We start from the raw sequence: 55,470 nt of genomic DNA on the forward strand, positions 1-55,470 counted from the left end.
CTGACGCTCCCATCTGCCAATAGCGCGGCGCTCACGGATATCGAACAGGGCCGCAGTCTGACGATGTGACAAGCCATCTCGCCACATCCTCTCAAGTACTGCCAGCTTGAAAGCCGCACTGCGGTGTGTGTATTTCTTGCGCAGCCCCGTCACGCCATGCTGCCGGTAGTTGTCCAACCATTGCCGTACGGTGGACGCATCCAGGCAGTGCTGACGTGCCACTTCCCTTAAGCTGGTCTCCTCACGTAAACACTGCTGCACCACCCGCAGCTTGAACCACTCGTCGTACCGATTGCTCATAGAAACACCCCGAAGGTTGGATTGGGTGTCCAACTTTCGGGGTGCAGTTCACCATGGGGGCGGTTTTTCTTACAGCTTCAAGCTTCCGGCTCTCAACTCACATGTGCGGCTTGAGCACCTGCACCAGCGCCTTGTAGAGACGCGGTCCGGCAGCCATCAGCGGGCCACCTGTGGTCACGTTGGGGCCGCCGTCGGGGCCGCCCATCAAGGCACCGGCCTCCCTGAGCAGCAAGGCGCCGACCAGGCTGTCCTGCTCCTCGAGACCCAACACGAAGACCGCATCGGCGCGCCCGGCAGCCATTTCGGCGATATCCAGCAATGGGCAGCCACTCGCCGTCAGGGTATCGATCTGCGGGCCAAGCTGTTGAGCGATGTTCATATAGGTCGGCAGATAGCGCGAGCGGAAGTCGCCTTCCGGCAACCCCATGGCGGCACGAATGCCGGTGACGCTGGTCGCCTTGGTCACGCGAATACGCTTGCCGTTATGCTGGGCGCCACGCCCGCGACTGGCCAGGTATTCGTCGTCGTTGAACGGGCAGATCACCACGGCATGTTCGGGGCGGCCCTTGACCAGACAGACCAGCGACAGCGCGAAGCCGTTACCGGCCACGCCCAGGTTGGAATAGCCATGGAAGGGTTCGATCTTCCATAATGTGTCGCGGCCTTCGCCTTCACCGTCACGGTGCGGCGTGTAACGTCCGACGACGCCATGCTGCGGATAGCCGCGAGCCAGTTGGCGAACGATCAATGTTTCGGCATTGCGGGCGGCATCTTCCAACAAGCCATCGAGATTGCGGTCTTCGTGTGCGACTTCGATGCGCTCGCGAATACGCACGAATTGCTCGGAAGCGCTACGCGCGGCGCGCAACGCGAATTGGACCATCGGATGCATGATCGGACCTTGAGGAGTCGGTAACTGTTAAAGAACGAGGATATGCCTTCGGGTAGAAGATATCCGGCGCGAATCCTAGCAGATTCCACTCACAACCGCCATTGAAGCTCGCGCGGAGCCAGCATGCTAGAATCCGCGCCCTACTACTTTCGCAACCCGGCAGGCCCAGGCCCTATGCTCGAGCGCATTCGCATCGTCCTCATCGGCACCAGTCACCCCGGCAACATCGGCGGCGTTGCCCGCGCGATGAAGAATATGGGCCTGCGCGATCTGGCGCTGGTGACGCCACGCTGCGAGGCACGTTCCAGCGAGGCCATTTCGCGAGCCTCGGGCGCGGACGAGCTGGTCGCCGCGGCACGCATTCACGAAACGCTCGACGCGGCGGTAAGCGATGCCACCCTGGTGGTCGGCGCCAGCGCCCGCTCGCGCACGCTGCCGTGGCCGATGATTACCCCGCGTCAGCTCGGCGAGACGCTGGCCGCCGAGTTGGCGCCCGACGACGCCCGCCTGGCGCTGGTGTTTGGTCGCGAAGACACCGGGCTAACCAACGCCGAACTGCAACGCTGCCATCGCCATGTGCATATTCCCACCGCCGCCGATTTCAGCTCGTTGAACCTGGCCGCGGCGGTCCAGGTGCTCGCCTACGAATGTCGCCAAGCCTGGCTGGCTACCCAGGAAAGCACGCAGGAGCCCCCCGGCGACGACAGTCCCTTCGGCACCGCCTGGGACAACCCGCTGGCCAGCCACGCCGATCTCGAGCGTTTCTTCGAGCACCTCGAGCGCAGCCTGATCGCCATCGATTTTCACGACCCGGATAACCCGCGCCAACTGATGGCGCGCCTGCGCCGCTTGTATCTGCGCGCGCGGCCCGACCAGATGGAGATCAATATCCTGCGCGGCATTCTCAGCGCCGTGGAAAAGCGCGCACGAAGCGGCCGAGGCTGATCCCCGCGCCACATCTTGCAGGGTCGTGACACTGCCCCAATAATGGGGTGTCTACGAATCGTCGTCGCCTTCGTCTTTCGACCGGGCCCGCCATAAGGATCGCTGTATGTTCAGTCGCCTGCGTGAAGACATTGACAGTGTGTTCGACCGCGATCCCGCGGCGCGCAACTTCCTCGAAGTGCTGACCAACTACCCAGGCCTGCACGCCTTGCTGGCGCATCGCCTGAGCCATTGGCTGTGGCGGCACAACCTGAAATGGCTGGCGCGTAGCGTCTCTAACCTGTTCCGCTGGCTGACCGGCATCGAGATTCACCCCGGCGCACGCATCGGCCGGCGCTTCTTCATCGACCATGGCATGGGCGTGGTGATCGGCGAGACCGCCGAAGTCGGCGACGACGTCACGCTCTATCAGGGCGTCACGCTGGGCGGTACCAGTTGGAACAAGGGCAAGCGCCACCCCACGCTAGAAGACGGCGTGATCGTCGGCGCCGGCGCCAAGATCCTCGGCCCGTTCGTGGTCGGGACCGGCGCCAAGATCGGTTCCAACGCGGTGATCACCAAGGAGGTGCCGGCCGGCGCCACGGTGGTCGGCATTCCCGGCAAGATCGTCAAGCGCGCCGATCCCCACGTCGAGGAACCGCCAATCTTCGACCCCGAGCGCCGCGAGGCCATGCGCCAGAAATTCGGCTTCGACGCCTACGGGGTCAGCCAGGACATGCCCGACCCGGTGGCGCGCTCGATGCAGGCGATGCTCGATCACATGCATGCCGTCGACCAGCGTATCGAGTCGATGTGCAATACCCTGTGCAAGCTCGACGCCGGCTACCGCAACGGCCAATTGCCCGAGTTGCGCGACGAGGATTTCGCCGAGATGCTCGCCGATGCCGAAAGCTGCTGCTCGAGCAGCGATACGCCGCCCGCGCCGCCGGAGCCAGAACCAGAGCCAAAGCCACCGAAGTCATCGGCGAAGCACGACGAAGCCGATGAACCGATAACGCCACGCAAGCGTTCGAACGAGCGGCGCTGAGTCGGCTGTCGGAATTGTTGACCGTTCTACTAGGTTTTCCCATAATGGCCGTCTAGCTTCGCTAGGGCTGACGCCGCCTTGGCGCTTTCTTCCGGCCATCCGACCGACGCTTATGCGCTTGATACCCTTATGCGCCTGACCACCAAAGGACGTTACGCCGTTACCGCGATGCTCGACCTGGCCCTGCATGCCGACCAACGGCCGGTCAGCCTGGCCGATATCTCGCGGCGCCAGGCAATCTCGCTGTCCTATCTCGAGCAGCTTTTCGCACGGCTGCGTCGCGCCCAACTGGTCAAAAGCGTGCGCGGCCCGGGCGGCGGTTACTTGCTGGCGGTACCAGCACCGCAGGTTTCGGTGGCCAGGGTCATCGATGCCGTCGATGAGTCGGTGGATGCCACGCGCTGCCAGGGCTTGTCGGATTGTCAGAAGGGCGATATCTGCCTCACCCACCATCTGTGGTGTGAGCTATCCCACGAGATCCACGGCTTTCTCAATGGCATCACCCTGAACGACCTGGTCAAGCGCAATGACGTGCGCAGCATCGCCGCCCGCCAGCGCCTGCGTACCGACGATGACACCATTGCCATCGACACGCCCTAGCGGGCACACACCCGATGACTTGCAGGATGTTGCCAACAGCGCCATGAACGCACCCATTTATCTCGACTATGCCGCGACCACCCCGGTCGACCCTCGTGTCGCCGAGGCCATGAGCCGCCACCTGACCCTGGATGGGATCTTCGCCAACCCGGCGTCGCGCAGCCATATGCCCGGCTGGCAGGCCGAACAGGCGGTCGAGGGCGCACGCCGCCAGGTCGCCGACATCATCGGCGCCGACCCGCGCGAGATCGTCTGGACATCCGGCGCCACCGAAGCCGACAACCTGGCGCTGATCGGCTTCATGCGCGCCAATCGCGCGCGTGGCCGCCATCTGGTGACTTCGACCATCGAGCACAAGGCGGTGGTGGATACCGCCAGCGCCCTGGAGGCCGAAGGCTTCGAGGTGACCTGGCTGACGCCCGGCAGCGATGGGCGCATCAGCCCTTCGCGGCTGGCCGAGGCGATGCGCGAGGATACCGTGCTGGTGTCGCTGATGGCGGTCAACAACGAACTGGGCGCGATCAATGACCTGGCCGCGCTGTCCGCGGTGGTGCATGCGCGCGGCGCGGCGTTTCATGTCGATGCCGCTCAGGGCGTGGGGCGCATTCCCCTGAATGTCGACGACCTGGGTATCGACCTGATGTCGCTGTCGGGGCATAAGGTCTACGGCCCCAAGGGCGTGGGCGCGCTGTACGTCAGACGCAGCCCCGACATTCGCATCGAGGCGCTGATTCACGGCGGCGGCCATGAACGCGGCATGCGCTCGGGCACCCTGCCGACCCATCAGATCGTCGGCATGGGCGAGGCCTGCGCCCTGGCCGCGACCGAAGCCGCGGCCGACCAGGCACGTGCCAGCGCGCTTGCCGGGCGTTTTCTCGACGGCCTCGATGACATCGAAGGCATTCACCGCAATACCGACGTCGCGGTGGCGGTACCCAATATCATCAATCTCGCCTTCGACGGCGTCGATGGCGAATCGCTACTCATGGCGCTACGCAATATCGCGGTTTCCACCGGTTCGGCATGCAACTCGGCGAGCGTCGAGCCATCCTATGTACTAAGAGGCATCGGCGTGCCGCGATCGCGCGCGCTGACGGCGCTACGCTTCAGCCTCGGGCGCTTCACGTCCGAGGCCGACATCGACACCGCCGTCGCCGAGATACGTCACGCCGTCACGGCACTTCGCCGCTAGTCGGCAAGTCCGCATTCATTCAGGAGGTTAATCATGGCGCATGTTTCGATCACTCCCGCCGCCGCCCAGCAGATTCGTCAGGTGCTCGACGAACGTGGGCATGGCCTCGGCCTGCGCGTCACCGTCAAGCCCAGCGGCTGCTCGGGCTACAGCTACGTCCTTGACTTCGCCGATCAGGCGGCCAACGACGATGTGCCCTTCGAGGAGCACGGCGCCAAGGTCTTCGTCGCCCCTCAGGCGCTGGACATGCTCGACGGCAGCGAGGTGGATTATGTCTCGGAGGGCCTCAACCGCTTCTTCCGCTTCAACAACCCCAACGTCAAGGATCAATGCGGTTGCGGCGAAAGCTTCAGCGTGTGATCGACACCTCGGCACGCCCCACGATGGGTGCGTTACACGTGTCAAGGCGCTATAATGGCGCGATTTTCGGCGTTGGCCGCGCACTCGCCCTCAGGCTCGCGACCGGTCGCATCGCCGAGTGAATTTTCTGCGCGCCGCCTCTGCGGCGCGCAGCCGTATTAACCACTATGACCCGTTACGGAGAACGCCGCATGGCTAGCCAGCGCACCCTGTCCATCGTCAAGCCCGATGCCGTCGCCAAGAACGCGATCGGCGAGATCATCAGCCGCTTCGAAAAGGCCGGCCTCAAGGTCGTCGCCGCCAAGATGCTGCACCTCTCCAAGGAGCAGGCTGAAGGCTTCTACGCCGAGCACAAGGACCGCGGCTTCTTCGGCGATCTGGTCGGCTTCATGACCTCCGGTCCGGTGCTGGTCCAGGTGCTCGAAGGTGACGACGCCATCGTCAAGAACCGCGACCTGATGGGCGCCACCAACCCCCAAGAAGCCGCGCCGGGCACCATTCGCGCCGATTTCGCCCAGTCCATCGACGCTAACGCCGTACATGGCTCCGACTCGCCGGAATCCGCCGAGCGTGAAATCGCTTACTTTTTCGGCAGTGATGAGATCTGCCCGCGCTGATCCGACTCCGCGGGGGCCAATGCCCCCGCTTTCGCTCCCCCCACGACGTTCGATACCCTCATGACTTCAACCACTCGCGCTCCCAACGGTGGCACCCTCACCAATCTGCTCGGACTGTCCCGTGAGCAGATGGAGGCCTTCTTTCTCTCCATCGGCGAGAAGAAGTTTCGCGCAAGCCAGGTGATGAAGTGGATTCATCATGACGGCTGCGACGACTTCGAGGCCATGACCAATCTGTCCAAGGCGCTGCGCGCACGTCTCGCCGAAGTTGCCGAGGTGCGTGGTCCCGGCGTGGTCTACGAGGGCACCTCGAGCGATGGCACGCGCAAGTGGGTGCTGGAAGTCGAGGATGGCAGCTACGTCGAAACCGTATTGATCCCGGCCGAAAACGGCCATCGCCGCACGCTGTGCGTTTCCTCGCAGGTCGGCTGTTCGCTGGATTGCAGTTTCTGCTCCACCGGCAAGCAGGGCTTTCAGCGCAACCTCACCGCCGCCGAGATCATCGGCCAGGTGTGGGTGGCCAGCCGCAGTGGCGGGCCGCGCCGCGACACCGCCAACCGCCCGGTGACCAACGTGGTGATGATGGGCATGGGCGAGCCGCTGCTCAATTACGACAACGTCGTGCCGGCGATGAAGCTGATGCTCGACGACAACGGCTATGGGCTGTCCAAGCGTCGCGTCACCCTTTCGACGTCGGGCGTGGTACCGATGATCGACAAGCTCGGCGACGAACTCGACGTGAGCCTCGCCGTCTCGTTGCATGCCGCCAATGACGAACTGCGCAACGAGCTGGTGCCGCTCAATCGCAAATACAACATTCGCACCCTGCTCGATGCCTGCCAGCGTTACCTCGCCAAGTGCGACGCCGCGCGCATGATCACCATCGAGTACACGCTGATCAAAGACGTCAACGATCAACGCCAGCATGCCGAGCAGCTCGCCGAATTGCTGCGCGAACTGCCGTGCAAGATCAACCTGATTCCGTTCAACCCGTTTCTACACTCCGGTTATGAAAAACCGTCGCGCAACCAGACGATGCGTTTCCAGCAGTGGCTGTATGAGCTGGGCTACACGGCGCCGATCCGCTCCACGCGGGGCGACGACATCGATGCCGCCTGTGGCCAACTGGTCGGCCGAGTCAAGGACCGTACCCGCCGTCATGAGCGTTATATCCAATCGATTCAATTGGATGCCGACTGAATGCCAGGCCCGATCTTGACTTCAATCGGTCACGGCGCTTTGATGAGTACGCTTTGCATCGTCAGCGACGATGCGCCGAGTCGCGGGGCGCACAACCGCCCGGACGCCGTCGTCAACGACAGGGACACCGGAATGCCAATCGAGAGGAGTGCATGATTCGCCAGTGCCGTTCGTCATCGCCGCTTCTCGTGTGCGTCGTCATGCTCGGCGCACTGTGGCTGTCCGGCTGTGTATCGACCACACTGGAAGGTCCAGTTACCACAACGGACTCCGAGCAGGCGGTGGCCCTCAACGTCAGGATGGGCATCGAATACATGGAGCAGGGCAATCTGGTCCGCGCCCATGACAAACTCGACAAGGCGCTGGCGATCGACCCCGGCAACCCCGATGCGCTACAGACTCGCGCGCTGATCTATCAGCTTCAGGGTGAAAACGAACTGGCCGACAAGCTGTTCGAGCGTGCCTTGAGCGCCGCACCGGATTTTACCCGCGCACGTAACAATTACGCGGCGTTCCTGTACAGTCAGGGACGCATCGCCGAAGCCTGCGACCAACTCGAACGGGCTTCGCGAAACATCGACTATGACGACCGGGCCCAGCTATTCACCAACCTGGGCCTGTGCCAGCGGGAGCTGGGCAATCTCGAGGCGGCGCGCAAGAGCCTGCAGCGCGCGCAGGACATCAATCCGCGCAGCGCGCGTAGTTATTACACGTTGGCCGAAATCAACTACGCGCAGGGCAATAACGAGCGCGCCTGGGAGCAGTTGCAATCGTATATTCGACTGGCAGGCGCCAATTCCGCCAGCCTGCGCCTGGCCGAGAAAATCGCCAACGCACGTGGAGACGCCGCCAGCGCCGCCTTTTATTCGCGGCAACTGAACGGTTCCAAAGGCGCCCCCTGACCACCGAATTCAAGAGGAATGCTCAGTCATGAGCGAAGCACAGGAACGACAGGAAGCCCACCTTGACACCGCTGGCCTGCCATCCCCCGGCCAGATGCTCAAGCGTGAGCGCGAACGCCTGGGCATGAACCTCGACGAAGTGGCTGTGCAGCTCAACCTGCGCCCAGCGGTGGTCACCGGGCTCGAAGCCGACAATTACGATCAGGTGCCCGTCGCCGCCTATCGGCGTGGCTACCTGCGGGCCTATGCGCGCTTGGTGGGCATCGATGAGGCCAAGGTCGTCGACGCCTACAATGCCCAGCACGGGCGTAACGATATCGAGCGTAAAATATCCCCGGTGCATGCCACCAAGCCACCATCGCGCGTCGGCGCCTGGATATTCAAGCTGGTAACGCTGCTGGTCATCCTCGGCTTGATCGGCCTGACGCTACTGTGGTGGCAAAGCCGCCAGGGCAACGACCTGCTCGGCCTTGGCGAGCTCGGCGGCCAGGACGCCGTGCAGTCGCTCGATGAACAAGCGAATGGCGAGAGTGCCGCTGGCGACACGGCCATCGATGGCGACGCAACCAACGAGACATTGCCGCCCCTGCCCGAGCAAGGCAACGATCTCGGACTGGTCGACGAGAACGCCGGCGATGCCAGCGATCAGCCGACCAGCGATGCGGTTGCCGAAGACGCTGAAACAGGCGCCGTCGAACCCGGCAACGCAAGCGACGCTACGCCCCCTGCCGACGCTGCCCCGGCCACTTCTCCAAGCGAGACGGCCGATGCAGCCGCGCCAACGAGCGCCGATGACATGGCCGGCGCCGCGGCCACCGCGACCGAAGCACAGGACGCGCCAGCGGTCATCGACGAGCGCAGCATCACGTTGGTCTTCAGTGAAGAGTCATGGACCGAGATATTCGACGCCACCGACGAACGCATTCTGGTCGGCCTGCAGCCCGCCGGCTCTCAGGTCACGATCGAGGGCGAACCGCCCTTCCGCCTGACCATCGGCAATGCCACCGGCGTCGAAATGACCTATCTTAACCAGCCGGTCGATCTTGCCGCCTACACGGGTGGCAACAATGTCGCCCGCTTCAATCTGGGAGAATGAACTAGCCGCCATGCACGCTCAGTCTCCGATCCAGCGGCGCAAATCGCGCCAGATCCACGTCGGCTCGGTGGCGGTGGGCGGCGACGCCCCCATCGCCGTGCAGAGCATGACCAATACCGACACGCTGGACGTCGCCGCCACGGTCGCGCAGATTCAGCGCCTGGAACAGGCCGGCGCCGATATCGTGCGTGTCTCGGTGCCCGACATGGATGCCGCCGAGGCCTTCGGCCGCATCAAGCGCCAGGTGCGGGTGCCGTTGGTCGCCGACATTCATTTCGACTACAAGATCGCCCTGCGCGTCGCCGAACTCGGCGTCGATTGCCTGCGTATCAACCCCGGCAATATCGGTCGCGAGGACCGCGTGCGCGCGGTGGTCAGCGCGGCGCGCGACAATGGCATTCCGATCCGCATCGGCGTCAACGCTGGCTCGCTGGAAAAGGACCTGCAGAAGAAATACGGCGAGCCGACCTCCGCAGCGCTGGTCGAGTCCGCCATGCGCCATATCGATCACCTCGAACGCCTCGACTTCGCCGACTTCAAGGTCAGCGTCAAGGCCTCGGACGTGTTCATGGCCGTGGCCGCCTACCGCCAGTTGGCCCAGCAGATCGAACAGCCGCTGCATCTGGGCATCACCGAGGCCGGCGGCCTGCGTTCGGGCACCGTCAAATCGTCGATCGGGCTGGGCATGCTGCTGATGGACGGCATCGGCGACACCATTCGCGTGTCGCTGGCCGCCGACCCGGTCGAGGAGGTCAAGGTCGGCTACGACATGCTCAAGAGCCTGCGCTTGCGCTCGCGGGGCATCAACTTCATCGCCTGCCCGAGCTGTTCGCGCCAGAACTTCGACGTGATCGGCACCATGAATGCGCTCGAGGAGCGTCTCGAGGACATCATGACGCCGCTCGATGTTTCGGTGATCGGCTGTGTGGTCAACGGCCCCGGCGAAGCCAAGGAGAGCGATATCGGCCTGACCGGCGGTAGCCCGGCCAACCTCGTCTACCTCGACGGCAAGCCGGCCTCCAAGCTGCGTAACGACCACCTGGTCGACGATCTCGAGCGCCTGATTCGCGACAAGGTGCGCGAGAAACAGGCCGCCGAGCAGGACATGATCGCTCGCCAAAGCTGAGATTTCGTTTTCGCCGGGCGCCGCGCCGCCCGGCATCCAGGAGCAACCCCTTGAGCAAGAAGATCCAGGCCATTCGTGGCATGAACGACCTGTTGCCCGAACAATCGCCGCTGTGGCAATACTTCGAGGGCCAGGTCGCGGCATTGATGTTGCGCTATGGCTATCGTGAGATCCGCACCCCCATCGTCGAGCAGACCGCGTTATTCGCCCGCTCCATCGGCGAAGTCACCGACATCGTCGAAAAGGAGATGTACGCCTTCGAGGATCGCAATGGCGACAACCTGGCGCTGCGTCCCGAAGGCACCGCCAGTTGCGTGCGCGCGGCGATGGAGCACGGGCTGCTGCACAACCAGACCCAGCGGCTGTGGTATCAGGGCCCGATGTTTCGCCACGAGCGCCCTCAGAAGGGTCGCTATCGCCAGTTCCACCAGGTCGGGGTCGAAGCCTACGGCATGCAGGGCCCGGACATCGACGCCGAACTCATCCTGCTGTCGGCGCGACTCTGGAAGCAACTGGGGCTCTTCGAGCACGTTACGCTGGAGCTCAATTCGCTGGGCTCGCTCGAGGCTCGTGCCGCCTATCGTAGTACCTTGGTAGCCTACTTCGAGTCTCACTTCGACGTGCTCGACGAGGATTCACGCCGGCGCCTGTCGAGTAACCCGCTGCGCATTCTCGACTCGAAGAATCCCGACATGGCCACGATGCTGGCCGGCGCGCCGCAATTGCTCGATCATCTCGACGCGCCATCGCGCGAACATTTCGCGCAGCTCACCGCGCTGCTCGATGCCGCCGGTATCGACTACCGCATCAATCCGCGACTGGTGCGCGGCCTCGATTACTATTCGCGCAGCGTGTTCGAGTGGACCACCACGGCACTCGGTAGCCAGGGCACGGTATGCGCCGGTGGCCGCTACGACGCGCTGGTCGAGCAACTCGGCGGCAAGCCGACCCCAGCGGTAGGTTTCGCGATGGGCGTCGAGCGCTTGATCCTGCTGCTCGAGACTCTCGACCTGGTGCCGGCACAGAGCCAGCACGGCGTGGACGCCTATCTGCTGGCCATCGGCGAGCGCGCCGAGCACCAGGCACTGTTGCTCGGCGAGCAGTTGCGTGATGTGCTACCCGATTTGGCGCTGCACGTGCATTGTGGCGGCGGCAGCTTCAAGAGCCAGATCAAGAAGGCCGACAAGAGCGGCGCGCGCCTGGCGTTGATCCTCGGCGAGGAAGAAGTGGCCCAGGGCACGCTGGGGCTCAAGTATCTGCGCGAGGAGCGCGAGCAGGAAACCCTGCCGCGCGACGCCGCCATCGAGCGGCTGCGGGAACTCCTGCGCTGAATGAATGATGCAAACTCATTGAGACCTTGTCCGGGAATCGGCGAGTGCAGCCAATTATCGGAAAGACCGTAAAGGAGACCGCCCGTGGCGGAGCTAAGAACCGAAGAAGAACAGCTTGAAGCACTCAAGCGCTGGTGGAAGGAAAACGGCACCTCGCTGATCGTCGGCGTGGTCATAGCCGTCGTCGCGGTCGTCGGCTGGAAAGCCTGGCAGAGCTACCAGGCCAATCAGGCCGAGGCCGCCTCGATGCGCTATCAACAACTGCTGACACTGGCCAGCCGGCCGACCCTCGAGGGTGACGCCCTGGCCGAGGCGCAGCGACTGATCGGCGAGATCAGCGACACGCATGGCGATACCCTGTATGCCGATCTGGCCACGCTGATCGAGGCGCGCGTGGCGATCGCCGACGGCGACCTCGCTGCCGCCAGCGGCGCACTCGAAGCGCTGATCGAGAATACCCAGCGCGACTACCTCAAGGGGTTGGCCCGCTTGCGTCTGGCTCGACTGCAACTCGCCGAAGGCGACGCCGAAGCGGCCCTGGCATCGCTCGAGGCCGGCGTCCCCGATGCGCTCGGCGCCCAGCGCGCCGATACCCGTGGCGATATCCTGCTCGCCCTGGGCCGCGAGGATGACGCCCGCGAGGCCTATCAAACGGCGCTGAACCTGTCACAGGAAACCGGCCAGCCAGTCTATGGCGTACAGCTCAAGCTCGACAATCTCGGTGCGGAGGATGCCACTCTATGAAACTTTCCCAGCTGATCGTACCGGCACTGCTGACGACGCTAATGGTCGGCTGCGCCGGCAAGGTCGAACCGGAATATCCGCCCCAGCCGCTGACCTCGTTCGATGCCAACACCGAACTCGAGCACGTCTGGAGCCAGGGTATCGGCGACGGCCTGGGCATCGCCCGCTATCCGATCACCCCGGCTTTGGATGACGGCCGACTATTCGCCGCCGATCAATCCGGCCTGCTGCGCGCCATCGACGCCTCCAGCGGCGAGACACTCTGGGAGATCCAGCTCGACACGCCGGTCTCCAGCGGCCTGACCGCCGTCGCCGGCCAGCTCTATCTGGGCACGCGTAACGGCGAAGTGCTGGCTATCGACCAGCAAAGCGGCGACGTGTTGTGGCGGGCGCCGGTCTCCAGCGAAGTGCTCGCCCCGCCTCAGCCCAATACCGAACTGCTGGTAGTGCAGAGTGTCGACGGCGCGGTAACCGCACTGGATCGCGCGACCGGCGAGGAACGCTGGGTCTACACCAGCAGCGAGCCGGCATTGACCCTGCGTGGCACCGGCACGCCGCGGGTAATCGACCCGGTCACCTTCGCCGGTTTCGCCAATGGCCGCCTGGTCACGCTGGACAACCGTAGCGGACAGCCGCTATGGGACATGCGCGTCGCCGTGCCACGCGGCCGCACCGAAGTCGATCGACTGGTCGACCTCGACGGCCAGCCGCTGCTGACCCAGGACGGACGCCTGTACATCACCAGCTACAACGGCCGCTTGCTGGCGCTGGAAGCCACCAGTGGCGAAATACTCTGGGAGCGTGAGAGTTCCAGCTACCTGAGTCCGCTGCTGGTCGGTGATACCCTGTTCACCGTCACCGAAGGTAGCCACGTACTGGCGCTGGATGCCCTGTCAGGCCGCGTGATATGGGAGTCCGTGGCCCTCGAGGGCCGCTCGCTGACCGCGCCGGTATTCGTCGACGGACGTATCGCGCTGGGTGATTATGAAGGCTATGTGCACCTGCTCGACGCCGAGAGTGGCGAAATCGTCGGACGCCAGGAGGTTGGCAACACCGTCAGCCTGCCACTGCTGGCCGGCGAACAGCGTGTCTATGTCATGACCAACGATGGCGAGCTCGACGCCTACCGCCTGGAATCCACCGACCAAACTCCATGAATCCCGTAATCGCTCTGGTTGGCCGACCCAATGTCGGCAAGTCGACCCTCTTCAACCGCCTGACGCGCTCGCGCGATGCCCTGGTGGCCGACTTCCCCGGTCTGACGCGGGATCGCAAGTACGGCAACGGCCAGCTCGGCGACAAGACCTATACGGTCATCGACACCGGCGGCATCAGCGGTGACGAGGACGGCATCGACGCCGCCATGGCCGAGCAGTCGCTGGTGGCCATCGACGAAGCCGATATCGTGCTGTTCATGGTCGATGCCCGCGCCGGACTCAACGTCGCCGACGAGGCCATCGCCAACCATCTGCGCGTCAATCAGAAGAAGACCTGGCTGGTGGTCAACAAGACCGACGGCCTCGAAGAGCATTCGGCGATGGCCGATTTCTGGACCCTGGGGCTCGGCGATCCGCACCCTATCGCCGCCGCTCACGGGCGCAACGTCACCACCCTGATCGACGAGGTGCTGGCGCCGTTCCCCGAGCGCGAGGACGGCTACGTGCCGGCCACCGACAAGGGTATTCGTATCGGCGTGATCGGCCGCCCCAACGTCGGCAAATCGACGCTGGTCAACCGCCTGCTCGGCGAGGAGCGCGTGGTGGTGTTCGACGAGGCCGGCACCACCCGCGACGCCATCGAGATCCCCTTCGAGCGGCGCGGCCGGCCCTACGTGCTGGTCGATACCGCCGGCGTGCGGCGGCGCAAGAACATCAGCCAGATCGCCGAGAAGTTCTCGATCGTCAAGACCCTCGAGGCGATCAAGGAGTGTCATGTGGCGATCATGGTGCTCGATGCGCGCGGCGGTCTGGTCGAACAGGACCTGCACCTGCTCGACTACGTACTGACCTCGGGGCGCGCGCTGGTACTGGCGGTCAACAAGTGGGATGGCCTCGAGAGCGAACAGCGCGAAAAGATGCGCGCCGACATCAAGCGTCGCCTGGGCTTCGCCGATTATGCCGACCTGCATTTCATCTCGGCGCTGCACGGCACGGCGGTGGGCGACCTTTACCCTTCGGTCGAGCGTGCCTTCAAGGCCGCTACCGGACGCTGGTCGACCAATCGCCTGACGACCATCCTGCAGGACGCGGTGAGCGAGCATCAGCCGCCGCTGGTGCATGGCCGACGCATCAAGCTGCGCATGGCTCACCAGGGCGGCACCAATCCGCCGATCATCGTCGTGCATGGCAATCAGACCGGCTCCCTGCCGGAAGCCTACAAGCGCTTCCTGACCAATACCTTTCGCAAGGTGCTCAAGGTGCGTGGCACGCCGATGCGCTTCGAATTTCGCTCGGGCGCCAACCCCTTCGACGCCGACGCCGGTGCCAGCGACCGCGAGAAGGCCAAGAAGCGCGAGCTGGGAAGGACCAAGGAGGCGCGCAAGAACCGGCGCCGCTAGGCTTTTTCCAGCTCCAGTTGCCCCACCCACTGGCAGGCGAACTGCCAGGCGGCGCGACCGCTGCGCCCGCCACGCAGTGTCGCGAAGCGAATCGCCGCTTCACGGGCTTCATCGTTCCAGGCATCGCCGCCACCCAAGCGAGCGACCCAGTGGGTGCAGGTATCGAGGTAGGTCGCCTGGTTGAACGGATGAAAGGCCAACCACAGGCCGAAGCGATCGGACAGCGATATCTTCTCCTCGACGGCATCGCCGTGATGCAGCTCGTCGCCGACCAGGCGCGTGTCGGCGTTATCGGCGAGCGACTCGGGGAGCAGATGACGACGATTGGATGTCGCATACAGCAGCACGTTTTCCGGCGGTCCGGTCAGGGTGCCATCGAGCACGCTCTTGAGGGCCTTGTAGGCATCGTCGTTGCCCTCGAACGACAGATCGTCGCAATACACCACGAAGCGCTGTGGCGCGTCGCGCAATTGCTGTACCAGCCCAGGCAGGCTGACCAGGTCGTGGCGGTCGACCTGGATCAGGCGCAGGCCCTCGCTGGCCAAGGTGTTGAGTAGCGCGCGTACCAGCGACGACTTGCCACTGCCCCGCGCGCCCCACAGCAGGGCATGGTTGGCCGGCAAGCCGCGCAGAAAGGCCCGGGTGTTGTCGAGCAAGGCTCCCTTCTGGCGCTCGATGCCCAGCAGATCGTCCAGCGTGAGGGCATCGCGCACCGCAACCGGCAACAACTGGCCGCCGAGTGCGTGGCGTTGCCACAGCGCGGCGACATCGCGCGACCAATCCAGTCGCGGCGGCTCGGCGGGTAGCCAGGCCTCGACGCGATCGAGTAATACAACGAGACGCTGAGTCAGCTCGGCATCCATGTGCTGGGTTCTCCCCATGGTTACGGATTGACGAAAGAACGCGAAGGTTGACCCCAAAGGGCATCCGGGTATCTTGGAGCCGATCATGTTCACGGTCCAGACGGACAACAAAGGATGTTAACGATGAAGTGGATGATGCGCGCCGCCACCGGCGCATTGGTGCTAACGCTCGCCGCCTGTAGCCAGTCGCCCACCGGGCGTTCGCAGCTGACGCTGTTCTCCGAGGAACAGCTCGAAGAGATGGGCGCACAGAGCTTCACGCAATACGAGCAGGAACTGCCGGTGGTCGGTGGCCAGGTCGGTGAATATGTTCAGTGCGTGGCCACGGCCATCACGGGTGAGTTGAACGCCGGCGAAACCTGGGAAGTCAAGGTCTTCAAGGACGGCTCGGCGAACGCCTTCGCCCTGCCGGGTGGGCATATCGGCGTCAATACCGGCCTGCTTGACGTGGCGACCAACCAGGATCAACTGGCCGCGGTAATCGGCCACGAGGTGGCACACGTGCTCGCCAGCCACGCCAACGAGCGCGTTTCCACCCAGGCCGCGACACAGACCGGGCTATCGGTGTTGCAAGCCGCCGCCGGCTTGAACAGCGCTGGCGGTCAGCAACTGATGGGGCTGCTCGGCATGGGCGCCAAATACGGCATCATCCTGCCCTTCTCGCGCCAGCACGAGAGCGAGGCCGACACCCTTGGGCTGAACCTGATGGCCCAGGCCGGCTTCGACCCGCGCGCCAGCATCGAGTTGTGGCAAAACATGTCGGCCGGCAGCCAGGGCCAACCACCGGTATGGCTCTCGACCCACCCCAGCCACGGCCAGCGCATCAACGGCCTTCAGGCGCACATGGACGAAGCCATGGCGCTGTATGAGCAGGCGCGCGCCGCGGGCTCGGGCCCGAGCTGCCAGGCACCCGGCTGATGACCCGCTGGGGAACACTGGCCCTGATCGTGCCGATTTTCGTGCTACTCGGCATGTATTTCTGGGAGTTGGGCGATGTGCGTGAGTGCCAGCTTTCCGGCGGCCACTGGGATTATCTAAGCGAGGCCTGCCGTGCGCAGCCGCAACCGTTCGTGTCGTTTCTCGAGCGCCACCCCTGGCTCGGCAACGGCGGCATGCTGCTATCGGTGGCGGGGCTGGTGATGTGCTTTCTGGGGCTTTACGTCAAGCGCCGCTGATTATCGCGACCGCCGCAACATCTCGCGTACCGCCGCGGTATCGGGGCGCTTGTTGCGCCACAGGAAAAACGACTCCGCGGCCTGCTCGACCAGCATGCCCAGGCCATCGACGGTGCGCGCGCCGCGCTTTGCCGCCCAACGCAAAAATACCGTCGGCTCGGCGCCGTACATCATGTCGTAGGCCAGCGCGCCATCGGCGAACAGCTCATCGGGTAGCGGCGGCAGCTCGCCGCCCAGGCTGGCGCTGGTGCCATTGATCACCAGATCGAAGGTGCCGACCACGGCATCGAAACCGCCGCCGGTGGTTTCTCCCAGATCGGCGAAATCGCTCGCCAGCCGTTCGGCCTTGGCGGCGGTGCGGTTGGCGATCATCAGCGCCGCCGGGTTGGCGGCGAGTAGCGGCTCGAGAATGCCACGCACCGCGCCACCGGCACCCAGCACCAGAATGCGCGCGCCCTCGAGCGGCGCGGCATGCGCCTGAAGGTCGCGTACCAGACCGACACCGTCGGTGGTGTCGCCATAAACACGCTCATGCTTGCCCACCATCAGGGTATTCACCGCACCGGCGCGCTGGGCGCGCGGGCTGAGAACATCGGCGAGGCGGTAGGCCTGTTCCTTGAACGGCACGGTCACATTGGCGCCACGCCCGCCCTCGGCGACAAACGCCCGCCAGGCGCCGGCGAAATCGTCGAGTGGCGCTTCGATCGCCTCGTAGCGCAGCGACTCGCCGGTCTGCTCGGCGAAGACGGTATGAATGCGCGGTGACTTGGAGTGACCGACCGGATGGCCGAATACGCAATAACGGTCGCTCATCAAATTCTCTCCTTGTTAGGCGAGCTTTATAGTATCGCGCAATGCAGCGATTCGTTGGGGGGCGCCGAGCCCGTGCAGGCGATCATTCGGTGACTTCCCCCAGCCAGTCGCGCGGGCGCAGGTAGTCGCGATACAGCGCTTCCTCGCGGCTCCCCGGCTCGGGCGTCCAGCCATAGTGCCACTCGGCGACCGGCGGCATCGACATCAGGATCGACTCGGTGCGCCCGCCGCTTTGCAGGCCGAACAGCGTGCCGCGATCCCAGACCAGGTTGAACTCCACGTAGCGCCCACGCCGGTAGGCTTGAAAGGCCCGCTCACGCTCGCCGTAGTCCATGTTGCGCCGGCGCTGCACGATCGGTAGATAAGCCTCGAGGAAGCTGTTTCCTATCGCTTGTTGAAAGGCGAAGCAGGTCGCGAAATCCCAGCTATTCAGGTCGTCGAAGAACAGCCCGCCGACGCCGCGCGTCTCGTCGCGATGCTTGAGATAGAAGTAATCGTCGCACCAGCGCTTGAAACACGGGTAGACGTCGTCGCCGAACGGCGCGCAGGCATCGCGGGCGACCCGATGCCAATGCACCACGTCATCCAGTCTCGGGTAGAACGGGGTCAGGTCGTAGCCGCCGCCGAACCACCACACCGCTGGCTCACCCGGCTTTTCGGCGATAAAGAAACGCACGTTGCCGTGGCTGGTCGGCACGTGAGGATTGCGCGGATGCATCACCCACGACACGCCGACCGCATGGAAGCTGCGTCCGGCCAACTCGGGGCGCGCGGCGCTGGCCGATGCCGGCAACGTGGCGCCATAAACGTGCGAGAAGTTGACGCCGCCCTTCTCGAACAGCGCGCCGTCTTCGAGCACTCGCGAGCGCCCACCACCGCCTTCGCTACGCTCCCAGGCATCCTCGCGAAACTCACCGCCATCCTCCTCGGCCAGGGTCTGGCAGAGGCGATCCTGCAGATCGAGCAGGTAGCGTTTGACGTCGTCGAGAAGGTCGTGTGCCACGGGGGTCTCCTTGGGTCCGGGCGAACCGCCGACTATAGGCGGCGAATTGAATACATGGCATGCCCACGGGCCGTGTCAGGCGCGTAAGACCTCACCCGTGACCAGATCGCGAATGGTGCTGGGCCGGTCATGGCCACCGAGCGGCCCCTCGATGACTGCCGCGATGGCCGAACCGAACGTGCGGCGTACCGAGGCGCCATCGAGCGCCGGTGGCTCGCCGGCAACATTGGCGGACGTGGAAACGATGGGGCTGCCGAAGGCGGTGCACAACTCGATGATCAGCGGGTGATCGGTGACGCGCAGCGCCACGCGGGTATGCTCGCCGCGCAGTAACGGGTGGGAGCGGCCATTATCCGGCACCAGCCAGGTATTGGGTCCCGGCCAACTACTCGCCAGACGCTGGCGATGGATTTGCTCCAGCCCCGCCAGCCAGGGTTCGAACTGGGCGATATCGCCGGCAATCAGGATCAACCCCTTGGCGGGGTCGCGACGCTTCAGATCGATCAGCGACTGTAACGCCGCCTGGTTATCCGGATCGCAGCCCAGTCCCCATATCGCCTCGGCCGGATAGGCGATCAATCCACCCGCGCGCAGGGCGCTGATAGCGGCATCGACAGCATGGCGATCGGTCATCTTTGCGGGGCTCCGACTCATTGAAGAACGCCGCAAATTCTAGCATGTCCGTCATGTTACGGCAGCCGCTCGGGTCTATCGGGGCTGGCGTACCCAGCCACCCGGCGCCTGTGCCGCCCAGCCGTCGAGTTCCAGCTCGAGCAACCGCTGCTGGCAGTGCGCAAAGCCCTGGCCGCTCAGCTCGATCAGCAGGTCCAGCGGCGTCGGGGCGTCGCTGAGCAGGTCCAGCAGCGAATCTTGCGGGGCGGCGGGCGTCTCGATGGCTGTCCGCGTAATAGCCGGCGCAAGCGCCCAGTGGCCAAGCTCGGCGAGCATGTCGTCGAGACAGGTGACCAGTGTCGCGCCCTGGCGCAGCAACGCCAGACAACCGCGCGCCTGAGGGTTGTTGATCGAACCGGGCAGCGTGAACACCTCGCGATTCTGCTCCATGGCCAGCCGCGCGCTGATCAACGAGCCGCTCTTCTCGGCCGCCTCGACCACCAGCACGCCCAGCGCCAGACCGGTGATGATGCGGTTGCGACGCGGAAAGAACGCCGGGTTGGCGCGCGTGCCAGGGGCATGCTCGCTAAGCAGCAGCCCACCTTGATCGAGCATGCGCCGATAGAGATCGTGGTGACTCGATGGATAGATCACATCGATGCCACAACCCAGCACACCGATGCTCGGGCCTGCGGCCTGCAACGCCGCATGATGAGCGCGGCCATCGATACCCAGCGCCATGCCGCTGATCACGCACAGCCCGGCACCGGCGAGATCGGCGGCGAAGCGGGCCGCATTGCCCAGCCCCTCGCGGGTCGGCCGCCGCGAGCCGACCATGGCCACGCCCGGCACCGCCAAGGCGTTCAGCTCGCCATGCGCCCAGAGCAGCGCCGGCGGGTCGGGCAACTCGTCGAGCAGCGCCGACCAGGCCGCGTGACCGGGAAACAGCAGGTGGTGCGCGGGACTGGCTGCCTCCCAGGCCAGTGCGCGCTCGATCTTCGCCTGTAACGGGCTGCGCGAGGGATACTCGAGCCACAGGCGCAGGGCATCGCGCGCGGCGGCGGGCAACAGCGCCAGCCAGCCATGCGGCCAGTCCGCTCGACGCTCACGCAGTGTCATCAAGCGGCGCGGACCCAATCCGGGCAGGTACGACAGCAGTAGCCATTCCCTGGCAGTCATCGACATGCGCTCAGTCGCCTTTATGGTTGGCCAGAAAGGCATTGCTCTGCGGCGTATGTACCCGGTCACCTATCGTCAGACTGCGGGTCGCGTGCATGACCAGGGCGTAGCTGACCCGGTCGTAGACGCGAAAGACCATCAGCAGTCCGGCATCTTCGCCGGGCAGACGCAGCAGCTCCTCGGTGACGGGATCGACGACCTGCTCGCCGAGTTGTTCGACGGCCAGCACATGGCCGGGCTCGAGGCCGTCGCGACGGCCCAGATTCAATGCCACCACCTCCAGTCGACCGACGAAGCGCACGCCGCCGGGCACCGAGAGGATGCGCCCCTCGAGTTCGCCCGCCGGAGCGCGTGGCTGAAAAGCCGCGGTCACCGGCAACGCTTCCAGCGGCAGAACCAGATCGGAGCCACGAATTTCCTGACGCGACGAGACGACCTCGAGCAACGCGATGTCACCGTCCCGGCGGACGAAGCGCGCCTCGCCCAGCGTCACCAGTTCCAGGCCGAGGAACTCGCCGGTCTCGGGGTCCTCGTAGCGCTGACCCGGCCGATACAGGCCGAAGCGCTCGCCCATGGGCAACTCGCCGCGCACGTAGATGCGATCCCCGGCGCCACTGATGATCCGCCGATCGTCACCGGCGACCACGTAGGGCACCGCTTCGATCGCGCCGGGCTCGACGATGCGATTGGCATCGAGAAAGTTCAGTACGGTATCCAGCGGCAGCGGGGCAATCGCCTCGCGATGCGGCACCCGCCGAACCTCCGGCGACAGGTGCACGACATCGCCCTGGCCGCGCTCGAGACCCAGGCGCGGCTGGCCATCCTGATAGTAGAGATAGACGCTGTCGCCAGGGTAGATCAGGTGCGGGTTGCGAATCTGCGAATTGACCCGCCACACCTCGCGCCATTCCCAGGGAGCGTTGAGAAAGCGCCCGGCGATGCTCCATAGCGTATCGCCTTCGACGACCGTGTAGCGGCTGGGCGCGTCATCGCGCAGGCCGCTGGGCTGCGCCATGGCGGGCAACGTCAGCAGCACGGCGCATAGCGCCACGCTCAGCATCATGCCTAGCCGCCCCATGGCGTGGTTGGTTATTCGTTTCATCCCCGGCGTCCCTGGTATTTTGGATCTTATGTTGTCAAACCATCGGTTTACCACGAACCTTCGCGACCGAACACAGTCATACCGTCTAGTATGAAAGTTCGAGTATGGCGCATCTACCCCGCCTACCGATAGTCGAGCGCTATCGTCATGATGACGAGGGTGACGGTTCCGTTACCCGCCACTGCGTTCTACAATATGGATAATATTCTCGCACTACTGCACAACGGTAATTTCAACGCCATGGCCAAGCTAGAAATCCTCGAGTTTCCCGACGAACGCCTGCGCACCAAGGCCGCGCCGGTCGATAGCGTCGACGATGAGGTACGTACCCTGGTCGACGACATGCTCGAAACCATGTACGACGCTCCCGGCATCGGTCTGGCCGCCACGCAGGTCGACGTGCATCGCCGGGTGATCGTGATCGACGTCAGCGACGATCAGTCCCAGCCACTGGTGCTGATCAACCCCGAATATACGCCCATCGGCGACGAGCGCGAGCCGATGCAGGAAGGCTGCCTATCGATTCCCGAATACTTCGCCGAAGTGCCGCGCGCCCTGTGCGTCAATCTCAAGGCCCTGGATCGCGACGGCCAGCCTTACGAGCTGGAGGCCGAAGGGCTGCTCGCGCACTGCATTCAGCATGAGCACGACCATCTAGAAGGCGTGCTGTTCGTTGACTATCTCTCGCCGCTCAAGCGCGAGCGGATCATGAAGAAGATGCAGAAGCGTCATCGGCAAGCACAAAGCGCCTGACGCCTGCCACGCCATAGCGAGGGCCACCGATCGGTGGCCCTCGGCATTTCAGCTTCGCGCTCCCCTCCTTTATCATTAGCTGCATACTTCTTGCCATGGATGCCGTTCATGTCCCACTCGCTGCGCGTGGTATTCGCCGGCACGCCGGATTTCGCCGCCGAAAGTCTTGCCGCGCTGCTGGCCAGTCGCCACGCCATCGCCGCCGTCTATACCCAACCGGATCGCCCAGCCGGTCGCGGGCGCAAGCTCAAGCCCGGCCCGGTAAAGGCCCTGGCGCTGGAAAACGGGATCGACGTACGCCAGCCCAGCACGCTCAAGGACCCCTCCGCCCAGCGCGATCTGGCCGCGCTGAACGCCGATGTCATGGTGGTCGTCGCCTACGGCCTGTTGCTGCCCCAAGCGGTGCTCGACATCCCCCGTCTGGGCTGTCTCAACGTGCATGCCTCGCTGCTGCCGCGCTGGCGCGGCGCGGCGCCGATTCAGCGCGCCATCGAAGCCGGCGATAGCCAATCCGGCGTCACCATCATGCAGATGGACGCCGGGCTCGATACCGGCGCCATGCTGCTGACCCGCACCACACCAATCGACGCCACCACCACCGCTGGCGAGCTTCACGACCGCTTGGCCGGACTTGGCGGCGAGGCGATCGTGGCGGCGCTCGATGCGTTGGCCGATGAGGGCCCCGCGGCAACCCCACAACCCGCCGAGGGCGTAAGCTACGCCGGCAAGCTCTCCAAGGCCGAAGCCGAACTCGACTTCACCCGACCGGCGACGGAGCTGGCCGCGCGCATTCGCGCCTTCAATCCCTGGCCGGTGGCCTGGACCACCCTCGCCGGCGAGCCGCTGCGGCTCTGGTTCGCTGAAAAACAGGGGCTGGCTGAAACACGCACCAACGGCGCCACGGCGGAGCATCGCCCCGGCACGTTGCTCGATCCTACGCCCGATGCACTACGTATCGCCTGCGGCCCCGAAGGCCGTGACGTGCTGCACGTGACCCGCGCGCAATTGCCCGGCGGCAAGCCGCTGGCGGTACGCGACCTGCTCAATTCGCGTGCCGCGCGCTTTACCCCCGGCACTTGTCTTGGCGACACCCATCAGGAGGACCGCGCATGAACGATGCTCCCAGTGGCCAGGGCGTTCGCGTCGCCGCCGCGCGCGCGCTGGTGCCGGTCATCACCGGCAAGGGCTCCCTGGCGAGCCTCGACGACAAGAGCGTGGCCGCGCGCGATCGTGGCTTCCTGCGCGCGCTGTGCTACGGCGTCTGCCGGACCCTGCCACGCCTGGAGGCGCTGGCCCAGGAACTGCTGCGCAGCGCCTTCAAGTCCCGCGACGCAGATATCCAGGCGCTGCTGTTGCTGGGCATCTATCAGTTGCTCTATCTACGCGTGCCGGCGCATGCGGCCGTCGGCGAAACCGCCGGCGCCGCGCGAGCGCTCGACAAGGAATGGGCGACCCGGGTGTTGAACGGCTGCCTGAGACGCCTGCAGCGCGAATCGGTGGCCTTGCAGGCACGCGTCGATCAAGACGCCAGCGTTGCGCTGTTGCATCCCGCCTGGCTGCTCAAGGCCCTGCGTCGTGCCTGGCCCGACGATTGGCGCGACATCACCGAGGCCAACAATCAGCCGGGACCGATGACGCTGCGTGTCAACCGTCGCCATGTCGACCGCGACGCCTACCTCGAACGGCTGGCAGCGGCGGACAAGGCCGTCACGCCCTGCGTGCATGCCAGCGACGGCCTGACCTTGGCCGAGCCCTGCGATATCGCCGAATTGCCCGGCTTCGCCGATGGCTGGGTCAGCGTGCAGGACGAAGCCGCGCAACTGGCCTGTGAACTCCTCGCGCCAGCGCTCGAAGGCCGCGCCAATGCCCGGGTATTGGATGCCTGCTGCGCGCCCGGTGGCAAGACCGCGCACCTGCTCGAAGCCTTCGATATCGACATGACCGCCATCGACAGCGATGCCTCGCGTCTGGCGCGCGTGACTGCGACGCTTGAGCGCCTCAAGCTCGCTGCGCGCCTGCAACATGCCGATGCCAGCAATCTCGATTGGTGGGACGGCACGCCTTTCGATGCCGTATTGCTCGACGCGCCCTGCTCAGGCAGCGGCGTGATACGCCGCCATCCAGATATCAAGCGCCTGCGCCGGCCCAGCGACGTTCGCGAGATGGCCGTGTTGCAGGGCCGACTGCTGGACAATCTATGGCGGACCCTGGCCCCCGGCGGCACCCTGCTCTACGCCACCTGTTCGGTGATGCCCGAGGAAAACACCGAGGTGATCGAGGCCTTTCTGGCACGCACCGCCGATGCCTCGGCGAGCACACCCCAAGACGTCGCCTGGGGCCGTGGCGCCGGTGCCGGGCGCCAACTGCTACCCCAACCCGGTGGCCACGATGGCTTCTTTTACGCAAGACTCGTGAAAGCAAAGAGTTAGACAATGACCAACGAGTGACTCCTATACTGCAAGCGGCAGGACCGATCTTTTATTCGGGAATCAAGGAGAGTCCATGACCAATCATATCTACAAGCACATCGAACTGACCGGCTCATCGCCCAAGGGCATCGAGGACGCCGTCGATCAGGCCATCGCCAAGGCCAACGAAACCCTGCACGATATGCGCTGGTTCGAAGTGGTCGACACGCGCGGCCATATCGAACATGGCCGCATCACTCACTGGCAGGTCACCGTCAAGGTCGGTTTCACCCTGCGTTGATGGCGCAACGGCACGGGTCCGGGCTCGCCGGACCCTGGCCACTGTTCTCCGCCGCCGGCCCTGGTTTATGCTAGTCGCCTTTCGTCCGCTCAGCCGGGCCTTCAGCATCTGGACTCATCAGCGATGAAGATCATCATTCTGGGCGCCGGCCAGGTCGGCGGCACGCTGGCCGAGCATCTGGCCCACGAAGACAACGACATCACCGTGGTCGATGTCGATTCCAAACGCCTGCGCGAGCTGCACAATCGCCTCGACATTCGCACCGTGATCGGCACGGCTTCCTACCCCATGGTGTTGCGCCAGGCCGGCGGCGAGGACGCCGACATGCTGATCGCGGTGACCAGCTCCGACGAGGTCAACATGGTCGCCTGCCAGGTGGCGCACACGTTGTTCCGCACGCCGACCAAGATCGCCCGAGTGCGCGCCGCCGCCTACCTGACGCGCAAGGGACTGTTCTCCAACGAAGCCTTTCCAGTCGATGTGCTGATCAGCCCCGAGCAGGTAGTCACCGATCATATTCGCCGCCTGATCGAGTACCCCGGTGCGCTGCAGGTCCTCGAATTCGCCGGAGGCCAGCTCCAACTGGTCGCCGTCAAGGCCTATTACGGCGGCCCGCTGGTGGGTCAGGAGCTCGGTTTTCTACGCCGCCATATGCCCAATACCGACACCCGCGTGGCGGCGATCTACCGGCGCAACCGCGCGATGATCCCGCACGGCGACACGGTGATCGAGGCCGACGACGAGGTGTTCTTCATCGCCGCGAAGCGCGACATTCGCGCGGTGATGGGCGAGTTGCGCAAGGTCGAGCGTGATTTCCGGCGGATAGTGATCGCCGGTGGCGGCAACATCGGCCAACGCCTTGCCGAGCATCTCGAGCACAGCCATCAGGTCAAGATCATCGAGCACGACCTGGAACGCTGCACCGTGCTCTCCGAGCGTCTCGATCGCACCGTGGTGCTGCACGGCAGCGCCACCAGCAAGCGCCTGCTGATCGAGGAAAACATCGAGGATTGCGATATCTTCTGCGCGCTGACCAACGACGACGAGGTCAACATCATGTCGTCGATGCTGGCCAAGCGGCTGGGCGCCAAGAAGGTACTCACCCTGATCAACAATGCCGCCTACGTCGATCTGGTCCAGGGCGGTGAAATCGATATCGCCATCTCGCCGCAGCAGGCCACCATCGGCGGGCTGCTGACCCACGTGCGGCGCGGCGATATCGTCAACGTCCACTCATTGCGACGCGGCGCCGCCGAGGCCATCGAGGCCATCGCGCACGGCGATTCACGCTCCTCGAAGGTCGTCGGGCGCACGATCGACGAGATCGACCTGCCGGCCGGCACCACCATCGGCGCCGTGGTGCGCGGCAAGGAAGTACTGATCGCGCATGGCGACGTGGTGGTCGAATCCGGCGATCATGTGATTCTGTTCGTGATCGACAAGCGCCGCATCCGCGATGTGGAGCGGCTGTTCCAGGTCGGACTGACATTCTTCTAGCGCCGTCGGCGGCGGCGTAACAGCAGCCAGGCATAGATCGGCAGGTTGATGGCCAGCACGCCCAGGCCCAGCCACAGCTGGATCGTCGGCGTCAGGCCCGTCGGGTAGATCAGCGCGATCAGGTAGTGTTCGATGAAACCGCCGGCGTAGCCCGCCTCGCCTGCGGCGCGGCGCAGGGTGTTCTCCAGCGGGGTCAGCGGGCATAGCCAGCCGTTGAGCTCCAACGCCGCGCCCCAGGCCAGCGCCGGCAAATGCGCGAAGGCCAGCCGTGGCCAGCGCAACACCACCAGCCCGCCCAGCACAACGAACACGATGAACGCCAGATGCACGATCAGCACGGCATCGGCGGCAAGCCGATAGCCCATCAATCACCCCGCCAAGATCAATCGCTGACGGCCATGATCGTGCCTGCTAGGACCAGAGAAACACAAGGCTTTGCCTTAAAAGTCGACGAGCGAAGTCCAGACAAGACAAAAATCGGTGAAAGAACGGAGTTTACGCGCTGTAAATGAGTATCTTGAGCTTATTTTTAACGCAGTATGGGCAAGTGCAGACACTTTTAAGGCATAGTCTAAGGGTTTGGCCTGCCCCTTCCCTTCGTGGATAATCGAATGCTTGGTTCCCTAGCCCACGAGAGTTCATGACCGACAGCCAGGACACCATCGCCGAGGACGTGACACACGGCCCTCGTCAGGTGATCGACAGCGGCGACACCCGCTACACGCTATTGGGCACCGCCCACGTTTCCCGCGCCAGCGCCGATGAAGTCAGCGAGATGATCCGCTCCGGTGAGTTCGATGCCGTGGCCATCGAGCTTTGCCCGGCGCGCCATAAGAGCCTGACCGAGCCCGACGCGCTGGCCAACCAGGATCTATTCGAGGTGTTTCGCCAGGGCAAGGCCGGCATGGTCGCCGCCAGCCTGGCGCTGGGCGCCTTTCAGCAGCGCGTCGCCGAGCAGTCGGGTATCGAGCCCGGCGCCGAGATGCGCGCCGCGGTCAACGAATGCCAGCGTGCCGAGTTGCCGCTGCTGCTGATCGACCGCGATGTCGGCATTACCTTGAAGCGTATCTACACCAACGTGCCCTGGTGGCAGCGTGCCAACCTGATTGCCGGGCTGTTCGGCAGCCTGATGTCGCGCCAAAAAGTCTCCAGCGAGGAGATCGAGCGACTCAAGCAAGGCGACGTACTGGAATCCACTTTCAGCGAATTCGCCGAGCAATCCGAAACGCTGTACACCCCGTTGATCACCGAACGCGACCGTTACATGGCGCTGCGCCTGGCCGAAGACAATCCCGCCAACCGCTATCGTAACGTGCTGGTGGTAATCGGCGCCGGCCACCTCAAGGGATTGACCGGGCATTTGGAGCAGCCGTTTCCCGAAGCACCGGGCCGCGAACGCGAAAGCCTCGAAGCGGTGCGTCAGCGCTCGCGCTGGTGGAAAGCAGTCCCCTGGATGATCACCGCACTGGTGCTGATTGGCTTCGTCATCGGTTTCTCGCGTGATACCGAGCTCGGCTGGCAGTTGATCATCGAGTGGATCCTGATCAACGGAGTGCTCTCCGGGCTCGGCGCCGCGATCGCGCTCGCCCATCCGCTCACGGTGGTGGCGACGTTCTTCGCCGCGCCCTTGACCTCGCTCAACCCGACCATTGGCGTCGGCATGGTTTCCGCCGGGGTCGAGCTCTCCCTGCGCCGGCCCAAGGTTCGCGATTTTTCGCGACTGCGTCACGACGTGGCCTCCGCCAAGGGCTGGTGGCGCAACCGCGTCGCACGCACGCTGCTGGTGTTTCTGCTATCGACGATCGGCTCGGCGGCCGGCACCTGGATCGCCGGGCTGCGAATTGCCGGTCAGTTGCTGGGCTAGCGAGACCCGCTTCACTACATCGCTATTGGCGCATTTCGCAATAGCCGCCTCTTCATCCAGCATCGCCGTGACCGTCTCGCCAACCGTACGAATCGCCGTAGCCACCGCTGGGGTCAGCGGCGAGGCGTAATTGAGTCGCAGGCAGTGGCGATACTTGCCGGAGGCGGAAAACAGCGAACCCGGCGCAATGCGAATGTTCGATGCCGACAATCGCTCGTTGAGGCGTACGCAATCGACGCCACCCGGCAGTTCCAGCCACAGCAGGAAACCGCCCTGCGGGTAGCTGACGCCGGTGGCGGCGGGAAAATACCGTTCGATCCAGCCGATCAGGGTATCGCGGTGACGCTGATACTGACGGATCATCTCGCGCAGATGACGCTCGTAGTGCCCCTTGGCAATGAACTCGGCGACCGCCAGTTGCGGCAGGGTCGCTGAGGCGCCGGTGGAGACGTACTTCATGTGCATGACCTGGTCGCGATAGCGACCCGGCGCGATCCAGCCGACGCGCAACCCCGGGTTCAGTGTCTTGGAGAATGAACTGCATAGCAGTACGCGGCCATCGTCATCGAAGGCCTTGAGCGATTTGGGTCGTGGCGCGGTGAACGCCAGGTCGCCATAGATGTCGTCTTCGATGATCGCCACGTCAAAACGCTGGGCCAGCGCCACCAGGGCACGCTTGCGCGACTCGGGCATGGTGTAGCCGAGCGGGTTGTTGCAGGTCGGGGTGACCTGGATGGCGCGAATCGGCCACTGTTCCAGCGCCAACTCCAGTGCCTCGAGGCTGATGCCGGTGCACGGATCGGTGGGAATCTCCAACGCCTTCAAGCCATTGGCCTTGAGTATCTGCATGGTGCCGTAGAAGCTCGGCGAATCGACGGCGATGACGTCGCCCGGCGAGGCCAGGGTACGAATCGCGATCGCCAGCGCCTCCTGGCAGCCGGTGGTGACCAGCACGTCGTCGGGGTGCAGCAGGCAACCGGAGCCCGTCGCCAGGCGGGCGATCTGGCGGCGCAGTTCAAGGCTGCCGACCAGCGCGTCGTAGTTCATCCCGTGGATGTCGCCGTGCCGATGCAGGCCGGCCAACAGGCGCTGCAACGGCTTGAGCGTGACGCTCTCGAGATCGGGGATGCCACGCCCCAGCATCAGCACATCATCGTCGCGGGGCATGCCGACCAATTCGAGCACCTGATCCCACTGCGAAACGTCCAGCGGCCGCTGGGCCGGGCGCGTCACCGTCGGCAGCACCGCCGGCGTCTGGCGCGGCAGCACGTAATAGCCCGACTTGGGCCGCGCCTCGATCAGCGCCGCGTCCTCCAGCCGCGCATAGGCGGCCTGCGCCGTGGAGACGCTGATCGTGAATTCGCGACACAGCGCGCGTATCGACGGCAAGCGGTCGCCGACCCGGTAAATACCGTGCTCGATGCGCTGGCTCAGGGCCTGTGCCACCTGCTCGTAGCGTTTCATGACAGTTTTCCGTCCTATCAGCCAATATGCGATACAGATCGGCAAAAAAACGCGATACAGACGCCTGAATAACAAAATTGTACCGGTTAAAATTAATCACTCTAAATCTGTATTGCAAACTGCGCCAATCGTAACCTATTCGGGAAGCATCCAACAGAGGAGAACCGTCATGCTTCTCGCCCGATTCACTCGCCTACTCGACACCTTGAGCCACTACCAGAGACGTCACTGTTCGCGTCAGCGGCTGCTCACGTTGAACGATCATCAACTCAAGGATATCGGACTGACGCGCGCCGACGTCCAGCGCGAAACCAGCAAGTCGTTCTGGAAAACGTAAGCCCTATCCTCCTCCTACTCGCCAGAGATGTGCCATGCTCGCCAACAGCCTCGATTACTACCTGCTCGACGTCTTCACCGAGCGCGCCTTCGCCGGCAATCCACTCGCCGTGTTCCCGCATGCGCAGGGATTGGATACACGCCGCATGCAGGCCATCGCCAACGAGCTAAACCTGTCGGAGACGGTATTCGTCGGCCAGGCGTGGGAGGTCAACCGTTATCCGATGCGCATCTTCACGCCGACCCTGGAACTGCCCTTCGCCGGCCATCCCACGCTGGGCACGGCGCATCTACTGGCGGAACTCGAGCTGGCCAGCCGCGAATGGCCGCTGACCCTGGAGGCCGGAGTCGGCCCGCTCGAGGTACGCTTCGCAGACGGGCTGGCGCGCTTTACCACGGCGCGCCCGGTGGAAGTCGGCACCAGCACGCTCGACCGCGCCACAGCGGCCGAGCTGCTGGGCCTGAGCGAAAGCCAGGTCGTCGGCGAGCCGGTTCTCGCCTCCTGCGGGCTGGCCTACCACCTCGTCGAGCTCGATTCGCTGGAAGCGCTGGAACGGGCACTACCCGCGCCAGCGCCCTGGACACGCTCGGTGTCGCCCAGCGGAGTCGAGAATATCTATCTCTACGTGACCACTACGCTCGGGCAAGATAATTCGCTGCGCGCCCGCATGTTCTCGATGGAAGGCAGCCTGCGCGAAGACCCGGCGACCGGCAGCGCCGCCGCCGCGCTGGTCGGCACCCTGGCGACTCGCCGGCCCGGTGTCGGCAAATGGCAGTGGCGCATCGACCAGGGCGTGGAGATGGGCCGGCCAGGCCGGATTCTTGGCGAGGTCGAGCGCGACGCCAACCTCGCCACGGCCATCCGCATCGCCGGGCAAGCGGTGATTGTCGGCCAAGGGGCCCTGTGGCGCTGAATGGGTGGCGCTGAAACGGCCGCTTCAGACCTTGGGGAATTCGATGCCTTCCTCGGCGAAGACTTCGCGAGCCACGCGGAACCCATCGAGGGCTGCGGGAAAACCGCAGTAGCCGGCGCTTTGCAGCAGCACCTCGCGAATTTCCTCGGCGCTGCAGCCATTGTTCAAGGCGCCGCGCAGGTGCGTCCTCAACTCGTGCGGGCGGTTGAGCGCGGTCAGCATGGCGACGACGACCAGGCTGCGTGTCGCTATGGGCAAGCCGGGGCGAGCCCATAGGTCGCTCCAGCAATGGCTCGTCACCAATTCCTGCAGTGGCCAACTGAACTCATCGGATCCATCCAATGAGTTGTCGACATACGTATCGCCCAGCACCTCGCGCCGCAGGGCGATGCCCTTGGGGTCCAGCTTGCCGTCCAGTTCGTTCATGTGATGGTCCCTATTATCGTGGTTCAAATGGCGGGCTTTTATCGACTCACTGGCAAAGCAGATTTCCTTCGTACGCTAACGCAACCATACTGCTCACGAACTCCCCTCGCCAGGAGACCTCATGACACGTTTCACTGTACTCGCCTTTATCGCCGGCTTTCTCGGGGTGGTGTGTTTCCACCAGCCGGCGGTGGGCCTGCTACATGCCTATGGAGTGATTCCCTCGGCGCCGTATGGCACGGCCGCGGTGCCGCCCTTTAGCGTACCGCAGTGGTTCTCGGCGAGCTTCTGGGGCGGCCTGTGGGGCATTGCGATGCTGTGGCTGTTCTCGCGCTTTCGAGTCCGCGGTCAATGGTGGAAGGCGCTACTGTTCGGCGGTATCGCACTGACGTTGGTGGCACTATTGATCGTCTTTCCACTCAAGGGGCGGGGTATCAACCTGGCGGTATTCCCGATCGGCTTTATCGTCAATGCGGCCTGGGGTGTAGGCACGCTGGTCTTCGCACGATTGATGCTACCGGGCCTGACGCCGGTCGATAACCGTTAATCGACGACCCATGAGATTAGCAGCGCCGCGCCACCCACCACCAGGGCGGATAGCACGGCGATATCGAGCAGTCGGTCGAGCCAGCGATCGGGCGATGCGGGTTGTCGGCGCGTCGCCCCCCGTGAATGGCGCGATGACGGTTTCAAGGGCAGCGACTTTCGGGGTCGTGGTTTCAAGGGCTTGGGCATGGCGACATTCTGCATGTAGACCGCATGATCCGCCTACCTTAAGCGCCGCGCCAGGTTTTCTCCACCGTCTGCCCCGGCGCCATCAGGTATTGATACGCCGATTGACCACATTGGGCGCGCGGCGGTAACGGTCCTCTTCAGCGAGCAACTGGGCCTCGAAAGCGTCGGCGCCGACTGGCGTCTCGTCGTGTCGACGATATAGCGTCATGAGCATGGCCTTGCGGTCGCTACGCAGTTCCTGGATCAGTACATAGACCATTCCATAGAGAATGAAGGTAAACGGCAGCGCCGAGAGCACCGCCGCCGCCTGGAGTCCCTTGAGCCCGCCGGCGACGAGCAGCGTCAAGCATATCGACGCGATCAGCAAACCCCAGGTGATGCGCTTGGCGAGTGGCGGATTAAGCGAGCCGCCATCGGTCATCTGGGCGACGATATACGTCGCCGAGTCGGCAGAAGTGACCAGAAAGATGAAGATCAGGAACAGCGCGACGACCGACAACACGTTGGTGAAAGGCATCAACTCGAACATCTGAAACAACGCCCCGGTGATGTTTTGCTCGGTTGCCGCAGCCAGGCCAACGTCGCCGGTGAGCTCCATGTTGAGCGCCGCGCCGCCGAAGATGCCGATCCACAGGCAGGCCAGCAGCGGCGGCACGAACAGCACGCCAAACACGTACTCCTTGATGGTCCGCCCGCGCGAGACACGCGCCACGAAGGTACCCACGAACGGCGACCAGGCGATCACCCAGGCCCAGTAGAAAATCGTCCATGAGGTCGCCCATTCGCTACCGGTGTAGGGCGAAGTATGCAGGCTCATGCCGATGAAATTCTGCAGGTAATCGCCGATACCCAGCGTGATGGTTTTCAGAATCGCCAGGGTCGGCCCGGTGAACAGCACGTAGAACATCAATACAAAGCACACCACCATGTTGAGGTTGGACAACCGCTTGATGCCCTTGTCCAGCCCGCCCCAGGCCGATGCCATGTAACAGACGAACATCGCTCCCATGATGATGAACTGCCACAACATGCTCTCTTCGACGCCGAAGACAGCCTTCAACCCGCCATTGATCTGCAATACTGCCAAACCGATCGATGTCGCCACGCCCATCACCGTGGCAACCACGGCGAATACATCCAGTGCCGGTGCGAAACTACGCAATTTCGGGCGCTTGGCGATGACCGGCTGCATGACCGTGGATACCAGGCCGGGCTGTCCCTTGCGGAACTGGAAGTAAGCGATGATCAAACCCACCACCGAGAATGCCGCCCACTGGTGGATACCCCAGTTGAAGAAACTGTATTGGATCGCCAGGCGTGCCGAGGCATTGGTTTGCGGCTCGACCATGCCGTAGGGCGGGTTCAGATAGTGGGTCATCGGCTCGGCCATGCCATAGAACACCAGGCCCACGCCGAACCCCGCCGCTAATAGCATGCTGATCCACGAGAAGAACGAATAGCTCGGCCTGCAATCCTGCGGCCCCAGGCGAATCTTGCCGTATTTGCTGAGTGCCAGCGCCAGCAGGAAGACCACGAAGCCGAACACCGAGAACATATAGAACCAGCCAAACAATCGGCTGATAGTAGTCAGCGCCAATTCCGCGCCGGCACCGAATCGCTCGGGAAAAGCGGCGCCTATCGCCACTAAAGCGAAGACGATCAGTGCGGAAACCGTAAAAACACGTTGCCGTCCAAGGTTGGCCATGTGTCGATCCTCATGATGCCGAATTATCGCGTCATTGTGCCTACAAACACCCCCGCTTCTATCACCCGACGCCAGGAATCTGCAAATTTCATCAATCAATTATCACTGAATTGCCTTCGCAGCCAAACTGCCGCCTTGCAATCGACCCTGCACGGCCCAACGTGAAAACAAATGCTAGGGTGCTAACAAAATCACCCCGACGATTCTTTCATGGAGGCCGCATGAGCCGACTATCCGACACGGCACTTTCGGTGCTCGACCTGGCACCGATTCGCCAGAACGGGACCGCCGCCGAGACCTTTGCCAATTCCGTCGACCTGGCCCGCCACGTCGAAACGCTGGGTTTCAAGCGCTACTGGCTGGCCGAGCACCACAACATCGACGGCATCGCCAGCGCCGCCACGGCGGTGCTGATCGGTCATGTCGCCGGAGCGACCCGGCACATCCGCGTTGGCGCCGGTGGCATCATGCTGCCCAACCACCCGCCGCTGGTGATCGCCGAGCAGTTCGGCACGCTGGAAACGCTCTACCCGGGGCGCATCGATCTGGGCCTGGGTCGCGCGCCGGGCTCCGACGGCGTGACCATGGCCGCCATGCGCCGCGACCCCCGCGCGGGGGTCGACGACTTCCCCGAGCGGCTCGACGAACTGCGCGGTTATCTCGCCGAGGCTCAACCCGGCCAGCGCGTGCGCGCCATGCCCGGCCAGGGCACCCATGTACCGATCTGGCTGCTGGGTTCGAGCGGCTACAGCGCCCAGCTCGCTGCGCGGCTTGGCCTGCCCTTCGCCTTCGCCGCGCAGTTCGCTCCGGGCTACCTGTTCGAGGCGCTGCGCCTGTATCGCGAGCAGTTCCGCCCTTCCTCGGTACTCGACTCACCCTACGCGATGGTCGGCATGCCGCTGATCGCCGCCGCCAGCGATGAGCGGGCGAATTTACTGGCGACCACCGCCGAGCAGAAGTTCCTCAACCTGATTCGCGGCAACAGCACGCGTGCCCAGCCGCCCAATCAGCAGCTCGATTGGACGCCTCGGGAGCGTGCCTCGGTGCAGCAATTCCTGGGCGCGGCGGTGATCGGCGGGCCGGATAGCGTCCGCGATGGTCTCGAACGCTTCCTCGAGGCAACCGGCGCCGACGAGTTGATGATCGCCACCGACGTCTACGATCAGCAGGATCGCAAGCGCTCCTTCGAGATCCTCGCCGAGGTGTGGCGGAGCTAGCCCGCCAGCGATCTTGCAGCGACCGCACGGCGGGTGGGTGGGGAGCGGTGTAACGGGTGCCTAGGCCAAGCGTTCCGCCAGGCGCTTTTCGAGCGCATCCTGATCGTCGGCGAAACGCCGGATACCTTCGGCCAGCTTGTCGTTGGCCATGGCGTCCTGGTTGTGGCCCCAGCGGAACGTCGCCTCGTCGATCGGTGCAAGCTTGCGCGTGCCCTCGCCGACATCGCTGACCCGACGCTCGACATCGCCTGCACCGCTGGCCAGCTCTTCGAGCAGCGCCGGCGAGATCGTCAGACGGTTGCAACCGGCCAGAGCCAGCACTTGCCCAGTGTTGCGGAAGCTCGCACCCATCACCACGGTGTCATAGCCGTAATCGCTGGCGGTGCGGCACACATCGCGCACGAACAGCACGCCGGGATCGTCGTCTGCAGCGTACTCCTGGCCGGTTTCCTTCTTGTACCAATCGGTGACCCGACCGACGAACGGCGAGATCAGGTGCACGCCGGCGTCGAAGCAGGCACGCGCCTGGGCCTCGCTGAACAACAAGGTGAGATTGCATTGGATGCCTTCGCGCTCGAGCACCTCGGCGGCGCGAATGCCTTCCCAGGTCGAGGCCAGCTTGATCAGCACCCGCTCGCGGCCAACGCCGCGCCTCTCGTACATCTCGATCAACTGATGGGCCTTACTGATACTGGCATCGCGATCGAACGACAGTCGCGCCGCGACCTCGGTGGATACCCGCCCCGGCACCAGCTCGGCGATTTCGCTGCCGATCGCCACCGAAAGCCGGTCGACGGCCTGACTGACGCGCTCATCGACGTCGCTGACCTCGCGCTTGATCTCATCGAGCGTGTCGTCGATCAATGTCTGATGGCCGGGCAAATCGAAGGCCTTGAGAATCAGCGATGGATTGGTTGTCGCGTCGTGCGGCTGGTAGCGACGAATGGCTTCCACATCGCCGGTATCGGCGACCACCAGTGAAAGCTGCTTGAGCGCTTCGAGTTGGCTGGGCATGGCTGTCTCCTTAGGGAATGGCATCAATGAGCCGCAATGACAACGTTATCCTACGACTCCATGACGCTCGGCAAGCGCCGTGCGATAACGCCGATAGATGTCATGATAACGGGTAACCGTCTCGGTTTGGGGCCTTGCCAGGGTATGGGTATCGAGATGCACCCATTGTTGGCAGATCGCGCTCAGGTCGAGCGTTGGCTGCTCGCACCACATGGCCTGAATGGCGCCACCCAGCGCGGCGGCATCGGTTACCTCGGGGCACACCGCCTCGACGCCGAGAATGTCGGCGACGATCTGTCGCCACACCGCGCTACGCGAACCGCCACCGATCAAGCGTACCTGATTGGCCCGGGATGCCAACGGCCCCAGCAGTTCGAGGCCGTAACGCATGCCGAACGTCGCGCTTTCGACCACCGCGCGGCATAGATTGGCCGGCGTGGTATTGGCATCGTTCAAGCCCATCAGGCTGGCCGTGGCATGGGGTAGCGCGGGCACTCGTTCGCCACCGAAGAAGGGCAACGAGGTCACTCCCTCGGCGCCCGGCGGGGCACTTGCCACCGCCTGGTTGAAGGCAGCCAGATCGAGCCCCAGCAGAGTGCGAATGGTAGTGGTCGCCGAAGTCGCGTTCATGGTGCAGATCAACGGCAACCAACCGGCATGGCTGGCGCAGAAATTGGCGACCATGGCGCTATCGGCAATCACCGGCTCGGTGGAGTGCGCGCAGATCGTGCCGGAGGTTCCCAGGCTCAGCGTGATCGATCCCGGCGCGATATTGCCGGTACCGATCGCCCCGAGCATGTTGTCGCCGCCACCGCTGGAAACGACCACGTTGTCTGCCAGCCCCAGTTCGCTTGCCAGCGCCGGGCGCACCCGCCCCGCCGGCTCGCGCGAGTCGATCAGCCGCGGCAACACCCGCGCCGGTTCGAGTTCGGGGGCGATAAGACCGAATACATCCTCGCGCCAGCAGCGCGTTCGGGTATCGAAATAGCCGGTGCCCGAAGCATCGCCACACTCGGCGACCCGCTCACCGGTCAGCCAGAAATTCAGGTAATCGTGCGGCAATAGCAGGGTTGCGATGCGCCGGTAAGCGTCCGGATGGGCGTCGCGCAGCCAGGCGAGTTTGGAGGCGGTATAGCCGGTCTGCAACACCAGGCCGAGCTTGTCGAGACAACCGGCCTCGCCACCCAGCGTCTCGATCAAGGCGGCATTGTGATGGGCGGTTTCGGTATCGTTCCACAGCTTGGCCGGATGCACCGGCTCGCCGCGTGCATCCAGCGCCACCATGCCATGCTGCTGGCCGGAAACGCCGATGGCGTGGATCGACCGTGCATCGATACCAGCCTTGCCCACCGCCTCGCTGAAAGCGCCACGAAAGGCCGCGATCCAATCGGCAGGATTCTGCTCCCGGCGACCATTGTCGCCCTGAGTCAAGCTGTGTGGCCGGCTGGCCTCGCCGAGAATACAACCGTTGTCACCCTCGACGACCACCACCTTGGTACTCTGCGTGCCGCAATCGACCCCGATGTACATGCCGCCCACCCTCTCTTAGCGTGCTACTAACGCTTCAACGGTAGCACGCGCGCCTTGCGTGTGCAGTCGCTTCAGGGCATCGAGATAGGCTTCGCGAAAGCGCGCATCGTCGATCAGATCGCCGAATACCCGGCGATTTTCGATAAAGGCCGTGGGGCGCTGACGATTGTCCTTGGCGGCGGCCATCAATTCATCCTTCAGGCGGTCGACGATCACAATCGGCTCGCCCTGCTCGTCGTCGCCCTCGGCGTAGCGCGCCCAACTGGCGACCACCGCCGCGCTGAGACGGATATCGCCGCCGCGTTCGAGCTGCTCGCGAACCACCGGCAGCAGCCATTTGGGAATGCGATCCGAACTTTCGGCGCATAGCCGCGCCAGGGTATCCCTGATTTCGGGATTGGCGAAACGCGCGATCAGCGTGTGCTTGTAGTCGTCGAGATCGACACCCGGCAGCGGCGAGAGCGTCGGTGTCGCCTCCTCGTTCATGTAGGCGAGCAGAAAATCGACGAACAGCGGATCCTGGCAGACCTCGTGGGCATAGCGATAACCGGCCAGGTAGCCGAAATAGGCCAGCGCCTGATGGCTGGCGTTGAGCAGACGCAGCTTCATCAGTTCATAGGGCATGACGTCATCGACCACTTGCACGCCGGCCTGTTCGAACGCCGGGCGACCCTGGCTGAAGCGGTCCTCCAGCACCCATTGGGTGAAGGGTTCGCAGACCACCGGCCAGCGATCCGCGAGGCTGAAACGTGATTCGACCTCGCTAATGTCGGCGGGCATGGTGACCGGGGTGATGCGATCGACCATCGAGTTGGGAAAACTGACCTCGGCCTCGATCCAGTCGCCCAATGCCGGGTCGCGTGCTCGCGCGAAGGCCGTAAACATCTTGTGGGCGACTTCGCCATTGCCCTGGATATTGTCGCAGGACATTACCGTGAACGGCGCGATGCCGCGTGCGCGGCGCCGCTCCAGAGCCTCGATCACCAGACCGAAGACGCTCCTCGGTGCCGTCGGGTTGGCCAGGTCGTGGCGCACGTCGGCGTTATCGAGATCGAACTCGCCGCTGACATGATCGACGTTGTAGCCGCCCTCGGTCACGGTCAGCGAGACGATGCGGATCGCCGGGCCGGCCATGCGCTCGATAACGGCATCAAGATCGTCCGCGGCGAACAGGTAATCGACGATCGAGCCGATGACGCGGGCGTCGTAGTGGCCGTCGGGATGCTTCACCACCAGCGTGTAGAGGTTGTCCTGGGTGCGCATGACCTCCTGCATGCGCCGGTCGCCGGGCATCATGCCGACACCGACGATGCCCCACTCCAACGCCTGGCCCCGGTTCATCAAGGTATCCAGGTACATGGCCTGATGGGCACGGTGAAAACCGCCGACGCCGATATGCACGATACCCGCCGTTATCGCGCTTCTGTCGTAGGTCGGGGTAGCGATGCGAGCGTCGAGGCTGGCAAGGGATCGGTCATTGAGGGCGATCACGAAGTTCTCCTGTTGGGCAGGTCTGGGTAGCCTTGGCCGGTCAGCGCCAGCGTATGTCGGGCGCCACCGAGTGTTGCTTGACCAACCTGGCGTTGTGCATGTCCTTGTGGTGGGTGCGCTCCAGGGCTCCCGCCCTATCCTGACCCAGCGCCAGCCAGCGCTGAATCAGGCGGGCCTCCAGCACCTCATCGGACACCTCGATAAGAATCGTGGTGTCGAACAGCGGCCTTAGCTCGGACCAGCGCGGCCGGTCCAGCAGCAGGTAATTGCCTTCGACGATGACGATGCGATGCGCGGGGTCGATCAACCGTCCACCGGCCCGCGCCAGATCCAGCGGCCGGTCGAAAACCGGCACGGCAACCGCCCGATCGCCTCGCCGGATGCGGCGCAGATCCTGCGCCAGGCCATCGATGTCGAACGTCTCGGGCGCGCCCTTGACCGGCAGCAGGCCACGCGGTTCGAGCAGCGCATTGTCGAAGTGGTAGCCGTCCATCGGCACCACTTCCGCCACCCCCGGCTCACAGTCGTTGAGCCGCCGGCACAGCAATTCGGAAAGAAACGACTTGCCGGCGCCCGGCGGCCCCGCCAGCGCCACGACATAGCGCCGGCTGTCGCTTGCGGCGCGTAGAATATCCGCCGCCATATCGTGAATGTCCGGGTTCATCGTCGTTCTCCCGCGTCGCGACAAGTTGCCTTCAACTCATCCAGTTGCCGCCGTCCACATTGAGGGTCTGCGCCACCACGTAGTTGCTATCGTCGCTCGCCAGAAACACCGCAGCACCGACATGATCGTCCGGCAGGCCCATGCGGCCGTAGGGCACGGCTTCGCCGACCAGGCGTTTCTTCTCGCCAAGCGGGCGGCCTTCATAGCGCGCGAACAGCGCATCGACGTCACGCCACATCGGCGTGTCGACCACGCCGGGGGAGATGCCGTTGACGTTGATGCCATGCTGAATCAGCGCCAGGCCGCTGGATTGCGTCAGGCTGATCACCGCCGCCTTGCTGGCGCAGTAGATGCTGGCCAGCGCCTCGCCGCGACGCCCGGCCTGGGAGGCCATGTTGATGATCTTGCCGCCCTGCCCACGCTCGACCATTGCGCGTGCCACGGCCTGCAAGGTAAAGAACGTGCCCTTGACGTTGACCTGGAACTGTTTGTCGTACATCGCCTCGCTGACTTCGAGCAGCGGCGCCATGTCGAACACCGCGGCGTTGTTGACGAGGATATCGATGGCGCCGAAGCGCCGCTCGACGGCCTCGATCATCCGCGCCACCGAATCGCGGTCGCAGACATCCAGGCGGATGCCCATCACCGGTTTATCCGAATCGTCGCCCTGCAACTCGACGACGGCGGCATCGATGCTCGCCTCGTCGATGTCGGCAATCACCACCCGGGCACCTTCCGCCAGATAACGGCGAGCAATCGCCAGGCCGATACCCCGCGCGCCACCGGTCACCACCGCCGTCTTGTCGATCAGCTTCATTGATGCGTCCTGTTGGTCATCGAGCATCGTCACGTCGAGCGCAAGCTTGGCTGCGTGACTCCCGCCATTGCTGTATCAGCCCGTCCAGATCCCACATCCGCTGCAGCACCCGCCAGGCCCCCACCTGCTTCAGTCGCTCGCCATGACCGGGCTCGATATGGCTGGCTCCGGTGAAGCCGATCACCGTCATGCCCGCGGCGTGGGCCGCCGTGACCCCGGATACGCTGTCCTCCACCACCAGGCAATCGCGCGGCTCACTGTTCAGGCTACGCGCGGCCAATAGATAAACGTCCGGAGCGGGCTTGGGCCTCTCGACCTGATCGGCGGTAAATAGCGGGGCCTCGCCGAGCAGGGTTTCCAATAAGCCGGTATTCGCCAGCGAGGCCTGCACACGCCGCCGACTGCTGTTGGAAACGATCGCCAGCGGCAGGCGCAATTCGGCAACGGCCTCGAGCACGCCCTCGATGGCCTGCAAATCGCGTTCGAGGTGTTTTTCGATATCGCTTTCGATACGCAGCAATGCATCGCTGGGTAGCGAATGGGCGCTATGCCGCTCGATATGCTCGAGTATCGCGGCCGTGGTCATGCCCAGCGCCTGGCGCAACATGGCGGCCGGCTGAATATCGGGCAACCATTCGCCGAGGCGCTGGACGATCACCGCTTCGGCAATCGCTTCGCTATCGACCAGCACGCCATCACAATCGAATATCAGGGTCTCCATTCGCGGCTCCCGGCTTACTGGTCGTCTGGGGTGGGGCTGGATGACGCCCGGTTCTCGCCACGTTTCATCGCGGCCAACGGGTGACGATGCAGGCTGGGCAGGGCGTCTCCCTCGGCGTCGAACAGATGCGCGCGGCGCGGCTCGAAGGCGAGGCTCACCTTGTCATGCACGCGGTGAGCGACATCGCCATCGGTTACCACGGTCATCGAGTCGTCGCCTGCCTGAAGATACAGGCAGGTCTCGCCGCCCAGGCGCTCGATGACCACGATTTCGCCTTCCACGACAGCCTGCTCGCTCTCGTACAAGTGCTCGGGACGAATGCCCAGCGTCAGTGTCGAGCCGGCGGCCAGCCCTTCACCCGCGACTGGCACCTCGCAGGTGGCGCCACTGGGCAATTCGATGGTGACGCCATCGGGGCCGGCCCCGATTACCCTGACTTCCAGGAAATTCATCTTCGGCGAACCGATGAACCCGGCCACGAAGAGATTGCGCGGGTGGTGATACAACTCCATCGGCGAGCCGACCTGCTCGACCAGACCGTTTTGCAGCACCACGATCTTGTCGGCCATGGTCATGGCCTCGATCTGGTCGTGGGTGACATAGATCATGGTGGCGTCGAGTTCGTCGTGAAGGCGCGCCAGTTCGATGCGCATCTTCACGCGCAGCGCGGCATCGAGGTTGGATAGCGGCTCGTCGAACAGGAAGATACTCGGGTTGCGCACGATGGCGCGGCCGATCGCCACACGCTGGCGCTGGCCCCCCGACAACGCCTTGGGCTTGCGGTCGAGCAGTGGCTCGAGTTGCAGAATGCGCGCCGCCGCGAGCACCTTCTCGCGCCGCTGCGCCTTGGCCACACCCGCCAGGCGCAGGCTGAAGCCCATGTTGTCCTCGACGGTCATGTGCGGGTACAGCGCATAACTCTGGAACACCATGGCCAGACCCCGGTCGGCCGGCGCCACCTCGTTGATGCGTTCGCCATCGATGACGATATCGCCCGACGAGGTGCTTTCGAGCCCGGCGATCATGCGTAAAAGCGTCGATTTACCGCAGCCGGAAGGCCCCACGAAGACCACGAATTCACGATCGTGGACCTCCAGATCGACACCCTTGATGACACGCGCATCGCCAAATTCCTTGACGACCTGTTTAAGCTGTAGAGTTGCCATGTCGGTTTCCTTATTTGACCGCGCCGAAGGTCAGGCCACGTACCAATTGCTTCTGGCTCAGCCAGCCAAAAACGAGAATCGGCGCGATTGCCATGGTCGATGCGGCCGAAAGCTTGGCCCAGAAAAGCCCCTCGGGACTGGAAAACGATGCGATGAAAGCCGTCAGGGGCGCGGCATCGTACGAGGTCAAATTGAGACTCCAGAAGGCCTCGTTCCAACTCAGGATGATCGCCAGAAGACCGGTGGATGCAATGCCCGGCAGGGTCAGGGGCAACAGCAGGTAAATGATTTCCTGGGAGGTGCCGGCGCCGTCCATTCTGCCCGCCTCGAGAATGTCCTTGGGCAAATCCTTGAAGAAGGTGTAAAGCATCCACACCACGATCGGCAGGTTCATCAGCGTATAGACGATCACGAGGCCGAGTTGCGAATCGAGCAGCCCGGTATCCCTGAAGATCAGGTAAATCGGCATCAGCACCCCGACCGGCGGCAGCATCTTCGTGGACAGCATCCACAATAGCGTGCCCTTGGTGCGCGGGGTGGGCAGGAATGCCATCGAGTAGGCGCAGGGCACCGCGATCAGCAGCGCCAACGCCGTCGAGCCGAACGCCATGATCACACTATTGATGGCGAACTTGAGGTAGTCGGTACGCTCGAGCACCGCCATGTAGCTTTCAAGGGTCGGCGAGAAAAACAGGCTCGGCGTCGCCACGGCGGCGGCTTCGGTCTTGAAGCCGGTCAGAAACATCCAGAAGATCGGAAAGAACATGACCAGGGTAATGCCCCAGGCCAGCACCGCGAGCCATAAGCGTTTTGAGGCTAACATCGTCATCAATGGCTCCTTGTTTTAGTTTTCCAGATTCTTGGCGACGGTCCGAATCAGGAAGATAGCGACGATATTGGCGAGGATGATCGCAATCACCCCACCGGCCGATGCCCCACCGACATCGAACTCGAACAAGGCGCGTATATATATGAAATACGCCAGATTGGTGGTCGCCAAACCCGGCCCACCCGATGTCGTGACGAATATCTCGGCGAAGATGCTCAGCAGGAAGATCATCTCGATCATGATCACCACGCTGATCGCGCGCTTGAGATGCGGCAGGGTGATGAAAAAGAAGATCGCCAGGGGGCCAGCGCCATCCATGCGTGCCGCTTCGACCTGATCCTCGTCCAGCGACTGCAACGCGGTAAGCAGAATGAGCAGCGCGAAGGGTAGCCACTCCCAGGACACGATGATGATGATCGAGACTAGTGGCAGCTCCGAGAACCATTCGACGGATGGCAGGCCAAACACCCCGAATAGCCAGGCCAGCACCCCATTCACCGGGTGCATGATCATGTTCTGCCAGATCAGAGCGCTGACCGTCGGCATGACGAAGAAGGGCGAGATGATCAGAATCCGCGCGATACCGCGCCCGAGGAATTCCTGCTGAAACAACACCGCCAGCAGAATGCCGCCGATCACGGTAATCGCCAGCACGCTGCCGACCAGTACCAGTGTCGTACCCATGGACGACCATAGCGCCGGGTCGGTGAGTAGATAGCGGTAGTTTTCGAACCCGGCGAAACCGCTCATGCCCGGCATCAGCATGTTGTAGCGCTGAAACGAGAACCACAGGGTCATGCCCAGCGGTATCAGCATCCATAACAGCAGCAGGGTGACGGCGGGCGCCTGCAAGGAGAGCGTGCGCAATCCTCCGACGGTTCGCCCAGAAGCTCTAGTACGCATCGTTATTCCAGCCTTGACGATCGGGAGGGGCCAGGCAAGGCCGGGGCGAACCCCGGCCTACCGGCTATTCGCGCTTCAGTCGTAATAGCCGGCCTGACGCATGGTGCGCTCGGTGGAGGTCTGGGCTCTTTGCAGCGCTTGCTCGACCGTCATTTGTCCGGTGAGCGCCGCAGCGATCATCTGTCCCACCTGGGTGCCGATGGCCTGGAATTCCGGTATGCCAACCAGTTGCACGCCGACATAGGGGCTCGGCTTGAGCGTGGAATCGGTCGGATCGGCGGTCTTGATCGCTTTCAGCACGAAGTCGGCGAACGGCGCGGCATTCTGATAGCGCGGGTCGTCGTAGGTGGATTGACGAGTACCCGGCGGCACGCTGGTCCAGCCCTTGGTCTCGCCAACCAGCTCGATATACTCCTGAGACGTTGCCCAACTGACGAAGGTCTTGGCCGCCTCCTTCGAGTCCGATGAGCTGGGCACTGCCAACGCCCAGGTCCACAGCCAATTCGCGCCCTTGGGTGTCACCGCCACCGGCGCCGGGGCAAAGCCCAGCACATCGGCTACCTGGGACTGGCTGGGGTCGAAGAGCTTGCCGGCCGCCACGGTGGCATCGACCCACATGCCGCACTTGCCGGTGGAGAACAGCACCTGGTTTTCGTTATAGCCATTGGAGCTCGCGCCCGGGGGGCCATAGTCGTTCAACAGATCGACATAGAAGTTGACGGCCTTCTGCCATGCCGGCGAGTCGATTTTGGGCTGCCAGTCCATGTCGAACCAGCGGCCGCCAAAGGTATTGACCAGGGTCGAGACGAAGGCCATGTTTTCGCCCCAGCCCGGCTTGCCGCGCAGGCAAATGCCGTAGACGTCATTGGCGGGGTCGTGGAGCTTGCCGGCCCACTCGCGCACCTGCTCCCAGGTCGGCTGCTCGGCCATCTCGATGCCGTGCTTCTCGAACAGGTCCTTGCGGTAGTACATCATCGAGCTTTCGCCATAGAACGGCAGCGCGTAGAGCGTGCCATCATGACTCAAGCCCTTGCGGATCGGCTCGAGCAGATCGTCGACCTTATACTCTGCGGGCAGATCGTCGAAGGCGGTCAACCAGCCCCGCTCGGCCCAGATAGGCGCCTCGTAGGCGCCGATCGTCATGACGTCGAACTGGCCACCGTCAGTGGCGATATCGACGGTCATACGCTGGCGCAGGACATTCTCCTCGAGCACGATCCATTCGAGATCGATGTCGGGGTGGGCCTGCTCGAACTTATCGGTCAGGCTCTGCATGATGACCATGTCGCCGTTGTTGACCGTGGCCACGGTAATGGTCTCAGCGCTGGCTGAAAGAGGGATGAGGGCCGCGATTCCAGCCAATGGAAAGGCGTGGGATAACCTCATGGCATGCTCCTTGAGGGAAATCTTTGACATTGTTTTTGATCAATTTACTCAACTATCGATCAAATGATCGACTAGATCGCCAAAAAAAGCAAAGCCCAACGCATTAGACCTTTCGGTAATACATTAGCCGATGCCATGTTCGACGATATAACGCGCGGCGTTTTCATCGGTTACCAACCCCTTGAGCCAGCCGCCACGCAGCGCGGCAAGAATGGCGGGGCCCTTGTCGTGGCCACCCGCCAGCGCGACCAACGACTGATCCCTGAACATCTCCAGCGGCAAGCTGGTGACCCTGCGGGTGATCGAGCAATCGATCACCTCGCCGGCCTGGTTCAGCGGCCAGCCCAATAACTCGCCCACCGCCTCGCGCTCCAGCAATTCCCCGAGCTCGGCCTCGCTGATGAAGTGATCCTGAAACAGCGTGGCCTGACGGTCGATGCGGCCCACCCCGATAAAGGCCGCCTCGGCCTCCTTGGCCACCTCGGCTATCGCCTGAAACAGGCGCTGGCCCAGCAGCGCATGCTTCTCCTCGACCGTTCCGGCGACCACCGGCGCGGGCAACAGGAAACGCTCGCCACCGGTCTTGTCGGCCAGCACCATGACCCCATCGTAGCGATTCGACGAGCCATCGCGAGCGACATTGCCGACCAGCGAGACGAACCGGTGCTGCGGCCTGTCGATACGGCTCATGGCCTCTACCGTGGCACGCACCACGCGCCCCGTACCCAGCGACAGGGTCAGGGGCTCGCCACGATCCAGATAACGCGACAGGCGCTCGGCGCCGGCAACCGCCAGATAATGCGAGCCACTGTCGGTGGCGCCCGGCTCGGCGGGAACCACATCGCAGAAGTCGAGCGCGAAGTGCTTGACGATGGCATTCGACATGACCATGCAGTTGGCCAGCGGATGATCGATATGCACCTTGACCAGGCCCTCCTGACGGGCCAGCGCCAGCAGACGCTGAACGCCGGGACGCGAAACGCCGAGCTGGCTGGCGATTTCATCCTGGGTGCGTCCACCGACATAGGACAACCACGCGGCGCGCGCGGCCTGATCCAGCTTCAACTCGAATTTATCCACGAGGCCAGGGCATTCCCGATTGGTGTCAAGGGTAAGAATCATCGCAAGCAAGCCGCGAATTCACAACACACCACGACTCATGACGAGCGCACCGCCGACGAATCTCAGGGCCGATGAGTCCCGAGGTAGCGGCGATCCGCGGGGTCATCGCTCACGCGCCGGGGTCCGATGAGACGCCGATGCCGGCACCAGCGCCGAGCCGGGAAGCCAGACAGTCACGGCGAGCCCGCCCAGACTGGCGTCGTCGAGCACCAGTTGGCCGCCATACAGCGTCATCAGATCCTCGACGATGGCCAGCCCAAGCCCCGAGCCAGAACGAGAATCAGAGCGGCGCTCATCGAGGCGTACGCCTCGCGCCAGCGCCGCCTCGCGCTGGGCAGCGGTCATTCCCGGGCCGTCGTCCTCGATGCACAAGCGTGCCCCACCGGCTTCGGCCCAGACGTTCAAGCGCACGCGATCTTCGGCCCAGCGCAGCGCGTTGTCGAGCAGGTTGCCGACAAGCTCCTGAAGATCCTGCGGGTCCATGCGCACGCTGAGCGTGGCGTCGATGTCGCGCTCCAGCACGATGCCGCGACGGCTGGCCAGGCGTGACAGACCATCGACCACCGGAGCGATGGCCTCGGCAAGGCGCACCCGGCCAGCCAGGGTCGCGCCACCGGCGGCCGAGGCACGCGCCAGATGGTGGCGCACGGCGGCGTCGATACGCCCCACTTCATCGCGCACCTGGCGGCGCTGCGTTTCGGGCAAGCGATCCGCAACCGTCTGCAACACGCTGACCGGTGTTTTCAATGCATGGGCCATATTGCCGGCGGCCGCGCGACCGCGCTCGATCAGCCGGCGGTCGCGTTCGAGAACCTCGTTCATCGCCCCGGCCAGCTCGCTCAACTCGCCCGGCAAACGAGTATCGAGACGTTCGGCCTCGCCCGCCTCGATGGCCTTGAGATTGCCGTGCAGGCGACGCAGTGGCGCCAGCCCCCAGCGAATCTGCACCGCCAGGCCGAGCAGCAACAGCCCGGCCAGGGTCAGCAACGACAGCGCCAGCAGCCATTCGAAGCGGGCCACCTCGGTATCGAGTTGCTCGCGCGAGGCGGCGACGCTGACATGCAGGCGCCGCGCATGGCCGGGTAGACGTATGTCGCGCTCGATCACCCGCAGCGGTTCGCCACGCGGCCCAGCGATATTGCGCACGCCGACACCCTCGGCCATGGATACCGGCAAACGCTGGTCCCACAGCGAACGCGATACGCGCGTCATGCCCTGGGTATCGGTGACCTGCCAATACCAACCCGAGAACACCTGGCTGAAGCGCGAATCGCCCAGTGAGCGGCTGACGATCAGGCGCTGGGCATTGGGGTCGTATTCGATATCGGCGAGCACCACCTGCAACAGCGACGCCAGGCGCTGGTCGAAGGCGGCGGTGACGGATTCGCGAAAGTTGTAGGCCAATCCGGCGCCGGCCAGCGGCATCACCAGCAGGACCAGCGCCAGCGCCACGGCGAGCAGCCGCGAACCCAACGACCAGCCGGCGGGACGCGCGGCCAACGCACGCAGGCGTTGCTTCACGCGTCGCCCTCGACCGCCACCACGCGATAGCCCTGGCCACGCAGGGTTTCGATGCGAGTGCCGCCCAACTTGCGACGCAGGCGACTGATCTGCACGTCGATGACGTTGGAATCCGGTTCATGGTCACGGTCATAGACGTGTTCGGAAAGCTCGATGCGGCTGACGATACGCGGCGCGGCGTGCATCAGATACGCCAATAGCCGCGATTCCTGGGCGGTCAGGGTGATCGGCCGGCCCGCCAGGGTGACGCTGCCGGCGTGGGTGTCGAAGGACAGCGAGCCGAGACTCAGCACCGGGTGCGCATGGCCATGGCTGCGACGCACCAGCGCGCGCAGGCGAAACAGCACTTCGGCGGTCTCGAACGGCTTGGTGACGTAATCGTCGGCGCCGGCGGAGAAACCGGCGGCCTTGTCCGACCAGCGCTCGCGGGCGGTGAGCACCAGCACCGGCAGGTCGATGTCGTCGTCGCGCCATTGGGCGAGCCAGCGGGTACCGTCGCCATCGGGCAGACCAAGATCGAGAATCGCCGCATCGTAGCGCTCGGTACGCACCAGAAAATCGGCATCCGTGCCGCTGCCGGTCGTCTCGACCAGCAGCCCGGCGTCGCGCAACGCATCGCCCAGCGCGCTAGCCAGCGCCTGGTCGTCCTCCACCAGCAACACTTTCATGGGCGTTCCATCATTGACGTTTCATGCCTTCGATATTGACGCCATCGATGCCGACCAGCTCACCGCTGGCGGCATCGAACACGAACTCGACCAACTGCCCTTGCGGGCCGATCATCTCGACCTCGTACAGGGCGAGCCCATCGTTGCGTTCCAGTTCGACACCCAGCACCTGGCCCCGATAGCGCGCCTCAAGCCAGTCCAGCACACTGGGCAACGAAACGAAACGCCCGGCACGCACTTCCTCGTGCAGATCGCGCCAATCATCGTCGTCGGAGTAAGCGAGTGTCGCCGGGATAGCCACGACGCTGGTCAGCGCCAGCCATACGATCAGCATGATGTACTTGAAAGTCTTCATGCGCCTAGCTTGCCAAAGCCTCGATGAACGCACCATGAACGCCACGTTCAGCCCACTGCAAGATAACGAGGCTTAGGATGACATCATGATCGGTATCGAGAAGCAGTACATGAACGCCGGATGAACGGCGCCTTCAGCTTCATGCAAGGTGGCCTACGATAACGTCACTGCAAACCTGCTCGCGACATGCAGGCATCAGCAAGTCCAATCAGGAGTGTAACCATGAGAACACTGCGCCTATGTATGCTTCCCGTCGCCTTGACCGGCGGCTTATCCAGCGCGGCGCTGGCCGCCGAGGGCAGCCTGTCGCATAGTGAGCTACAAGCGCTGCTCAATCAGGCCGACCAGTACGGCTTCAGTCACTACGAAGAAATATCAGTCGAGGACAACACACACCTCGAAATAGACGGTTGGCGTGACGACGGCTGGCAGCTCGACCTGGAACTACTGATCGAGGACGGCAGCGTGACTCACGAATGGCAGCGCAAGAGCCAGATTCCCGATTGGAGCCTGACTGGCGACGAGGTTCGCCAGGCACTGACCAATGCCCGCGAAGCGGGGATGCAACGATTCGAGCAGCTCGATGTCGATGAACGAGGACATATCGAGATCGAGGGATACACCACCCAAAACCGCGAGGTCGAGCTACGCCTGAACCGCGACGGCCTGTCGGTCACCGGAGTCGAGAATGACTGAACGCAACGATCGCCAGAATAACGCCGCCTGGCAGGCGGCCCGCCAATGGCAGGAGCGAGCGCGCCAGGCGCGCCCCGCCACCAGCATGAGCGGCCCGAAAATGGTCCTGACCTGGCTATTGTTCGGCGCGATGATGGTCGTCGGCACCGTGCTGGGGCTGTTCTTCCTGCTGGTCGGCTGGCTGATGCTGCCGCTGCTGCGCCACCGCATGAAGAAGCGCGCCGAGGCCTTTCGCGCGCAACAGGCACGCGACATCGGCGGCGATTTCCACTCGCACGATGCCCATCGGCCAGGAGACAGCGGCCGCCACCGACAAGACGTGCTGGAAGGCGACTACGAGATCAAGCCCGAAAGCCGGGACAGGACCTAATCTTCCGATGCATACATCGGCCATAAAAAAACCCGCGTGGGGGCGCGGGTCGAGGTAGGGATGGAGCGTAAACGCATCAGGGACGATGCATAAACTCAAACCGTCTGGTTGGCTGCCAGACTCATTTAGCCTATTCAGCGCAGAACGGTACGGCCAATGTATTGTGCTGATTGCTACGATAGAAATATTTCAATCGTCTCTCTCGCTATTCAAGGGGTGCCCACCGCCGCCAGATTCGGTTTCCCGCGTTCGTTGCTCCGTAAGCTCGGCACGCAGCGCGCGGATCTCGTCGCCGAGCGCGGCGACCTGGCCATTCAGGTGCCGGAGCATCTCGCGATCCGCCTTGTGCTGACGCGACTCCTGCTCGCCTTCATCGACGACGAACAGCGACCCCACGTAAGCAGCGAAACTGCCGAACAGGCCGACCCCGCCGATCATCAACAGTACGGCTACTACCCGCCCCAGCGTCGTGACCGGATAGTAATCGCCGTAACCTACCGTGGTGATCGTGACAATGGCCCACCACAGCGCCTCCTCGGCGGTATTAATCGGGCTGTCGGGGTTCGGGCTCTCCACCAACAGCATGGTGATGGCACCGAATGCCACCAACAGGACCGTCGCCGTCGCCGCCGAGGCGAAGATGCCCTCAGCGCGATTGCGGAACAGCAAGCGCCAGATCATCTCCATGGACTTGATCGCGCGCAGCAAGCGAATCACCTGGATGACCCGGAACGCGCGCGCGCCGACCAGCACCCCGGCCGGAATGCTGGCCAATAGATCGATCCAGCCCCAGCGCATGAACCGCCACTTGTCCTTCGCGGCACGAAAGCGAATACAGAAATCGATGAAGAAGAACACGCAGACGATCACATCCATGTATTGCAGGAGTTGCGACACCTCCGGGGACAGCACGAGGAAGGTATCGGCGACCAGAGCGCCGATCACATAGAAGGACAGCACCAGCACGAAGAGCTGAAAGGGAGTCACGCGATCGTTCATGGGCAAACCGGCAGTCGTTCATCAAGCCTGTGACCATACGTCAAGGCCGGTGGCAGAGAAAGCCGCCGGTGAAGCTGGCGTGGCGGGGCCTCTACTCAAACACGACAACCCCGGCCCATTCGGGGTTGTTCATTCATTCTAGCAATATTCTCTCAACCATCGGCCAACCAGTTCACCAGGCGCTGATTGATGATGTCCGGGCAATCCACGGAAGGCACGTGAGCCACGCCATCGAGGATTTCCAACTCGCTATCGGCGAGTTCGGCTTCGAGCCCTTGCAGCGTCTCGGGCGGCGTGGACAGGTCCTCGCTGCCACCCAGCAGGTGCACGCCGATACTAACGCTGAGCAACTTGTCACGATAATCGGTCGTCGCGAGCAGTTCGCAGAGGCGCGCGTAGCTCTCGTCGTCGGTGCGCGCCAGCACGGTCTTCCAGCCCGCTTCGAGGGCCGGCGAGGCGTTGCGTGAGGCCTGGGAAAACCAGCGTGGCACGATCTCGTCGACCAACGCGGCGACGCCCTCTTCACGCACACGTCGCGCTCGGGCATGCCAGTTGTCCGGCGTACCGATCACCGCGCCGGTGTTGGTCAACACCACGCGACCAAGTCGCTCGGGAGCCTGTATCAGCAACTGCTGACCGATCACGCCGCCGATCGAGGTGCCGACGAAACGAAAGCGCTGCGCACCGGCCTGATCGGCCAACGTCAGCGCCTCGGCGGCCAATTGTTCGGCACGAATTTCACCCACGCGTGGCGCGCTGGCGCCGTGCCCCGGCAAATCCCAGGTGATTACCCGATAGCGACCGGTCAACACCGCAACGGTGTCGTCCCACACCGCCTGGGTCATGCCCAGCGGGTGCGCCAGAATCACCAGCGGCGCGGTTTGCGATCCGACGTCGCGGTAGGCGACGCTGCGGCCATCGATCTCGAGAAAGGCCATTCAAATTCTCCCCTGGCAAAGCGCCAACGCAAGGCCCGGCGCCTTATTCGACATAGACGGAAGAACGCGGCTTCGCCGCTTTAAGATGGAAGACCGGTGCTTCGCACCTGAAAGAAGGAAAGAACCCCGAACTCTCCTCTCTTCCGTCTTCCCTCTTCCTTCTTCCGTCTTCCCTCGCTAGACCCGCTCGACCACCGTGGCGATGCCCTGCCCCACGCCGATGCACATGGTGCACAGCGCGTAGCGGCCGCCGGTGATCTCGAGCTCGTGCATGGCGCTGGTGATGATGCGCGCGCCCGACATGCCCAGCGGATGGCCCAGCGCGATGGCGCCGCCGTTGGGGTTGACGCGCGAGTCATCGTCTTTGAGCCCCAGCTCGCGTAGACAGGCCAGCGCCTGGGCGGCGAACGCCTCGTTGAGTTCGATGTGATCGAGCTGGTCGAGGGTCATGCCGAGGCGCTCGAGCAGCTTCTGCGAGGCCGGTACCGGGCCGATACCCATGATGCGCGGCTCGACGCCGGCGGTGGCCATGCCGTGGATGCGCGCCATCGGCGTGAGGTCGTAGCGCTTGACCGCGTCCTCGCTGGCGACGATCAGTGCCGCGGCGCCGTCGTTGACGCCCGAGGCGTTGCCGGCGGTCACCGAGCCATTCTCACGGAACGGGGTGGCCAGCATGGCGAGCTTCTCCAGGGTGGTCGCGCGCGGATGCTCGTCGGTGTCGAAGATCAACGGTTCCTGCTTGCGCCGGGGGATCTCGATGGGCACGATCTCGCGCGCCAGGCGGCCGCTGTCCTGGGCGCGCTGGGTCTTGAGCTGCGAGTCGTAGGCGAAACGGTCCTGATCCTCGCGGGAGATATTGAACTGCTCGGCGACGTTCTCCGCCGTCTCGGGCATCGAGTCGACGCCGTATTGTTTCTTCAGCAGCGGATTGACGAAGCGCCAGCCGATGGTGGTGTCTTCCATGGTCTGGTTACGGGCGAATGCCGTGCCGGCCTTGCCGAGGACATAGGGCGCGCGCGACATCGACTCGACGCCGCCGGCGATCATCAGCTCGGCCTCGCCGCAGCGCACGGCCCGCGCCGCGGTGCCGATGGCGTCCATGCTCGAGCCGCACAGGCGGTTGAGGGTGGTACCGGGCACGCTGATCGGCAGGCCCGCCAGCAGCAGCGCCATGCGCGCCACGTTGCGGTTGTCCTCGCCGGCCTGGTTGGCGCAGCCCATGATCACGTCGTCGATGGCCACCGGGTCGAGCCCCGGCGCGCGAGCCAGCAACGCCTTGAAGATGTCTGCGGCAAGATCGTCGGGACGCACGCTTGCCAGCGTGCCGCCGAACTTGCCCACCGCCGAGCGCACCGGATGACACAGATACACGTCTTTCATGTTCGCTTCTCCCGCTTACTCGCCGGCATGGTGGCGATCGGTGCGCGCCTTCAATTCGCGCAGCACCTGGAGTTCGTTGGCGCTGGGTTCCGGCGTCGCCTCGATAGCCTCGGCGAAACGGATCTCCCAGCCGGTGGCTTCGATAACGTCAGCGTGGCTCACGCCGGGATGCAGCGAAACCACCACCAGCTCCCGGGTTTCGGGGTCGGGCTTCATCACGCACAGATCGGTGATCACCCGGGTCGGCCCCTTGCCGATGTTGGGCACGCCGTCGCGGCCCTTGCCGTCGCGACCGAAGCCCAGAGTGGTGACGAAGTCCACGTCGCGCACGAAGGTGCGCTTGGAGTGCTTCAGGGTGATGAACACCTCGCCGGCGTTGGTGGCGATCTCCGGCGCCCCGCCGCCACCCGGCAGACGCACCTTGGGCGCCGTGTAGTCGCCGATCAGGGTGGTGTTGAGGTTGCAGTAGCGGTCGATCTGGGCGGTACCGAGAAAGCCCACGTCGACCTTACCGCCCTGCAACCAGTAGCGGAACATCTCGGGCACCGAGACGGTGGTCAGCGCAGTCTCGCACAACTCGCCGTCGCCGATCGACAGCGGCAGCACGTCGGGCTTGGTCTGCAGGGTGCCGGATTCGTAGATCAGCACCACGTCGGGGGCATGGGTGAGGCGCGCCAGGTTGGCCGCCTCGCTGGGCAGGCCGATGCCGACGAAGCAGGTCATGCCGTTTTCCAGCGCCCGCGCGGCGGTGACGGTCATCATTTCCGAGGAGGTGTAATGGCTACTCATCAGACTTCTCCTCCAGCTTGCAAAACGTTCTCTTCGAGCCACGCTTGGAAGGCGTCACGGTCGCGGGCGATGGCGTCCCACTCCTTGTAGAAGCGGTTGTCTCGCGGATAGTAACCGTAAGCGTAAGACGGATAGGCACCCTTCTCGGCGACGGCGATGGCGCTGATCGCCCAGCCGGGGATCACGCAGGCATTGGGCGTGGCGCCCAGGTCGTCGACGATCTCCTCGACGGTGACGATGCTCGACTTGGCGGCGAGCACGGCTTCCTTCTGCACGCCGATAATGCCCTCGACCAGCACGTTGCCCTGTCGATCGGCGCGCTGGGCGTGGATCACGCCGACATCGGGGCGAATCGACGGCACCGCCGCCAGGCGCTCGCCGGTGAATGGGCACTCGATGAACTTGATCTGGTCGTTGACCTTGGGCAGATCGCTGCCGACATAACCTCGCAGCACCGCCAGCGGCAGGCCGGCGGCGCCCGCCTCATAAGCGCAGGCCATGGTCGCGTGGCTGTGCTCGAGGATCTCGAGCTTGTGCGGGTAGCCTTTCTCCACCGCGTCGCGCAGGCGATGCAGCGAACCGACGCCGGGGTTGCCGCCCCATGAGAAGATCAGCTTCTTGGCGCAGCCGGCGCCGATCAACTGGTCGTAGATCAGATCCGGGGTCATGCGGATCAGGGTCAGGTCGCGCTTGCCCTGGCGGATGATCTCGTGGCCCGCGGCGAAGGGAATCAGGTGGGTGAAGCCTTCCATGGCCACGGTGGCGCCGTTATCGACGTAGCGCGCCACCGCGTCATGCAGGCTGAGGATATCGGCCATGGGTGTTCGCCTCTCTCAACGCAATAAGTTCGCTAAA

Annotated in this window: 60 protein-coding genes; 28 read left to right on the top strand and 32 right to left on the bottom strand. The window is 64.0% G+C overall.

All coding sequences use genetic code 11. The features are described from left to right. Both BLR92_RS07085 and BLR92_RS07090 read right to left on the bottom strand, forming a co-directional pair. Nucleotides 1–300, bottom strand: a 300-nt coding sequence (locus tag BLR92_RS07085) for a helix-turn-helix domain-containing protein (protein WP_139171580.1), incomplete at its 3' end; no start/stop codon positions are given. Between the two features lie 97 nt (nt 301–397). After that, nucleotides 398–1,192, bottom strand: a complete 795-nt coding sequence (locus BLR92_RS07090) for an inositol monophosphatase family protein (RefSeq protein WP_089726984.1) — start codon at nt 1,190–1,192, stop codon at nt 398–400. Between the two features lie 174 nt (nt 1,193–1,366). Between BLR92_RS07090 and trmJ the strand changes: the two genes are divergently transcribed. From trmJ to der, 14 genes are all read left to right on the top strand, one after another. After that, entirely contained in the window at nt 1,367–2,137 is a 771-nt protein-coding gene (gene trmJ, locus BLR92_RS07095; protein WP_089726986.1) for a tRNA (cytosine(32)/uridine(32)-2'-O)-methyltransferase TrmJ, read from the top strand. Between the two features lie 106 nt (nt 2,138–2,243). Continuing rightward, the gene (cysE, locus tag BLR92_RS07100; RefSeq protein WP_245704133.1) at nt 2,244–3,164 is read left to right on the top strand and encodes a serine O-acetyltransferase; all 921 of its coding nucleotides are present in this window, start codon (nt 2,244–2,246) and stop codon (nt 3,162–3,164) included. A 129-nt stretch (nt 3,165–3,293) separates the two neighbouring features. After that, nucleotides 3,294–3,764: a Fe-S cluster assembly transcriptional regulator IscR gene (iscR, locus tag BLR92_RS07105; RefSeq protein WP_089726988.1), complete on the top strand. Its 471-nt coding sequence runs from the start codon at nt 3,294–3,296 to the stop codon at nt 3,762–3,764. A gap of 43 nt (nt 3,765–3,807) precedes the next feature. After that, nucleotides 3,808–4,956: an aminotransferase class V-fold PLP-dependent enzyme gene (locus tag BLR92_RS07110; RefSeq protein ID WP_089726990.1), complete on the top strand. Its 1,149-nt coding sequence runs from the start codon at nt 3,808–3,810 to the stop codon at nt 4,954–4,956. 33 nt (nt 4,957–4,989) lie between these two features. Continuing rightward, nucleotides 4,990–5,316: a HesB/IscA family protein gene (locus BLR92_RS07115; RefSeq protein ID WP_089726992.1), complete on the top strand. Its 327-nt coding sequence runs from the start codon at nt 4,990–4,992 to the stop codon at nt 5,314–5,316. A gap of 191 nt (nt 5,317–5,507) precedes the next feature. Continuing rightward, nucleotides 5,508–5,933 (top strand): nucleoside-diphosphate kinase, encoded by a 426-nt coding sequence (gene ndk, locus BLR92_RS07120; RefSeq protein WP_089726994.1) that lies wholly within the window; start codon nt 5,508–5,510, stop codon nt 5,931–5,933. A gap of 60 nt (nt 5,934–5,993) precedes the next feature. Beyond that, complete coding sequence (gene rlmN / locus BLR92_RS07125) at nt 5,994–7,133, top strand: dual-specificity RNA methyltransferase RlmN (protein ID WP_089726996.1); 1,140 nt, start codon at nt 5,994–5,996, stop codon at nt 7,131–7,133. A 152-nt stretch (nt 7,134–7,285) separates the two neighbouring features. Then, nucleotides 7,286–8,035, top strand: a complete 750-nt coding sequence (gene pilW, locus BLR92_RS07130; RefSeq protein WP_089726998.1) for a type IV pilus biogenesis/stability protein PilW — start codon at nt 7,286–7,288, stop codon at nt 8,033–8,035. 28 nt (nt 8,036–8,063) lie between these two features. After that, nucleotides 8,064–9,131 (top strand): RodZ domain-containing protein, encoded by a 1,068-nt coding sequence (locus tag BLR92_RS07135; protein ID WP_089727000.1) that lies wholly within the window; start codon nt 8,064–8,066, stop codon nt 9,129–9,131. Nucleotides 9,132–9,141: 10 nt separating this feature from the next. Beyond that, nucleotides 9,142–10,257 (top strand): flavodoxin-dependent (E)-4-hydroxy-3-methylbut-2-enyl-diphosphate synthase, encoded by a 1,116-nt coding sequence (gene ispG, locus BLR92_RS07140; RefSeq protein WP_089727002.1) that lies wholly within the window; start codon nt 9,142–9,144, stop codon nt 10,255–10,257. Between the two features lie 50 nt (nt 10,258–10,307). Continuing rightward, nucleotides 10,308–11,588: a histidine--tRNA ligase gene (gene hisS / locus BLR92_RS07145; RefSeq protein WP_089727004.1), complete on the top strand. Its 1,281-nt coding sequence runs from the start codon at nt 10,308–10,310 to the stop codon at nt 11,586–11,588. 84 nt (nt 11,589–11,672) lie between these two features. Continuing rightward, nucleotides 11,673–12,332 carry a YfgM family protein gene (locus BLR92_RS07150; protein ID WP_089727006.1) on the top strand — a complete coding sequence of 220 codons (660 nt, stop codon included), beginning with the start codon at nt 11,673–11,675 and terminating at the stop codon, nt 12,330–12,332. Then, nucleotides 12,329–13,489, top strand: a complete 1,161-nt coding sequence (bamB, locus tag BLR92_RS07155; protein WP_089727008.1) for an outer membrane protein assembly factor BamB — start codon at nt 12,329–12,331, stop codon at nt 13,487–13,489. Before BLR92_RS07150 ends, bamB begins: the two co-directional genes overlap by 4 nt. After that, nucleotides 13,486–14,889, top strand: a complete 1,404-nt coding sequence (gene der, locus BLR92_RS07160) for a ribosome biogenesis GTPase Der (RefSeq protein ID WP_089727009.1) — start codon at nt 13,486–13,488, stop codon at nt 14,887–14,889. Before bamB ends, der begins: the two co-directional genes overlap by 4 nt. Here the strand turns inward: der and BLR92_RS07165 are convergent. Further along, entirely contained in the window at nt 14,886–15,752 is an 867-nt protein-coding gene (locus BLR92_RS07165; RefSeq protein ID WP_089727011.1) for an ATP-binding protein, read from the bottom strand. The genes der and BLR92_RS07165 overlap by 4 nt on opposite strands. Before the next feature lie 123 nt (nt 15,753–15,875). Between BLR92_RS07165 and BLR92_RS07170 the strand changes: the two genes are divergently transcribed. Together BLR92_RS07170 and BLR92_RS07175 are read left to right on the top strand one after the other, a co-directional pair. Further along, the gene (locus BLR92_RS07170; RefSeq protein WP_089727013.1) at nt 15,876–16,670 is read left to right on the top strand and encodes a M48 family metallopeptidase; all 795 of its coding nucleotides are present in this window, start codon (nt 15,876–15,878) and stop codon (nt 16,668–16,670) included. Next, the gene (locus BLR92_RS07175; RefSeq protein WP_089727015.1) at nt 16,670–16,927 is read left to right on the top strand and encodes a hypothetical protein; all 258 of its coding nucleotides are present in this window, start codon (nt 16,670–16,672) and stop codon (nt 16,925–16,927) included. The genes BLR92_RS07170 and BLR92_RS07175 overlap by 1 nt, the downstream gene beginning before the upstream one ends. On the opposite strand, the gene aroE is transcribed toward BLR92_RS07175, so the two are convergent. The 5 genes from aroE to BLR92_RS07200 all read right to left on the bottom strand — a co-directional run bounded on the left by aroE (nt 16,928) and on the right by BLR92_RS07200 (nt 21,636). Beyond that, complete coding sequence (aroE, locus tag BLR92_RS07180; RefSeq protein WP_089727017.1) at nt 16,928–17,740, bottom strand: shikimate dehydrogenase; 813 nt, start codon at nt 17,738–17,740, stop codon at nt 16,928–16,930. 82 nt (nt 17,741–17,822) lie between these two features. Continuing rightward, nucleotides 17,823–18,743, bottom strand: a complete 921-nt coding sequence (gene hemF / locus BLR92_RS07185; RefSeq protein WP_089727019.1) for an oxygen-dependent coproporphyrinogen oxidase — start codon at nt 18,741–18,743, stop codon at nt 17,823–17,825. Nucleotides 18,744–18,818: 75 nt separating this feature from the next. Then, nucleotides 18,819–19,376: an L-threonylcarbamoyladenylate synthase type 1 TsaC gene (locus BLR92_RS07190; RefSeq protein WP_089727021.1), complete on the bottom strand. Its 558-nt coding sequence runs from the start codon at nt 19,374–19,376 to the stop codon at nt 18,819–18,821. Nucleotides 19,377–19,451: 75 nt separating this feature from the next. Then, nucleotides 19,452–20,534, bottom strand: coding sequence for a DNA-processing protein DprA (gene dprA, locus BLR92_RS07195; RefSeq protein WP_175488756.1), 1,083 nt, complete (start codon nt 20,532–20,534; stop codon nt 19,452–19,454). 10 nt (nt 20,535–20,544) lie between these two features. Then, complete coding sequence (locus BLR92_RS07200) at nt 20,545–21,636, bottom strand: LysM peptidoglycan-binding domain-containing protein (RefSeq protein ID WP_217636547.1); 1,092 nt, start codon at nt 21,634–21,636, stop codon at nt 20,545–20,547. Between the two features lie 240 nt (nt 21,637–21,876). Here BLR92_RS07200 and def point away from each other — a divergent pair, with 240 nt between their 5' ends. The 5 genes from def (at nt 21,877) to trkA (ending at nt 26,595) form a co-directional block, all read left to right on the top strand. Next, nucleotides 21,877–22,389, top strand: a complete 513-nt coding sequence (gene def, locus BLR92_RS07205; protein ID WP_089727502.1) for a peptide deformylase — start codon at nt 21,877–21,879, stop codon at nt 22,387–22,389. A 108-nt stretch (nt 22,390–22,497) separates the two neighbouring features. Beyond that, nucleotides 22,498–23,502, top strand: coding sequence for a methionyl-tRNA formyltransferase (gene fmt, locus BLR92_RS07210; protein ID WP_089727025.1), 1,005 nt, complete (start codon nt 22,498–22,500; stop codon nt 23,500–23,502). Then, the gene (gene rsmB, locus BLR92_RS07215) at nt 23,499–24,818 is read left to right on the top strand and encodes a 16S rRNA (cytosine(967)-C(5))-methyltransferase RsmB (RefSeq protein WP_089727026.1); all 1,320 of its coding nucleotides are present in this window, start codon (nt 23,499–23,501) and stop codon (nt 24,816–24,818) included. The genes fmt and rsmB overlap by 4 nt, the downstream gene beginning before the upstream one ends. A gap of 73 nt (nt 24,819–24,891) precedes the next feature. Further along, a complete protein-coding gene (locus tag BLR92_RS07220; RefSeq protein WP_089727028.1) occupies nt 24,892–25,098 on the top strand; it encodes a dodecin in 207 nt (68 codons plus the stop codon). Nucleotides 25,099–25,206: 108 nt separating this feature from the next. Continuing rightward, a complete protein-coding gene (gene trkA, locus BLR92_RS07225; protein ID WP_340148217.1) occupies nt 25,207–26,595 on the top strand; it encodes a Trk system potassium transporter TrkA in 1,389 nt (462 codons plus the stop codon). Here trkA and BLR92_RS07230 read toward each other — a convergent pair. Further along, nucleotides 26,592–26,960, bottom strand: a complete 369-nt coding sequence (locus BLR92_RS07230; RefSeq protein WP_089727032.1) for a DUF2784 domain-containing protein — start codon at nt 26,958–26,960, stop codon at nt 26,592–26,594. The two genes, trkA and BLR92_RS07230, sit on opposite strands and share 4 nt — an antisense overlap. A gap of 275 nt (nt 26,961–27,235) precedes the next feature. On the opposite strand from BLR92_RS07230, the gene BLR92_RS07235 reads away from it, so the two are divergent. Beyond that, nucleotides 27,236–28,459 carry a TraB/GumN family protein gene (locus tag BLR92_RS07235; RefSeq protein ID WP_089727035.1) on the top strand — a complete coding sequence of 408 codons (1,224 nt, stop codon included), beginning with the start codon at nt 27,236–27,238 and terminating at the stop codon, nt 28,457–28,459. On the opposite strand, the gene BLR92_RS07240 is transcribed toward BLR92_RS07235, so the two are convergent. Then, a complete protein-coding gene (locus BLR92_RS07240; protein WP_089727037.1) occupies nt 28,388–29,923 on the bottom strand; it encodes an aminotransferase-like domain-containing protein in 1,536 nt (511 codons plus the stop codon). The two genes, BLR92_RS07235 and BLR92_RS07240, sit on opposite strands and share 72 nt — an antisense overlap. 169 nt (nt 29,924–30,092) lie before the next feature. On the opposite strand from BLR92_RS07240, the gene BLR92_RS07245 reads away from it, so the two are divergent. After that, complete coding sequence (locus BLR92_RS07245) at nt 30,093–30,260, top strand: DUF1127 domain-containing protein (protein WP_089727039.1); 168 nt, start codon at nt 30,093–30,095, stop codon at nt 30,258–30,260. Nucleotides 30,261–30,294: 34 nt separating this feature from the next. Further along, nucleotides 30,295–31,173 carry a PhzF family phenazine biosynthesis protein gene (locus BLR92_RS07250; protein ID WP_089727042.1) on the top strand — a complete coding sequence of 293 codons (879 nt, stop codon included), beginning with the start codon at nt 30,295–30,297 and terminating at the stop codon, nt 31,171–31,173. A gap of 24 nt (nt 31,174–31,197) precedes the next feature. On the opposite strand, the gene BLR92_RS07255 is transcribed toward BLR92_RS07250, so the two are convergent. Then, nucleotides 31,198–31,599, bottom strand: a complete 402-nt coding sequence (locus BLR92_RS07255) for a carboxymuconolactone decarboxylase family protein (protein WP_217636548.1) — start codon at nt 31,597–31,599, stop codon at nt 31,198–31,200. 121 nt (nt 31,600–31,720) lie between these two features. Between BLR92_RS07255 and BLR92_RS07260 the strand changes: the two genes are divergently transcribed. Further along, a complete protein-coding gene (locus BLR92_RS07260) occupies nt 31,721–32,146 on the top strand; it encodes a hypothetical protein (RefSeq protein ID WP_089727044.1) in 426 nt (141 codons plus the stop codon). Here BLR92_RS07260 and BLR92_RS07265 read toward each other — a convergent pair. After that, nucleotides 32,143–32,349: a hypothetical protein gene (locus BLR92_RS07265; protein WP_089727046.1), complete on the bottom strand. Its 207-nt coding sequence runs from the start codon at nt 32,347–32,349 to the stop codon at nt 32,143–32,145. The genes BLR92_RS07260 and BLR92_RS07265 overlap by 4 nt on opposite strands. Nucleotides 32,350–32,416: 67 nt before the next feature. Beyond that, a complete protein-coding gene (locus BLR92_RS07270) occupies nt 32,417–34,039 on the bottom strand; it encodes a BCCT family transporter (protein WP_089727048.1) in 1,623 nt (540 codons plus the stop codon). Between the two features lie 221 nt (nt 34,040–34,260). On the opposite strand from BLR92_RS07270, the gene BLR92_RS07275 reads away from it, so the two are divergent. Continuing rightward, nucleotides 34,261–35,256 carry an LLM class flavin-dependent oxidoreductase gene (locus BLR92_RS07275; protein WP_089727050.1) on the top strand — a complete coding sequence of 332 codons (996 nt, stop codon included), beginning with the start codon at nt 34,261–34,263 and terminating at the stop codon, nt 35,254–35,256. A gap of 60 nt (nt 35,257–35,316) precedes the next feature. Here BLR92_RS07275 and tal read toward each other — a convergent pair whose 3' ends face one another. The 14 genes from tal to BLR92_RS07345 form a co-directional block, all read right to left on the bottom strand. Then, nucleotides 35,317–36,270 carry a transaldolase gene (gene tal, locus BLR92_RS07280; RefSeq protein WP_089727053.1) on the bottom strand — a complete coding sequence of 318 codons (954 nt, stop codon included), beginning with the start codon at nt 36,268–36,270 and terminating at the stop codon, nt 35,317–35,319. 45 nt (nt 36,271–36,315) lie between these two features. After that, nucleotides 36,316–37,800 carry a xylulokinase gene (gene xylB / locus BLR92_RS07285; protein ID WP_089727055.1) on the bottom strand — a complete coding sequence of 495 codons (1,485 nt, stop codon included), beginning with the start codon at nt 37,798–37,800 and terminating at the stop codon, nt 36,316–36,318. A gap of 15 nt (nt 37,801–37,815) precedes the next feature. Then, on the bottom strand, nt 37,816–39,291 hold the full coding sequence (locus BLR92_RS07290) for a mannitol dehydrogenase family protein (protein WP_089727057.1): 1,476 nt from the start codon (nt 39,289–39,291) through the stop codon (nt 37,816–37,818). Between the two features lie 40 nt (nt 39,292–39,331). Beyond that, complete coding sequence (locus tag BLR92_RS07295) at nt 39,332–39,955, bottom strand: nucleoside triphosphate hydrolase (RefSeq protein ID WP_089727059.1); 624 nt, start codon at nt 39,953–39,955, stop codon at nt 39,332–39,334. Nucleotides 39,956–39,986: 31 nt separating this feature from the next. After that, entirely contained in the window at nt 39,987–40,772 is a 786-nt protein-coding gene (locus tag BLR92_RS07300; RefSeq protein WP_089727061.1) for an L-iditol 2-dehydrogenase, read from the bottom strand. Between the two features lie 16 nt (nt 40,773–40,788). Then, entirely contained in the window at nt 40,789–41,493 is a 705-nt protein-coding gene (locus tag BLR92_RS07305) for an HAD family hydrolase (protein WP_089727063.1), read from the bottom strand. A 14-nt stretch (nt 41,494–41,507) separates the two neighbouring features. Continuing rightward, the gene (locus BLR92_RS07310; RefSeq protein ID WP_089727065.1) at nt 41,508–42,659 is read right to left on the bottom strand and encodes an ABC transporter ATP-binding protein; all 1,152 of its coding nucleotides are present in this window, start codon (nt 42,657–42,659) and stop codon (nt 41,508–41,510) included. Between the two features lie 10 nt (nt 42,660–42,669). Continuing rightward, complete coding sequence (locus BLR92_RS07315; RefSeq protein ID WP_089727067.1) at nt 42,670–43,488, bottom strand: carbohydrate ABC transporter permease; 819 nt, start codon at nt 43,486–43,488, stop codon at nt 42,670–42,672. 15 nt (nt 43,489–43,503) lie between these two features. Continuing rightward, the gene (locus tag BLR92_RS07320; protein ID WP_089727069.1) at nt 43,504–44,391 is read right to left on the bottom strand and encodes a carbohydrate ABC transporter permease; all 888 of its coding nucleotides are present in this window, start codon (nt 44,389–44,391) and stop codon (nt 43,504–43,506) included. A gap of 75 nt (nt 44,392–44,466) precedes the next feature. Further along, on the bottom strand, nt 44,467–45,777 hold the full coding sequence (locus BLR92_RS07325) for an ABC transporter substrate-binding protein (RefSeq protein ID WP_089727071.1): 1,311 nt from the start codon (nt 45,775–45,777) through the stop codon (nt 44,467–44,469). 123 nt (nt 45,778–45,900) lie between these two features. Beyond that, nucleotides 45,901–46,857, bottom strand: a complete 957-nt coding sequence (locus BLR92_RS07330; protein ID WP_089727506.1) for a sugar-binding transcriptional regulator — start codon at nt 46,855–46,857, stop codon at nt 45,901–45,903. Between the two features lie 144 nt (nt 46,858–47,001). Continuing rightward, nucleotides 47,002–48,420, bottom strand: coding sequence for a sensor histidine kinase (locus tag BLR92_RS07335; protein WP_245704134.1), 1,419 nt, complete (start codon nt 48,418–48,420; stop codon nt 47,002–47,004). After that, a complete protein-coding gene (locus BLR92_RS07340; RefSeq protein ID WP_089727073.1) occupies nt 48,417–49,088 on the bottom strand; it encodes a response regulator transcription factor in 672 nt (223 codons plus the stop codon). Before BLR92_RS07340 ends, BLR92_RS07335 begins: the two co-directional genes overlap by 4 nt. A 10-nt stretch (nt 49,089–49,098) precedes the next feature. Then, nucleotides 49,099–49,443, bottom strand: coding sequence for a PepSY domain-containing protein (locus BLR92_RS07345; RefSeq protein ID WP_089727075.1), 345 nt, complete (start codon nt 49,441–49,443; stop codon nt 49,099–49,101). A gap of 222 nt (nt 49,444–49,665) precedes the next feature. Here BLR92_RS07345 and BLR92_RS07350 point away from each other — a divergent pair, with 222 nt between their 5' ends. Continuing rightward, on the top strand, nt 49,666–50,139 hold the full coding sequence (locus BLR92_RS07350; RefSeq protein ID WP_139171581.1) for a PepSY domain-containing protein: 474 nt from the start codon (nt 49,666–49,668) through the stop codon (nt 50,137–50,139). Beyond that, nucleotides 50,132–50,509 carry a hypothetical protein gene (locus tag BLR92_RS07355; protein ID WP_089727079.1) on the top strand — a complete coding sequence of 126 codons (378 nt, stop codon included), beginning with the start codon at nt 50,132–50,134 and terminating at the stop codon, nt 50,507–50,509. The genes BLR92_RS07350 and BLR92_RS07355 overlap by 8 nt, the downstream gene beginning before the upstream one ends. Before the next feature lie 189 nt (nt 50,510–50,698). On the opposite strand, the gene BLR92_RS07360 is transcribed toward BLR92_RS07355, so the two are convergent. The 5 genes from BLR92_RS07360 to BLR92_RS07380 all read right to left on the bottom strand — a co-directional run bounded on the left by BLR92_RS07360 (nt 50,699) and on the right by BLR92_RS07380 (nt 55,433). Further along, entirely contained in the window at nt 50,699–51,508 is an 810-nt protein-coding gene (locus BLR92_RS07360) for an ion transporter (RefSeq protein ID WP_089727081.1), read from the bottom strand. A 152-nt stretch (nt 51,509–51,660) separates the two neighbouring features. Further along, complete coding sequence (locus BLR92_RS07365) at nt 51,661–52,446, bottom strand: alpha/beta fold hydrolase (protein ID WP_089727083.1); 786 nt, start codon at nt 52,444–52,446, stop codon at nt 51,661–51,663. A 177-nt stretch (nt 52,447–52,623) separates the two neighbouring features. Beyond that, complete coding sequence (gene pcaF / locus BLR92_RS07370; RefSeq protein ID WP_089727084.1) at nt 52,624–53,826, bottom strand: 3-oxoadipyl-CoA thiolase; 1,203 nt, start codon at nt 53,824–53,826, stop codon at nt 52,624–52,626. Nucleotides 53,827–53,841: 15 nt separating this feature from the next. Then, on the bottom strand, nt 53,842–54,615 hold the full coding sequence (locus tag BLR92_RS07375) for a CoA-transferase subunit beta (RefSeq protein ID WP_089727086.1): 774 nt from the start codon (nt 54,613–54,615) through the stop codon (nt 53,842–53,844). Then, complete coding sequence (locus BLR92_RS07380; protein ID WP_089727088.1) at nt 54,615–55,433, bottom strand: CoA transferase subunit A; 819 nt, start codon at nt 55,431–55,433, stop codon at nt 54,615–54,617. Before BLR92_RS07380 ends, BLR92_RS07375 begins: the two co-directional genes overlap by 1 nt. Nucleotides 55,434–55,470 lie beyond the last annotated feature (37 nt).

The sequence above is a fragment of the Modicisalibacter muralis genome (assembly GCF_900102945.1).
In the GTDB taxonomy this organism is placed as follows: domain Bacteria; phylum Pseudomonadota; class Gammaproteobacteria; order Pseudomonadales; family Halomonadaceae; genus Modicisalibacter; species Modicisalibacter muralis.

Coding starts and splice junctions, on each gene's coding strand:
- BLR92_RS07165 (WP_089727011.1), bottom strand. CDS start 15,752: ATGGATGCCGAGCTGACTCAGCGTCTCGTTGTATTACTCGATCGCGTC.
- tal (WP_089727053.1), bottom strand. CDS start 36,270: ATGCCCAGCCAACTCGAAGCGCTCAAGCAGCTTTCACTGGTGGTCGCC.
- BLR92_RS07190 (WP_089727021.1), bottom strand. CDS start 19,376: ATGACCGATCGCCATGCTGTCGATGCCGCTATCAGCGCCCTGCGCGCG.
- BLR92_RS07135 (WP_089727000.1), top strand. CDS start 8,064: ATGAGCGAAGCACAGGAACGACAGGAAGCCCACCTTGACACCGCTGGC.
- BLR92_RS07375 (WP_089727086.1), bottom strand. CDS start 54,615: ATGAGTAGCCATTACACCTCCTCGGAAATGATGACCGTCACCGCCGCG.
- BLR92_RS07265 (WP_089727046.1), bottom strand. CDS start 32,349: ATGCAGAATGTCGCCATGCCCAAGCCCTTGAAACCACGACCCCGAAAG.
- BLR92_RS07115 (WP_089726992.1), top strand. CDS start 4,990: ATGGCGCATGTTTCGATCACTCCCGCCGCCGCCCAGCAGATTCGTCAG.
- rsmB (WP_089727026.1), top strand. CDS start 23,499: ATGAACGATGCTCCCAGTGGCCAGGGCGTTCGCGTCGCCGCCGCGCGC.
- BLR92_RS07260 (WP_089727044.1), top strand. CDS start 31,721: ATGACACGTTTCACTGTACTCGCCTTTATCGCCGGCTTTCTCGGGGTG.
- BLR92_RS07345 (WP_089727075.1), bottom strand. CDS start 49,443: ATGAAGACTTTCAAGTACATCATGCTGATCGTATGGCTGGCGCTGACC.
- BLR92_RS07355 (WP_089727079.1), top strand. CDS start 50,132: ATGACTGAACGCAACGATCGCCAGAATAACGCCGCCTGGCAGGCGGCC.
- iscR (WP_089726988.1), top strand. CDS start 3,294: ATGCGCCTGACCACCAAAGGACGTTACGCCGTTACCGCGATGCTCGAC.
- BLR92_RS07275 (WP_089727050.1), top strand. CDS start 34,261: ATGAGCCGACTATCCGACACGGCACTTTCGGTGCTCGACCTGGCACCG.
- BLR92_RS07315 (WP_089727067.1), bottom strand. CDS start 43,488: ATGACGATGTTAGCCTCAAAACGCTTATGGCTCGCGGTGCTGGCCTGG.
- BLR92_RS07240 (WP_089727037.1), bottom strand. CDS start 29,923: ATGAAACGCTACGAGCAGGTGGCACAGGCCCTGAGCCAGCGCATCGAG.
- BLR92_RS07310 (WP_089727065.1), bottom strand. CDS start 42,659: ATGGCAACTCTACAGCTTAAACAGGTCGTCAAGGAATTTGGCGATGCG.
- pilW (WP_089726998.1), top strand. CDS start 7,286: ATGATTCGCCAGTGCCGTTCGTCATCGCCGCTTCTCGTGTGCGTCGTC.
- BLR92_RS07300 (WP_089727061.1), bottom strand. CDS start 40,772: ATGAAGCTGATCGACAAGACGGCGGTGGTGACCGGTGGCGCGCGGGGT.
- BLR92_RS07235 (WP_089727035.1), top strand. CDS start 27,236: ATGACCGACAGCCAGGACACCATCGCCGAGGACGTGACACACGGCCCT.
- aroE (WP_089727017.1), bottom strand. CDS start 17,740: ATGAGCGACCGTTATTGCGTATTCGGCCATCCGGTCGGTCACTCCAAG.
- pcaF (WP_089727084.1), bottom strand. CDS start 53,826: ATGAAAGACGTGTATCTGTGTCATCCGGTGCGCTCGGCGGTGGGCAAG.
- BLR92_RS07250 (WP_089727042.1), top strand. CDS start 30,295: ATGCTCGCCAACAGCCTCGATTACTACCTGCTCGACGTCTTCACCGAG.
- BLR92_RS07340 (WP_089727073.1), bottom strand. CDS start 49,088: ATGAAAGTGTTGCTGGTGGAGGACGACCAGGCGCTGGCTAGCGCGCTG.
- BLR92_RS07365 (WP_089727083.1), bottom strand. CDS start 52,446: ATGGCCTTTCTCGAGATCGATGGCCGCAGCGTCGCCTACCGCGACGTC.
- BLR92_RS07255 (WP_217636548.1), bottom strand. CDS start 31,599: ATGAACGAACTGGACGGCAAGCTGGACCCCAAGGGCATCGCCCTGCGG.
- xylB (WP_089727055.1), bottom strand. CDS start 37,800: ATGTACATCGGGGTCGATTGCGGCACGCAGAGTACCAAGGTGGTGGTC.
- ndk (WP_089726994.1), top strand. CDS start 5,508: ATGGCTAGCCAGCGCACCCTGTCCATCGTCAAGCCCGATGCCGTCGCC.
- BLR92_RS07170 (WP_089727013.1), top strand. CDS start 15,876: ATGAAGTGGATGATGCGCGCCGCCACCGGCGCATTGGTGCTAACGCTC.
- BLR92_RS07200 (WP_217636547.1), bottom strand. CDS start 21,636: ATGAAACGAATAACCAACCACGCCATGGGGCGGCTAGGCATGATGCTG.
- trmJ (WP_089726986.1), top strand. CDS start 1,367: ATGCTCGAGCGCATTCGCATCGTCCTCATCGGCACCAGTCACCCCGGC.
- BLR92_RS07350 (WP_139171581.1), top strand. CDS start 49,666: ATGAGAACACTGCGCCTATGTATGCTTCCCGTCGCCTTGACCGGCGGC.
- BLR92_RS07295 (WP_089727059.1), bottom strand. CDS start 39,955: ATGAACCCGGACATTCACGATATGGCGGCGGATATTCTACGCGCCGCA.
- fmt (WP_089727025.1), top strand. CDS start 22,498: ATGTCCCACTCGCTGCGCGTGGTATTCGCCGGCACGCCGGATTTCGCC.
- BLR92_RS07320 (WP_089727069.1), bottom strand. CDS start 44,391: ATGCGTACTAGAGCTTCTGGGCGAACCGTCGGAGGATTGCGCACGCTC.
- BLR92_RS07175 (WP_089727015.1), top strand. CDS start 16,670: ATGACCCGCTGGGGAACACTGGCCCTGATCGTGCCGATTTTCGTGCTA.
- BLR92_RS07270 (WP_089727048.1), bottom strand. CDS start 34,039: ATGGCCAACCTTGGACGGCAACGTGTTTTTACGGTTTCCGCACTGATC.
- ispG (WP_089727002.1), top strand. CDS start 9,142: ATGCACGCTCAGTCTCCGATCCAGCGGCGCAAATCGCGCCAGATCCAC.
- bamB (WP_089727008.1), top strand. CDS start 12,329: ATGAAACTTTCCCAGCTGATCGTACCGGCACTGCTGACGACGCTAATG.
- BLR92_RS07220 (WP_089727028.1), top strand. CDS start 24,892: ATGACCAATCATATCTACAAGCACATCGAACTGACCGGCTCATCGCCC.
- def (WP_089727502.1), top strand. CDS start 21,877: ATGGCCAAGCTAGAAATCCTCGAGTTTCCCGACGAACGCCTGCGCACC.
- BLR92_RS07380 (WP_089727088.1), bottom strand. CDS start 55,433: ATGGCCGATATCCTCAGCCTGCATGACGCGGTGGCGCGCTACGTCGAT.
- der (WP_089727009.1), top strand. CDS start 13,486: ATGAATCCCGTAATCGCTCTGGTTGGCCGACCCAATGTCGGCAAGTCG.
- BLR92_RS07090 (WP_089726984.1), bottom strand. CDS start 1,192: ATGCATCCGATGGTCCAATTCGCGTTGCGCGCCGCGCGTAGCGCTTCC.
- BLR92_RS07230 (WP_089727032.1), bottom strand. CDS start 26,960: ATGGGCTATCGGCTTGCCGCCGATGCCGTGCTGATCGTGCATCTGGCG.
- BLR92_RS07305 (WP_089727063.1), bottom strand. CDS start 41,493: ATGGAGACCCTGATATTCGATTGTGATGGCGTGCTGGTCGATAGCGAA.
- BLR92_RS07110 (WP_089726990.1), top strand. CDS start 3,808: ATGAACGCACCCATTTATCTCGACTATGCCGCGACCACCCCGGTCGAC.
- dprA (WP_175488756.1), bottom strand. CDS start 20,534: ATGACTGCCAGGGAATGGCTACTGCTGTCGTACCTGCCCGGATTGGGT.
- cysE (WP_245704133.1), top strand. CDS start 2,244: ATGTTCAGTCGCCTGCGTGAAGACATTGACAGTGTGTTCGACCGCGAT.
- rlmN (WP_089726996.1), top strand. CDS start 5,994: ATGACTTCAACCACTCGCGCTCCCAACGGTGGCACCCTCACCAATCTG.
- BLR92_RS07325 (WP_089727071.1), bottom strand. CDS start 45,777: ATGAGGTTATCCCACGCCTTTCCATTGGCTGGAATCGCGGCCCTCATC.
- BLR92_RS07360 (WP_089727081.1), bottom strand. CDS start 51,508: ATGAACGATCGCGTGACTCCCTTTCAGCTCTTCGTGCTGGTGCTGTCC.
- BLR92_RS07245 (WP_089727039.1), top strand. CDS start 30,093: ATGCTTCTCGCCCGATTCACTCGCCTACTCGACACCTTGAGCCACTAC.